The sequence below is a fragment of the Stenotrophomonas maltophilia genome (assembly GCF_003970865.1).
In the GTDB taxonomy this organism is placed as follows: domain Bacteria; phylum Pseudomonadota; class Gammaproteobacteria; order Xanthomonadales; family Xanthomonadaceae; genus Stenotrophomonas; species Stenotrophomonas maltophilia_AR.
The window spans coordinates 1-51,234 of sequence record NZ_RXLZ01000038.1; the positions used below are offsets into that span (position 1 = coordinate 1).

General features: G+C 65.9%; 45 protein-coding genes and 1 pseudogene. 19 read left to right on the forward strand and 27 right to left on the reverse strand.

Annotated elements, in window-relative coordinates; translation table 11 throughout:
- Both EKL94_RS13550 and EKL94_RS13555 read left to right on the forward strand, forming a co-directional pair.
- Positions 1-110, forward strand: a pseudogene (locus EKL94_RS13550) (IS110 family transposase); the annotation flags it as partial.
- 113 nt (positions 111-223) lie between these two features.
- Positions 224-706: a YajQ family cyclic di-GMP-binding protein gene (locus EKL94_RS13555; RefSeq protein WP_006471121.1), complete on the forward strand. Its 483-nt coding sequence runs from the start codon at positions 224-226 to the stop codon at positions 704-706.
- A gap of 35 nt (positions 707-741) precedes the next feature.
- Here EKL94_RS13555 and EKL94_RS13560 read toward each other — a convergent pair whose 3' ends face one another.
- The 3 genes from EKL94_RS13560 to EKL94_RS13570 form a co-directional block, all read right to left on the reverse strand.
- Positions 742-1,836 (reverse strand): helix-turn-helix domain-containing protein, encoded by a 1,095-nt coding sequence (locus EKL94_RS13560; RefSeq protein ID WP_260473427.1) that lies wholly within the window; start codon positions 1,834-1,836, stop codon positions 742-744.
- Positions 1,837-1,999: 163 nt separating this feature from the next.
- Positions 2,000-3,127: an NAD(P)-dependent alcohol dehydrogenase gene (locus tag EKL94_RS13565; RefSeq protein ID WP_126929478.1), complete on the reverse strand. Its 1,128-nt coding sequence runs from the start codon at positions 3,125-3,127 to the stop codon at positions 2,000-2,002.
- Between the two features lie 17 nt (positions 3,128-3,144).
- On the reverse strand, positions 3,145-4,611 hold the full coding sequence (locus EKL94_RS13570) for a benzaldehyde dehydrogenase (RefSeq protein WP_126929479.1): 1,467 nt from the start codon (positions 4,609-4,611) through the stop codon (positions 3,145-3,147).
- Positions 4,612-4,804: 193 nt separating this feature from the next.
- On the opposite strand from EKL94_RS13570, the gene EKL94_RS13575 reads away from it, so the two are divergent.
- Both EKL94_RS13575 and EKL94_RS13580 read left to right on the forward strand, forming a co-directional pair.
- Entirely contained in the window at positions 4,805-5,371 is a 567-nt protein-coding gene (locus EKL94_RS13575) for a DUF1415 domain-containing protein (RefSeq protein ID WP_126929480.1), read from the forward strand.
- Positions 5,368-6,171, forward strand: a complete 804-nt coding sequence (locus EKL94_RS13580) for an SDR family oxidoreductase (RefSeq protein ID WP_126929481.1) — start codon at positions 5,368-5,370, stop codon at positions 6,169-6,171. Before EKL94_RS13575 ends, EKL94_RS13580 begins: the two co-directional genes overlap by 4 nt.
- An 82-nt stretch (positions 6,172-6,253) precedes the next feature.
- Here EKL94_RS13580 and EKL94_RS13585 read toward each other — a convergent pair whose 3' ends face one another.
- Complete coding sequence (locus EKL94_RS13585) at positions 6,254-8,284, reverse strand: M3 family metallopeptidase (RefSeq protein WP_126929482.1); 2,031 nt, start codon at positions 8,282-8,284, stop codon at positions 6,254-6,256.
- A 170-nt stretch (positions 8,285-8,454) separates the two neighbouring features.
- On the opposite strand from EKL94_RS13585, the gene EKL94_RS13590 reads away from it, so the two are divergent.
- Positions 8,455-8,859 (forward strand): hypothetical protein, encoded by a 405-nt coding sequence (locus tag EKL94_RS13590; protein ID WP_049460886.1) that lies wholly within the window; start codon positions 8,455-8,457, stop codon positions 8,857-8,859.
- Positions 8,860-8,897: 38 nt separating this feature from the next.
- Here the strand turns inward: EKL94_RS13590 and EKL94_RS13595 are convergent, their stop codons facing one another.
- Entirely contained in the window at positions 8,898-10,010 is a 1,113-nt protein-coding gene (locus EKL94_RS13595) for a PLP-dependent cysteine synthase family protein (RefSeq protein ID WP_126929483.1), read from the reverse strand.
- A gap of 125 nt (positions 10,011-10,135) precedes the next feature.
- Between EKL94_RS13595 and gloA the strand changes: the two genes are divergently transcribed.
- Positions 10,136-10,654: a lactoylglutathione lyase gene (gene gloA / locus EKL94_RS13600; protein WP_126929484.1), complete on the forward strand. Its 519-nt coding sequence runs from the start codon at positions 10,136-10,138 to the stop codon at positions 10,652-10,654.
- Positions 10,655-10,744: 90 nt separating this feature from the next.
- On the forward strand, positions 10,745-11,173 hold the full coding sequence (locus EKL94_RS13605; protein ID WP_126929485.1) for a VOC family protein: 429 nt from the start codon (positions 10,745-10,747) through the stop codon (positions 11,171-11,173).
- Positions 11,174-11,240: 67 nt separating this feature from the next.
- On the opposite strand, the gene EKL94_RS13610 is transcribed toward EKL94_RS13605, so the two are convergent.
- The 6 genes from EKL94_RS13610 to glmS form a co-directional block, all read right to left on the reverse strand.
- Positions 11,241-11,672 (reverse strand): CBS domain-containing protein, encoded by a 432-nt coding sequence (locus tag EKL94_RS13610; protein ID WP_010481344.1) that lies wholly within the window; start codon positions 11,670-11,672, stop codon positions 11,241-11,243.
- 408 nt (positions 11,673-12,080) lie between these two features.
- On the reverse strand, positions 12,081-13,259 hold the full coding sequence (locus EKL94_RS13615) for a Ca2+-dependent phosphoinositide-specific phospholipase C (protein WP_126929486.1): 1,179 nt from the start codon (positions 13,257-13,259) through the stop codon (positions 12,081-12,083).
- Entirely contained in the window at positions 13,256-15,538 is a 2,283-nt protein-coding gene (locus tag EKL94_RS13620) for a TonB-dependent receptor (protein ID WP_126929487.1), read from the reverse strand. Before EKL94_RS13620 ends, EKL94_RS13615 begins: the two co-directional genes overlap by 4 nt.
- Positions 15,539-15,662: 124 nt before the next feature.
- Positions 15,663-16,904, reverse strand: coding sequence for a TetR family transcriptional regulator (locus tag EKL94_RS13625; protein ID WP_126929488.1), 1,242 nt, complete (start codon positions 16,902-16,904; stop codon positions 15,663-15,665).
- Positions 16,901-18,193 carry an MFS transporter gene (locus EKL94_RS13630; RefSeq protein ID WP_126929489.1) on the reverse strand — a complete coding sequence of 431 codons (1,293 nt, stop codon included), beginning with the start codon at positions 18,191-18,193 and terminating at the stop codon, positions 16,901-16,903. Before EKL94_RS13630 ends, EKL94_RS13625 begins: the two co-directional genes overlap by 4 nt.
- 166 nt (positions 18,194-18,359) lie before the next feature.
- The gene (glmS, locus tag EKL94_RS13635) at positions 18,360-20,198 is read right to left on the reverse strand and encodes a glutamine--fructose-6-phosphate transaminase (isomerizing) (RefSeq protein WP_126929490.1); all 1,839 of its coding nucleotides are present in this window, start codon (positions 20,196-20,198) and stop codon (positions 18,360-18,362) included.
- 203 nt (positions 20,199-20,401) lie between these two features.
- Between glmS and EKL94_RS13640 the strand changes: the two genes are divergently transcribed.
- From EKL94_RS13640 to EKL94_RS13670, 7 genes are all read left to right on the forward strand, one after another.
- Positions 20,402-21,679 (forward strand): efflux RND transporter periplasmic adaptor subunit, encoded by a 1,278-nt coding sequence (locus EKL94_RS13640; RefSeq protein ID WP_126929491.1) that lies wholly within the window; start codon positions 20,402-20,404, stop codon positions 21,677-21,679.
- A 35-nt stretch (positions 21,680-21,714) separates the two neighbouring features.
- Positions 21,715-22,440 (forward strand): ABC transporter ATP-binding protein, encoded by a 726-nt coding sequence (locus EKL94_RS13645; protein ID WP_032129038.1) that lies wholly within the window; start codon positions 21,715-21,717, stop codon positions 22,438-22,440.
- A gap of 10 nt (positions 22,441-22,450) precedes the next feature.
- Complete coding sequence (locus tag EKL94_RS13650) at positions 22,451-23,749, forward strand: ABC transporter permease (protein WP_126929492.1); 1,299 nt, start codon at positions 22,451-22,453, stop codon at positions 23,747-23,749.
- A gap of 20 nt (positions 23,750-23,769) precedes the next feature.
- A complete protein-coding gene (locus EKL94_RS13655) occupies positions 23,770-24,987 on the forward strand; it encodes an ABC transporter permease (protein WP_126929493.1) in 1,218 nt (405 codons plus the stop codon).
- Positions 24,988-25,003: 16 nt separating this feature from the next.
- Positions 25,004-25,381 (forward strand): PDZ domain-containing protein, encoded by a 378-nt coding sequence (locus EKL94_RS13660; RefSeq protein WP_185830034.1) that lies wholly within the window; start codon positions 25,004-25,006, stop codon positions 25,379-25,381.
- Between the two features lie 123 nt (positions 25,382-25,504).
- Entirely contained in the window at positions 25,505-26,851 is a 1,347-nt protein-coding gene (locus EKL94_RS13665) for a sigma-54-dependent transcriptional regulator (protein WP_126929495.1), read from the forward strand.
- On the forward strand, positions 26,848-28,200 hold the full coding sequence (locus EKL94_RS13670) for a sensor histidine kinase (protein WP_010481333.1): 1,353 nt from the start codon (positions 26,848-26,850) through the stop codon (positions 28,198-28,200). Before EKL94_RS13665 ends, EKL94_RS13670 begins: the two co-directional genes overlap by 4 nt.
- A 47-nt stretch (positions 28,201-28,247) precedes the next feature.
- Here EKL94_RS13670 and EKL94_RS13675 read toward each other — a convergent pair whose 3' ends face one another.
- Both EKL94_RS13675 and glmU read right to left on the reverse strand, forming a co-directional pair.
- The gene (locus tag EKL94_RS13675) at positions 28,248-28,781 is read right to left on the reverse strand and encodes a GNAT family N-acetyltransferase (RefSeq protein WP_126929496.1); all 534 of its coding nucleotides are present in this window, start codon (positions 28,779-28,781) and stop codon (positions 28,248-28,250) included.
- The gene (gene glmU / locus EKL94_RS13680; RefSeq protein ID WP_126929497.1) at positions 28,750-30,117 is read right to left on the reverse strand and encodes a bifunctional UDP-N-acetylglucosamine diphosphorylase/glucosamine-1-phosphate N-acetyltransferase GlmU; all 1,368 of its coding nucleotides are present in this window, start codon (positions 30,115-30,117) and stop codon (positions 28,750-28,752) included. The genes EKL94_RS13675 and glmU overlap by 32 nt, the downstream gene beginning before the upstream one ends.
- Before the next feature lie 83 nt (positions 30,118-30,200).
- On the opposite strand from glmU, the gene EKL94_RS13685 reads away from it, so the two are divergent.
- Positions 30,201-30,584: a GtrA family protein gene (locus EKL94_RS13685; RefSeq protein WP_126929498.1), complete on the forward strand. Its 384-nt coding sequence runs from the start codon at positions 30,201-30,203 to the stop codon at positions 30,582-30,584.
- A 5-nt stretch (positions 30,585-30,589) separates the two neighbouring features.
- Here EKL94_RS13685 and EKL94_RS13690 read toward each other — a convergent pair whose 3' ends face one another.
- The 10 genes from EKL94_RS13690 to EKL94_RS13735 form a co-directional block, all read right to left on the reverse strand.
- Entirely contained in the window at positions 30,590-32,734 is a 2,145-nt protein-coding gene (locus EKL94_RS13690) for a putative glycosyltransferase family protein (RefSeq protein ID WP_260473428.1), read from the reverse strand.
- A 177-nt stretch (positions 32,735-32,911) separates the two neighbouring features.
- Positions 32,912-33,334 (reverse strand): F0F1 ATP synthase subunit epsilon, encoded by a 423-nt coding sequence (locus tag EKL94_RS13695; RefSeq protein WP_005419509.1) that lies wholly within the window; start codon positions 33,332-33,334, stop codon positions 32,912-32,914.
- 113 nt (positions 33,335-33,447) lie between these two features.
- Positions 33,448-34,854, reverse strand: coding sequence for a F0F1 ATP synthase subunit beta (gene atpD / locus EKL94_RS13700; RefSeq protein ID WP_032129045.1), 1,407 nt, complete (start codon positions 34,852-34,854; stop codon positions 33,448-33,450).
- Between the two features lie 38 nt (positions 34,855-34,892).
- Positions 34,893-35,756: a F0F1 ATP synthase subunit gamma gene (atpG, locus tag EKL94_RS13705; protein WP_126929499.1), complete on the reverse strand. Its 864-nt coding sequence runs from the start codon at positions 35,754-35,756 to the stop codon at positions 34,893-34,895.
- A gap of 97 nt (positions 35,757-35,853) precedes the next feature.
- Positions 35,854-37,401: a F0F1 ATP synthase subunit alpha gene (gene atpA / locus EKL94_RS13710; protein WP_014038567.1), complete on the reverse strand. Its 1,548-nt coding sequence runs from the start codon at positions 37,399-37,401 to the stop codon at positions 35,854-35,856.
- A 44-nt stretch (positions 37,402-37,445) separates the two neighbouring features.
- A complete protein-coding gene (locus tag EKL94_RS13715; protein WP_032129048.1) occupies positions 37,446-37,973 on the reverse strand; it encodes a F0F1 ATP synthase subunit delta in 528 nt (175 codons plus the stop codon).
- A gap of 2 nt (positions 37,974-37,975) precedes the next feature.
- Complete coding sequence (locus tag EKL94_RS13720) at positions 37,976-38,446, reverse strand: F0F1 ATP synthase subunit B (RefSeq protein WP_005419512.1); 471 nt, start codon at positions 38,444-38,446, stop codon at positions 37,976-37,978.
- 106 nt (positions 38,447-38,552) lie between these two features.
- The gene (atpE, locus tag EKL94_RS13725; protein ID WP_005411133.1) at positions 38,553-38,858 is read right to left on the reverse strand and encodes a F0F1 ATP synthase subunit C; all 306 of its coding nucleotides are present in this window, start codon (positions 38,856-38,858) and stop codon (positions 38,553-38,555) included.
- Between the two features lie 73 nt (positions 38,859-38,931).
- Positions 38,932-39,732 carry a F0F1 ATP synthase subunit A gene (gene atpB, locus EKL94_RS13730; protein ID WP_010481316.1) on the reverse strand — a complete coding sequence of 267 codons (801 nt, stop codon included), beginning with the start codon at positions 39,730-39,732 and terminating at the stop codon, positions 38,932-38,934.
- Between the two features lie 31 nt (positions 39,733-39,763).
- Positions 39,764-40,129: a hypothetical protein gene (locus tag EKL94_RS13735; protein WP_185830033.1), complete on the reverse strand. Its 366-nt coding sequence runs from the start codon at positions 40,127-40,129 to the stop codon at positions 39,764-39,766.
- Positions 40,130-40,589: 460 nt separating this feature from the next.
- On the opposite strand from EKL94_RS13735, the gene EKL94_RS13740 reads away from it, so the two are divergent.
- The gene (locus tag EKL94_RS13740) at positions 40,590-41,408 is read left to right on the forward strand and encodes a hypothetical protein (protein ID WP_126929500.1); all 819 of its coding nucleotides are present in this window, start codon (positions 40,590-40,592) and stop codon (positions 41,406-41,408) included.
- A gap of 452 nt (positions 41,409-41,860) precedes the next feature.
- Here EKL94_RS13740 and lpdA read toward each other — a convergent pair whose 3' ends face one another.
- From lpdA to EKL94_RS13755, 3 genes are all read right to left on the reverse strand, one after another.
- Positions 41,861-43,669, reverse strand: coding sequence for a dihydrolipoyl dehydrogenase (lpdA, locus tag EKL94_RS13745; protein ID WP_126929501.1), 1,809 nt, complete (start codon positions 43,667-43,669; stop codon positions 41,861-41,863).
- A gap of 107 nt (positions 43,670-43,776) precedes the next feature.
- On the reverse strand, positions 43,777-45,489 hold the full coding sequence (gene aceF / locus EKL94_RS13750) for a dihydrolipoyllysine-residue acetyltransferase (protein ID WP_126929502.1): 1,713 nt from the start codon (positions 45,487-45,489) through the stop codon (positions 43,777-43,779).
- A 167-nt stretch (positions 45,490-45,656) separates the two neighbouring features.
- Positions 45,657-46,172, reverse strand: a complete 516-nt coding sequence (locus tag EKL94_RS13755) for a DNA-deoxyinosine glycosylase (protein ID WP_126929503.1) — start codon at positions 46,170-46,172, stop codon at positions 45,657-45,659.
- A 186-nt stretch (positions 46,173-46,358) separates the two neighbouring features.
- Here EKL94_RS13755 and EKL94_RS13760 point away from each other — a divergent pair, with 186 nt between their 5' ends.
- From EKL94_RS13760 to glpK, 3 genes are all read left to right on the forward strand, one after another.
- Positions 46,359-46,994, forward strand: a complete 636-nt coding sequence (locus tag EKL94_RS13760) for an OmpW/AlkL family protein (protein WP_032129052.1) — start codon at positions 46,359-46,361, stop codon at positions 46,992-46,994.
- Between the two features lie 173 nt (positions 46,995-47,167).
- On the forward strand, positions 47,168-48,670 hold the full coding sequence (glpD, locus tag EKL94_RS13765) for a glycerol-3-phosphate dehydrogenase (protein WP_126929504.1): 1,503 nt from the start codon (positions 47,168-47,170) through the stop codon (positions 48,668-48,670).
- A 105-nt stretch (positions 48,671-48,775) separates the two neighbouring features.
- Positions 48,776-50,275 (forward strand): glycerol kinase GlpK, encoded by a 1,500-nt coding sequence (gene glpK, locus EKL94_RS13770; RefSeq protein ID WP_126929505.1) that lies wholly within the window; start codon positions 48,776-48,778, stop codon positions 50,273-50,275.
- 84 nt (positions 50,276-50,359) lie between these two features.
- Here glpK and EKL94_RS13775 read toward each other — a convergent pair whose 3' ends face one another.
- Positions 50,360-51,154, reverse strand: a complete 795-nt coding sequence (locus tag EKL94_RS13775) for a MetQ/NlpA family ABC transporter substrate-binding protein (protein ID WP_032129055.1) — start codon at positions 51,152-51,154, stop codon at positions 50,360-50,362.
- Positions 51,155-51,234 lie beyond the last annotated feature (80 nt).

The following is a 51,234-nucleotide window of genomic DNA, read 5'->3' on the forward strand; positions in this document are numbered from 1 at the left end:
TCAACCAGGGCAAGCCGGGCAAGGTGGCTTTAGTCGCGGTAATGCGCAAGATGATGGTGATCCTCAACGCCCGCAAACGGGATGCGGAGGCCCAGATGGCCTCCGCCTGACAAGACAGTTGCTACAGAAGGGCGGCAGTCGAGCATGGCTCGGCTCTACACAAAGCGGGCATGCGGGCCGGCGCGATAGAATGACCGCCACTGAATTCTGCGGAGCACCGCCCATGCCCTCCTTCGACGTTGTGTCCGAAGTCGACACCCACGAGCTGACCAACGCCATCGACCAGGCCAACCGCGAACTGGCCACCCGTTTCGACTTCAAGGGCGTTGACGCCAAGTTCGAGCGGGATGGCGATGTCATCAACCAGACTGCGCCGACCGAGTTCCAGCTCAAGCAGATGAACGACATCCTGCGTGCTCGCCTGGCCGCGCGCGGCATCGACGTGCTCAGCCTGGAGTTCGGCGACATCGAGACCAACCTGGCCCAGGCCCGGCAGAAGATCACCGTCAAGCAGGGCATCGAGCAGAAGATCGCCAAGAAGATCGCGGCGGCACTGAAGGACGCCAAGCTGAAGGTGGAAAGCCAGATCAACGGCGACAAGCTGCGCGTGCAGGGCAAGAAGCGCGACGACCTGCAGGACGCCATCGCCGTACTCAAGGCCGGCAAGTTCGAGCTGCCGCTGCAGTTCAACAACTTCCGCGACTGATGCCCCCGCCGGGCCATGCCCGGCGAACTGCGTGGTCAATCGCGCAGCAGCTTGTACAGGGTTGTGCGCGAGATCCCCAACTGGCGTGCGGCCAGGCTGAGGTTGCCGTCAGCGGCCTGGGCCGCGCGGCGCGCGGCCTCACGCTGCTGGTCACGCAGCAGCGGCGCGACCGGATCTGCCGGGGTGCTCCGCTGAGTAGACCGGAGCGCCCCGCCCCGCGGCCCCTGCAGACGCTGCAGGTAGACCGCACTGCCCTCGCCCAGCCGCACCCGATGCGCTGCGCCCGGCTGCAGCAGGCGACGCCGTTGCGCCGCACTGGCACCGGCAAACAGCGCTTCCAGACCCAGCAGCGGCAATGGCCCGCGCCGTGGCAGGCCCAGCAGGCGCCGTGCAACGCGGTTGGCTGCACGCAGCTGGCCATCCTCCTGCACCGCCAGCAGTCCCTGCAGCGGTGATGCCAGCCAGCGCGGATCATGTTGCACGGCGAGCAGATGCACGTCGGTGAGGCTGTGGAACAAGCGATTTTCGCTGGCCAGCGCAGCCTGCCGGAAATAGCCCTGCAGCAGGGCGGGATCGCGCTCGCCAAGACCGGTGATGTCGATCACCCCGCAGACCCGGCCGTCGAGATCGTGCAGTGGCTCGCTCAGGCAGAACACCGGCGCGAAACGCTGCAGGTAATGTTCGTTGCCGCGCACCAGTGCCGGCACATCGTCGGCCAGGCTGACCGCCGGCGCGGTGGTGCCGATCTCCGTCTCGCCCAGCTGTCGCCCGACCTGGATCGGCCGCAGCAAGGGAGCATCTTCCAGCCCGTGGGCCTGCTGCGCGATCACCATGCCATCGCGATTGGCGCAGAACATCGTCCAGCCACGCCCACCGAAGGCCGCCCAGAGCTGTTCCAGCTCCGGCTGCACGCAACGTGCCAGGCGCCGGTCGTCGGGATGCGGGAGACGCTGACCGCGCCCCAGCAGCGGTCGATAGTCCGGCTCCTGCCCCGGTTGCAGGCCCGCCGCGCGCGAACGCAGCCATGACTGCTGCAGCGGCAGCGGCAACACGCCCAATGAGCGCGCATCGCCCTCGGCGAAAGCGGCACGTGCCGCCACCAGTTGTTGCTGCCCGACTGTCGTGGCCATCATGGACGCAGCGTACACCCGCCAGCGGCAACACCATGTTACGTCTCCACAACGGAGCGTTTCCGTTTCAAGACGCGTTCAAACAAAGGGGCAGAGCCGTTATCTTCTGGAAAACGGATCTGCCCCCATGCCGGCCAGCGGCCGGCGCTACCGACGGTGGACGTTACGCTGCGATGCGCAGCACCGGCTTCAGGGTGATGCCACGGGTGCTGTCTTCGGCCGCCTGGTTGATCTGTTCCAGCGGATAGAACTTCACCAGCTTGTCGAACGGGAAGCGCCCCTGCTGGAACAGGGTCACCAGCTGCGGAATGAACACCTGCGGCACGCTGTCACCCTCGACGATGCCGCGGATGCTGCGCCCGCCGAGCAGCAGGTTGTTCACATCGAAACTGGCGGTGGTGCCCAGCTTCGGCGCACCGACCACGCCCATCATGCCCAGCCCACCCAGTGCCTCGATGCCAGCGGACAACACGTCCGGACGACCGGTTGATTCCAGCGCGAAGTCGGCGCCGCCACCGGTGATCGCACGCACCGCTTCCACCACATCGGTCTCGCGGCTGTTGACCACGTGGGTGGCGCCCAGTTCCAGCGCCAGTTCCAGGCGCGACGGCACCACATCGATGGCGATGATGGTGGTGGCGCCGGCCACCTTGGCCGCCATCACCGCGCTCAGGCCCACCGCGCCGGCGCCGTAGCTGGCGAAGCTGCTGCCCGACCGCACCTGCAGCGAATTGAGCACTGCACCGGCACCGGTCTGGATGCCGCACCCCAGCGGGCCCAGCAGTTCCAGTGGCGCGTCGTCAGGTACCTTGATCGCATTGATCTCGCGGGCCAGCGCATAGGTGGCAAACGAGGACTGGGCGAAGAAATGGTCGTGCAGCGGCTGGCCCTGCGCATCGGTGATCGCGGTATGGCCGTGGCCATCATCGCCACCGAAATTCAGGGCGAAGAAATCCCTGCAATAGGCACCGTGTCCGCCCCGGCAGGGATTGCAGTGACCACAGGCGCCGTAGGTCAGTACCACGTGATCCCCCACCTTGAGGTCGCGCACGTTCGGGCCAACCGCTTCGACGATGCCCGCACCCTCATGGCCGAGCACCGCCGGCAGCGGCACCGGATAGTACTGATCGCGCACGATCAGGTCGGTATGGCACAGGCCGGTGGCCACCACCTTCACCAGCACCTCGTCGTCCTGCGGGCCGCGCAGCGTCGCCTGCTCGATGACGAAGGGCTGCTCCTTGCCGCGTACCACGGCGGCGGTGATCTCACGCGTTGCGTTGTTGTCGTTCATCGTGATGGCTCCTTCGATCAGATCGGGTAAGCGGGCGCTTCGCCCTTGACGGTCAACCACTGCCACTGGGTGAACTCCTCGCCGTTGGCCGGGCCACCGATGCTGGTGCCGTTGCCGGACGCGCCGACGCCGCCGAAGGGGTTGATCACCTCGTCATTCACGGTCTGGTCGTTGATGTGCAGCAGGCCGGTACGCAGGCGCTCGCCGATCTTCAGCGCGCGGCCGACATTGCTGGACACGATCGCCATCGACAGCCCGTACTCGCTGTCGTTGGCCAGGCGCACGGCTTCGTCGTCATCGTCGAACGGCACCACCACCGCCACCGGCGCGAAGATCTCCTCGTTGAAGGCTGGATTGTCGGCCGCAACATTGCCGAGCACGGTCGGTGCGAAGAACAGGTCCCGATGCGTGCCTCCCGCTTCCAGTGTGGCACCGGCCTGCACGGCCTGCTCGACCACGCGTGCGGCATGGTCGCGCTGGCCGGCATTGATCAGCGGACCGATCGCCACGTCCTCACGTGCCGGGTCGCCCACCTTCAGCGCGTTGGCCTTGGCCACCAGTTTCTGCAGGAACGTGTCGTGGATCTTGCGGTGCACCAGCACGCGGCCGGTCGCCATGCAGATCTGGCCCTGGTGCAGGTAGACGCCCCACGCGGTGTTGGCCACCGCCAGGTCCAGGTCTGCATCATCAAGGATGATCAACGAATTCTTGCCGCCCAGTTCCAGCGAGACCTTTTTCAGATGCCTGCCGGCCGCCTCTCCGACCTTGCGGCCAGCGGCGGTGGAACCGGTGAACTGGATCATCGCCACGTGCGGGTCACTGGTCAGTGCGGCCCCGGCCGCGCCATCGCCGGGCAGCATGTGCAGCACGCCTGCCGGCAGGCCCGCCTGCTCGAACAAGCGTGCGATCACCGCGCCGCCACATACCGCCGTACGCGGGTCCGGCTTGAGGACCACGGCGTTGCCCAGCGCAATCGCCGGGGCCACCGCGCGCATCGCCAGGTAGAGCGGGAAATTGAACGGCGAGATGACCCCGACCACGCCCAGCGGGCGTCGGCGCGCCAGGTTCAGCTTGCCCGGTTCGGATGGCAGGATCTCACCCGTGCTGCGCGACGGCAGCGCCGCAGCTTCATGCAGTGCCTTGATGGTGACCTTGGCTTCGAAGCCGGCCTTGAGGCGGGTTGAGCCGCTTTCGCGCACCAGCCACGCGACCAGGGTGTCGATGTTCTCTTCGGCCAGACGCGCGGCCTTGCGCAGCACGTCGGCACGCTGTTCGTAGGGCGCCGCCGCCCACGCCTGCTGGGCCTGCGCGGCGGCGGCGGCCGACCGCGCGACCTGCGCCGGGTCGGCCAGGCCGATTTCGCCGAGCTCCTGGCCGGTGGCCGGTTCAATCACCGGGTTCCGCTGCGGGGCAGCCTGCCAGTGACCATCAAAGAAGGCGCCGGCCCAGAGAGCGTCCGGCAGCCACGGGGAAGATGCAGTCATGGGTGTCCTCCTGTGTCGTGCATCCATTCCACGCCCGTCGCCCCGGGCTGGCAATCGGCCATCCATCGGTAGCGCGCAACGACTTGAATCATCAGGCATTTCCCGCTTCGCCACTGTCCAGTTCCTGCACAGTGGACAGCGCAGCACCGGCACACTGCCTACAATGGCGGCCCCGCCAGCCGACGTGCCCGCCATGACCGATTCCCACCTGCCCACCGATGACCCGATCGCCGCCACCCGCCTGTGGCTGGAGCGCATCGTCATCGGCCTGAACCTGTGCCCGTTCGCCAAGGCGGTGTACGTGAAGGACCAGGTCCGCATCGTGCTCAGCGATGCGACCACGCCGGAAGCGCTGGTTGAACAACTGGCCGAGGAGCTGGTGCTGCTGCGCGATACGCCGGCCGATCAGATCGACACGACGCTGATCGTGCATCCGCAGGTGCTGACCGATTTCCTCGACTACAACGATTTCCTCGACAACGCCGACGCGGCGATCGAGGCGCTGGACCTGCAGGGCATCCTGCAGGTGGCCAGCTTCCACCCGGACTACCAGTTCGATGGCGTGGCCGCGGACGACGCCAGCAACTACACCAACCGCGCGCCCTTCCCCACCCTGCACCTGCTGCGCGAAGACAGCGTGGCGCGTGCGGTGGATGTCTATCCGGACCCGGACGTGATCGTCGAGCGCAACATCCAGACCCTGGACCGCATCGGCGTGGACGGCTGGCATCGCCGCCTGCGCGGCGAAGACCTGACGTGAGCACGATGCCGCCGATTGCCGCATGGCCAGCCGCGCCACTGTCGGGCAAGGTGGTGCTGGTCACCGGCGGCGCCAACGGCATCGGTCGCGGTATTGCCCAAGCCGTTCTCGGTGCCGGTGGACGCGTGCTGATCGGCGACCTCGATAGGGAGGCCGGCCAGGCTTGCCTGGACGAATGGCAGCGCGGCGAGGATGCCGCGTTCCAGCCCCTGGACATCACCGACGAAGCCAGCGTGCGCGACTTCATCGCCGTGGCCCTGCGGCGTTTCGGCCGCATCGACGGGTTGGTCAACAACGCGGGGATCGCCGGCCCACACGGCACACGGCTGCAGGACATGGACTGGGACGAGTGGCAGCGCCGGCTGTCGTCACTGCATGGTGCCTTCCTGTGCAGCAAGCACGCGCTGCCAGCACTGACGGCCAGTGCTGCGGGCGCGATCATCAACATCGCATCGACCCGCGCCTGGCAATCCGAAGCACACAGCGAAGCCTATGCCGCGGCCAAGGGCGGGCTGGTGGCCTTCACCCATGCGCTGGCGATCAGCGCCGGCCCGGCGGTGCGGGTCAACAGCATCAGCCCCGGCTGGGTCGGCACCACTGCGTGGCAGTCACCCTCAAAGCGCCACGAACCGGAATACTCGGCCATCGACCAGGCGCAACACCCGGTCGGCCGGGTCGGCCGCCCCGAAGACATCGGTGCACTGGCGGTGTACCTGCTGTCGTCGCTGTCCGGTTTCAGCACCGGCCAGGACTTCATCGTGGACGGCGGCATGACCCGGAAGATGATCTACGCCGAATGACCCCAAGGCGCGTCGCCCGGTAGAGGCCAACCTTGGTTGGCCTGGGCTTTTCGCCAACCAAGGTTGGCACCTACCAAACACCTTACGCCATGCCCGAATGGCGCAGCAGCGCATCGATCTGCGGTGCGCGGCCACGGAAGGCCTTGAAGTTTTCCGCCGCCGGACGGCTGCCACCACGCGACAGGATTTCATCGCGGAAGCGCGCGCCGGTTTCTGCCAGCGCCTGCGGTGCTTCCTCAAACGCAGCATAGGCATCGGCACTGAGCACTTCAGCCCACTTGTAGCTGTAGTAACCGGCCGCGTAGCCGCCAGCAAAGATGTGGCTGAACTGGTGCGGGAAGCGGTTCCAGACCGGTGGGTGATTCACCGCCACTTCCGCGCGCACGCGATCGAGCAGCGCCAGCACGCTGTCCTGCGCCGGTTCGAACTGGCTGTGCAGCAGCATGTCGAACAGGCCGAACTCCAGCTGGCGCACGGTGGCCATGCCGCTATGGAAGTTGCGCGCCGCCAGCATCCGTTCGTACAGCGCGCGTGGCAGCGGCTCACCACTGTCCACGTGCGCGGTCATCGCCTGCAGGTGGTCCCATTCCCAGCAGAAGTTCTCCATGAACTGGCTGGGCAGCTCCACTGCGTCCCATTCCACGCCGTTGATGCCGGCCACGCCCAGTTCGCCGATGCGGGTCAGCAGCTGGTGCAGGCCATGGCCCATCTCATGGAACAGCGTGGTCACTTCGTTGTGGCTGAAGGTGGCCGGCTTGCCATTGGCACCGCGGCCGAAGTTGCACACCAGGTAGACCAGCGGCGTCTGCACGCTGCCGTCTGCGCGCACGCGACGGTTGCGGCAATCATCCATCCACGCGCCACCGCGCTTGCCTTCGCGCGCGTACAGGTCCAGGTAGAACTGGCCAACCAGCGCGCCCTGCGCATCGACCAGCCGGAAGAAGCGCACATCCTCGTGCCACACCGGCGCGCTGTCCTCCTGCACGCGCAGGCCGTACAGCTGCTCGATCACCGAGAACAGGCCGCCCAGCACCTTTGGTTCAGTGAAATACTGCTTCACTTCCTGCTCGGAATAGCTGTAACGCGCCTGCTTCAGGCGGTCGGCGGCGAACGCCAGGTCCCAGGCCTGCAGGCTGTCGATGCCGAGTTGTTCGCGTGCGAACTGCTCCAGCTCGGCGCGGTCCCTGGCGGCGAACGGCTTGGCACGCGAGGCCAGGTCACGCAGGAAACCGAGCACTTCGGCCGGGTCCTGCGCCATCTTGGTCGCCACCGAGTAATCACCATACGAGCCGAAGCCGAGCAGCGCGGCCAGTTCCGCGCGCAGGGCGAGGATCCGGTCGATGTTGCCGCTGTTGTCCAGCGCGTCGTCACCGAATTCGGACGCACGCTGTGCGCTGGCGCGGTACAGGATCTCGCGCAGGTCGCGGTCCTCGCCCCAGGTCTGCACCGGCAGGTAGCACGGCATCTGCAGGGTCAGTTTCCAGCCGGTCTTGCCGTCCTTCTGTGCTGCGGCATGCGCGGCGGCCTTCACGTCTTCCGGCAGGCCCTTCAGGCGCGCTTCGTCCTCGATGATCAGCGACCAGGCATCGGTGGCGTCGAGCACGTTCTGCGAGAACTTCGCCGACAGCGCCGACAGTTCCTCCTTGATCGCCGCGAAGCGCTGCTGCGCCTCCGGCGCCAGTTCGGCACCACCCAGGCGGAAATCGCGCAGGGTGTTGTCCAGCAACTTGCGCTGGGCCTCGTCGAAGCGCGTCGCCTCGGCGCTGGTGGCCAGCGCCTGGTACTGCCGGTACAACGCCAGGTTCTGGCCCAGCGCGCTGGCGAAGCGGGTCACCCGCGGCAGGTTGCTGTTGTAGGCCTCGCGCAGTTCCGGGGTGTTGACCACGCCCTGCAGGTGGCCGACCAGGCCCCAGGCGCGCCACAGGCGCTCGGTGGCATCGTCCTGCGGGGCAACGAAGGTCTCCCAGCGCACCGGCTGCACCTGCTCGGCCGTGCTGACGGCGGCTTCGGCCTCGGCCAGCAGCACGTCCAGCGCCGGCGCCACGTGCTCGGGGCGGATGGCCTCGAAGCGCGGCAGGCCGGAAAAATCGAGCAGGGGGTTGGCAACGGTCACGGCAGATCTCCAGGGTACGGGCCCGGCAGGCGGGCAGCATGCAGGATATGGCGCTGGCAGGCGGGGCTGACAAGGGGGCACGGCCCGGCATTCACGTCGGCCTTACGGTCGCGCACCGAAGCTCTGGCTGCGGGGGAGTCCGCAGCGGTACGCACCGAACGAGGCCCTACATGGAAGGTCTGGCTGCAGTTGCATCCGCCTCACCGGCCCGGTCACTGGCATTGTCCGCCAGCCCGGCCGAACTGACCTGGATCGCCGCATTGTGCGATGCCGGCGACGACGCCCCGCGTCACCTGCATCAACTGCAGGCAGTGCTGCAGCAGGGCGGCACGTTCAACGATGCCCAGGAGTGGTACCCGTTCGAGGTGATCGAGCGTGGCGCCAGCCAACTGCGGCTGGGCCATGAGCGCGAGTTCGTGATCTGCGTGCTGCTGTGGCTGCAGGCGCTGGCCCAGGGCCGCGCCAGCATCCTGGACCCGAGCCTGCATCTGGATGATCGCGCGATGGACATCGAGGCCCTGCCCGATGCGCTGCGCGATGCGGTGCTGGACGCGTTCACCGCAGCGGGATATTGAATCCGTAGCGTCGAGCATGGCTCGACGCTACAAGGGCGCTACAGCGCTTCCAGGCTGCACCACGGCAGTTCCGGCAATCCCTGCCCGGCCACCGCGGAGGCCAGCTGTGCATCGGCGCCGTCGACATCGATGCCCTGGCGCGCGTACCACGCCGGATCGTAATAGCTCTGCGCATAACGCTCGCCGCTGTCGCACAGGATGCTGACGATGCTGCCCCGGTGGCCCGCTTCTCGCATCCACTGCGCGGCCTGCAGCACGCCGATGAAGTTGGTGCCGGTGGAGCCACCGACACGACGACCGAGCTGACGGCTGACATGGCGCATGGCGGCCAGGCTAAGCGCGTCGGGCACCTTCACCATCGCATCGACGCTGGTCGGGATGAAACTCGATTCCACCCGCGGCCGGCCGATGCCTTCCACGCGCGAACCACCACTGCAGGTCAGGCCACGCCAGTCCTGCTCACCGGCCACGGCGGCCTGGTAGCCGTCGAAGAACACCGACACTTCCGGGTCTGCACAGAGGATGCGGGTGTCATGCCGGCGGTAGCTGACATAGCGACCCAGCGTGGCCGCAGTACCCCCGGTACCGGGGCTGCACACGATCCATTCCGGAACCGGGCTGGGCTCCTCGGCCATCTGCTTGAAGATGGACTCGGCGATGTTGTTGTTGGCCCGCCAGTCGGTGGCGCGCTCGGCGTAGGTGAACTGGTCCATGAAGTGACCGCCGGTTTCGCGGGCCAGCTTCTCCGATTCACCGTTGAGTTCGCAGGCACGCTCGACCAGGTGGCAGCGGCCCCCGTGGAACTCGATGGCGGCGATCTTCTCCGGCGAGGTCGTGGCCGGAATCACCGCGATGAACGGCACCCCCAGCAGGCGCGCGAAATAGGCTTCGGACACCGCCGTCGAGCCGCTGGATGCTTCGATCACCGGGCGCCCTTCGCGCAACCAGCCATTGGTCAACGCATACAGGAACAGCGAGCGCGCCAGCCGGTGCTTCAGGCTGCCGGTGGGATGGCTCGATTCATCCTTCAGGTACAGGTCGATGCCCTCGAACCCTGGCAGCGCCAACGGGATCAGGTGGGTATCGGCGGAACGGTTGAAATCGGCTTCGATCTTGCGGATGGCGGCGGCCACCCATTCACGCTGCGACATGGCGGGCAATCGTTGTCAGGACGGAACGGTGCGATCCGGCCATTGTACGTCGCAGTGCCGTCAGGTGCTGGCCGCTAGAATGGCACCATCTGGCCGGCAACGGCCCTGTCTGAAGGACCTCCCCCATGACCATTCCCGCCCTGCGCGATGTCCCCGGCGTCGCCGCCCAGGCCCCGGCCGAAACCACCGGCTTCGTGTTCAACCACACCATGCTGCGGGTCAAGGACATCACCGCCTCGCTGGACTTCTACACCCGCGTGCTCGGCTACCAGCTGATCGACAAGCGCGACTTTGCTGAAGCCCAATTCAGCCTGTACTTCCTGGCCTACGTGCCGGCCGGCGCGGTGGTGCCGGAAGACGACAACCAGCGCCGCGTGTGGATGGCCGGCCTGCCGGGCGTGCTGGAACTGACCCACAACCACGGCACCGAGAACCAGCACGGCGCGGTCTACCACGATGGCAACAGCGACCCGCGCGGCTTCGGCCACATCTGCGTGTCGGTGCCGGACATCGAGGCCGCCTGCCAGCGCTTCGAGGATCTGGGTGTGACCTTCCAGAAGCGCCTGACCGACGGCCGCATGAAGAACCTGGCCTTCATCAAGGACCCGGATGGCTACTGGGTCGAGATCATCGCCAACGTCTGACCCGAAAAGGGGACGGAGAGGATTAAGCCGTTTCTGGCACTATTGGGCTGGAAGCGACTTAATCCCCTCCGTCCCCTTTTTGAGGTTCGTATGGAAACGATGGAACTGCACCGTGGCCGCCTGATCGACCACCTGCAGCTGGTGGTGCGTGACCTGGCCGCCAGCCGCCGCTTCTACCAGGCGGTGTTCGATACGATCGGCATCCCGATCGCCGGCGAAGGCGATGATTACTTCTGGGCCGATGAGCTGTTCATTTCCAGCGCCAGCAGCGCGGCTGCCGCCGGCCAGCTGACCGGCCGCCATCACCTGGCCTTCCAGGCGCGCGACAGCGCCACCGTCGATGCCTTCCACACTGCAGCCATCGCCGCCGGCGGCACCGACAACGGCGCGCCGGGCGAACGCCCCTACCATCCGGGTTACTACGGCGCCTTCGTGCTCGATCCGGATGGCAACAACATCGAAGTGGTCTACCACGGCCCGGCGAACTACAGTGCCGATTCGGTGAAGGTTACTTTCTGATATCACCGAAGCCGTGAACGAAGAAGCCGGGCAATGCCCGGCTTCTCTGCATCCAAGGGTCCAGCCCTCAGTGGGCGGCCATGTAGATGTCCTGCAGCACGGCCTTTTCCAGTTCCAGCTCGCCCAGCAGGTTCTTCACGATGTCACCCAGGCTGAGAATGCCAACCAGTCGGGTGCCTTCAGTGACCATCAGATGACGGCGCCGCGAGTATGTCATCAGCGACATGGCCTGCTTCAGGGTCGCTTCCGGCGCAATACCTTCCAGACCGGTGGACGGCAGGCTGGAAATCACCCGGCGGCCGGCCTGCGGGCCGTCGTCGGCCAGGGTACGCACGATGTCCTTTTCGGAAATGATGCCGACCGGGGCATCGTCCTTCATCACCACCAGCGCAGCGATCTTGTTCGCGCTCATCTTGTGGGCGGCGGCACCGATGGTGTCTTCGGCGTCGATGGTGATGACAGCTTCTTTCTTGGATTGCAGGAGTTCGCGGACGTTCATTCTTGTTTCCTGGTGCAGGTCACTGAAGTCAAAAAAGTGTGCTCTTCCGATACGCCCCCTCCCCGGGAACAGACCTTTCAGCGCACGTCTGGCGCACCCGGCTGCCGCTTGGAATGGATCGGCAGACGATGTGCTGCAACGCGAACGAGGTGGGCTCAACCACTCAACCCGGACCTCGGTCAAATTGATTCTACGACTGCGACCATCGGTCACTACCGGCATCGATAGGACAGTTCGTCGTGGGAACCAACTGACGATCCAGAGAATGGCACCGCGGCTGAAACCGAGGCTGAATGCCGCAGCCGGGCAGCGCTCAAGCTTGGCTGCCCGCTGCCGATGTGCGGACAGAACCCGAGGGTCCTGTCCCACTTCCGCGAAGGGTGAGGAACCGGCCAGGGCTCGCGGGCCTCAGGGCGTCCCGCCGTTGACCGGGTTCGCCCGCAGCCCCTGGGGAAACGGCCTGACCACATAGTCATTGCCGAAGATGTTCGGTGCGAACGGATAGTCGGTGGAGATGACCTGCGCACCGCTGGCCAGCGCCGCCTCACGCCGCGCTGTGTCGTTGGCACGCGCCTCGCCGGTATCGATGTCGGCACGGCTGCGCACCAGGTAGCCCTCGCTCACCAGCCGGCGGATCTCGCTGCCCCGGGTCAGGGCGTTGTCGATCATCACGAAGGCGGCGTGGTCCATGCCCGGTTGTCCCTGCACGAACGCCATCCGCCCCTCCAGGTTCGGATGCCCCTGCAGATAGGGCGCGAAGGTCTCCAGGTTCAGGCCCGGCACGATCATCAGGAACACGAACCTGCCACGGGCTGCCGACAGCGTGGGCCACTGCCCCGCGCGCGCGGCAGCTTCCAGCGTCGGTGCGTTGCCGCGCACATCATCCGGGGTGATCACACGTTCACGACCAAGAATGCGCTCGATGGAGGCATCCATTTCGGCGAACGCCCGGGCATCGAACGGCTGCACCGGCGTGGCTCCAGCCACCCGCGTGGTGAAGCTGGAGAACTTCGGCTCCAGCAGCACGAACACCGGCGAATGCCCGGGGTTCGCATCGGACCAGCTGCGTAGCTGCTGCAGGCACATGCGGAACGTCGGGCAACTGCTGCGGAAATCGACGTCGACCATGTGCAGGGTCTTCAACCCAGGCTCACGCAGTGCGGCATCATGCAGCGGCGCCAGGTTGTCCTCGCCCTTCGCGCGCAGCAGGCGGTAGGGAAGCGGATCGCTGAATCGGCCGCCGTCGTGGTCGACGTTGAGGTCCAGTTCGATGCTGCGCAGGCCGGACCGCAGCTGCGTGTCCAGCGTCGGGAAGCGGTATTCCAGCGCAGGCTGCAGTCCACCGTCGAAGGCATGCGGATGTTCGTCGGCAAAGGCCTTTCGCATCTGCTCGGGCATCTGCTTCATCATGCCATCGATGACCGGCTTCAACAGCGGATCCATCACCTCGAACACGCGTGGATCGGCCGGTTGGCTGTAGCTGTTGTGGGTGCCGATGACCTGGATCTGGTTGAGGCGCAACTCCGACGCCTGGACGGCGGTGCCCGCCGCACACAGCAGCGCGGCGCATGTCAGCGAACGGATCATCGTGCTTCTCCCCAGCCCTGCAACCGGACCCTGATGCCGAACATCCGTGGATTGGCCCGGATGGACGTTGGCACGCCAAAGAACTTTCCTCCATTGCCGACGTCGCGCACCCATTCGCGATCCTGCGCGTTCTCGACGTAGGCCTCGACCATCACCGCACCGTCGTTGCGCTCGAAACCCGCCCGCAGGTCGAGCAGGCCGAACGCCTTCTGGCTCTCGCTGTCGAGGTTGTCGTTGTTGAGGTAATAGCGGGAGCGCCACGCATAGTTGCCATTGGCAAACACCTCCCAGCGCCCGAAGGCCGGAGCGCGCCAGTCCAGGCTGAGGCTGGCCGTATGCTTCGGCGCCATGCGGAATACATTTCCCGAGCGATCCACCAGGGTGCCGTTGACCACCTCGCTGAAGGTGTCATAGCGGGTGTGCAGGTAGGCATAGGCCGCCGACAGGGTCAGGTCCTGCGTCAGCTGGAGCGCACCACTGAGCTCGAGGCCACGCGCCGATGCCTTGCCGGCGTTGACCATGCCCACGGTGATGTCGCTGGCGCGCGTCTGGAAGTCCTTGTAGTCGTAGGTGAACGCAGCCGCGTCGAAGTACAGGCGCTTGCCCACCGTACCCTTGGCGCCGATCTCATAGTTGACCACTTCTTCGGTCCCGAGCTTGCCGAAAGTCGGGTTTGGTTGCCCGTTCAACGGCGCGCCGAAACTGATCTGCGGATAGCCCGAACGCAACCCGCGCGATACGCCGGCATACAGATTGATCTGGTCGCTGAGCTTCCACGTCAACGCTGCACGCGGCTGCAGCAGATTGAAGTCCCCATCGGTGCTGAACTCCTGGCCCAGGGAGTTGCCCAACCCGTTGGGCATTGCGATGGGTGCCACGCCGTCGATGGTGGAGACCCGCGCCCAGTTGCGCACACGGGCCTGGTCGCGGGTGTAGCGCACGCCAGCATCCAGGGTCAGGCGCGGCTGCAGATCCCACGAGACATTGGCATAGGCGGAGGCGCTTCCACGCCGGTTGCGGGTGGAGGTACGGGTGGCCACGCCTTCGGTCACCGCACGACCGAGATAACGCGTGACCGGCGTGGTCACACGCGGGAAGCCGGCCAGGAGGTATTGCTCGTTGATCACCGTTTCAGCCAGATTGTAGGTGCTGTCCTGGTAGTAGCCCGCGCCGACGTTGGCACGGAAAGCGCCGCCATCATCGAATCCGAGGCGGAACTCCTGGCTGAGGATGCGCTGGTTGTCCGCCAGATTGCGGCCGATCAGGAATGGATAGGTGGTGCCATCGATGTCCCATGACTCGGAGAATTCGACCTTGCGCCATGCACTGATCGAGCGAAGTTGCCACGCGTCTGCCAGGTTCCAGTCGGTCAGCAGGGTGACGCCGGTCTGGCGGCGGCGCTGCGGCGGATCGTAGCTGCTCTGCGCAGCGTCACTGAAGGGACTGGTATCGCCGCCCGGGGAGGCGACGTTGATCGCCTTGGTCATCACGAAGCCATCGTTGTCGGACTGGTGATCGACGATCAGATCCATCGACAGCACGTCGGACGGCTGCCAGCGCAATGACATCCGTGCAGCGCCCATGTCGTCATCGTTCAGATCCGGGCCACCGCCCAGGTTGTGTACGTAGCCATCGCGCTCGCGCTTGCGCACGGCAATGCGCAGACCCAGCTCATCCTTCACCAGCGGCGTGTTGTAGATCGCCGTGGCGCTGTACAACCCATGGTTGCCCAGCTGCCCTTCCAACTGCCATTCCACGTTGGAAGGGTCGGCCTTGCGCGTGTAGACAGCGATCGCACCGATCTGCGCACCGCGGCCGTACAGCGTGCCCTGCGGCCCCTTGGCGACTTCCACCCGCTCGATGTCGAACAGCTCCTTCAGCATGCCGCGCGAACGGCTGGTGTCCACATCGTTGAGGAAGAAGGAGATGCTCGGTTCCGAAACCGCACCCGAATTGCCTGCCTCGATGCCGCGCATGACGAAGCTGGCGGAACTGTCGGTCTGCTGTTGCACGAAGAAGCCGGGGATGCGGGTGGACAACCGCTCGAAGTCGGTGAAGTTCTGCTTCTCGATGTCCTGGCCGGTGACCGCAGCAATCGAAATGGGCACGTCCTTGATCGACTGCTCGCGCTTCTGCGCGGTGACGGTCACCGCATCGAGCTGGACGGGGGAAGGCGTTGCGTCAGCGGCCTGGGCAGACACTTGTTCAGTCCAGGACAGACCGAGCGCGACCGCCAGGGCCAGGCTCAACGCTCTGGGCTGGAACGGATGGGACAGCATGGGTGGATCCCCTGGGAGTAGGTTCAGGGCGCGATCCTAGGCAGGCGCAATGACAGGAACATTACGCTTGTACGGCTGAAATTCTCATTATTCCCAGCAAACCAAGAGCGAACAAAACACTTGTTCAGCCCGAAAGATCCCGCAGCTGCCACTCCAGCAACTGCCCGGGGCGCTGCCTGTCCCCACCCTCGGCATCGGTCAGTGCAGCGGCCCCCAGGCCCGCGATCGCCGCAGCCTGCGCGTCCAGCCGATCCGCCAGGCGGTGGTCGCCCTCCCGCAGCAGGCGCGCCAGGTTCTCGCCGCGCAACCGGCGCAGGTCGACCGCATGGGGGCGCAGCACGGGGTCGCGCGCAGCCGCCAGGCTGATCGACAGCGTGCCGCGCATGGTGACCCGTTGCCGCTGCGTTGCCGAATCGTCGCGCGGCGCCGGCATGCGTCCCTGCGCCACCAGATAGACCATTTCCTGCCCGGCAATGAGCAGGTCTGCGCCAGTGCGGCAGTGATAGGCCACGCTGGAGGCGGGGATGCCCAGACGCTCGGCCACCGCGCGATGGGTCAGGGCCTGCGCACCCTCTTCAAGGATCACCTCACACGCGGCCACCGCAATGTCACGCCGCCGCCCCGGTTCCAGCAGCGGCGATGTTCCTTCCGGGGTGACCAGGCCCAACGCCGGATCCAGCCGCTGCACGAGCACCTCGAAGACAGCCGTGGTACTGGCCAGCCCTACCCTTTGCAGGGGATGCAGTCCATGCGACAGCCGCTCGATGGCCAACCGCCGCAGCAGGCGATAGTCCGGCAAGGCTTCCAGCGCCAGCGCATGCACACCCTCGTCGCTGGCATAGGCAAACAGCAGTTCGGACCACTGCGCCTCGTCGTCGATGCGGGCGGCCAGCAACTGTTGCCAGAAACGGCGCCGGTCCTGCAGCCAGGGCTGCAGCAACGCGGCCGTCGCCGGATCAACGCCTGCATGCAGCATCAGCTCGGCCCATACCAGGCGGGTCACCCGCACATCATCGTGGGCATCATCAGCACCGGCGGCCTGCAGATACTGCTCCAGCATCGTGGCCAGGGCCGGCGCATCCCAACGTGGCACGGCGGCCATGCAGGCGAGCCAGTCGGCATGCCACAACCGATCCCGTTCGCGCTCGGCGTCAACCAGCGCCTGCATCAGCTGCGCCTTGCTCCCCAGGTGATAGCTGAGCGTCGCCAGGGTTACCCCAGCGGCTGCAGCGATTCGGCGCAACCCGAGTGCCCGCGTGCCTCCGCCTGCCAGTTCATGCCGCGCAACCTGCAGCAGGCGCAGGCGCATCGGCAATGCCTCCGCCTCCATGCCCGCCATGGCCACAGCCCCATCTCGATTGCTCATGCTCGCATTCCTTCCGTCTTCCGCGGCACCCACCAGGCGCCGCCTGCCAGCAGCAGGCAACCCGCAGCCGCCAGGGCCGGGCCCGCTGCCATCATCGTTGCCAGCTGTGCGCTGTCCTCACCACGATAGTCCAATCCTGACAGCCAATGCCCCAGCCACCACGCGCCACATGCCAGCGCCGACTTGCTGGTGGCGGTAAGCAGCCCGAATGCCACCCCAGCCTGTAGAGGCGAACGCCCCGCAACCGCGTCAGCGAACGCCGCCCACAGGGTCATGCCGAGCACACCGCCCGCCAGGCCCATGGCCATCGCGCAGGCAATGGCGGCCCAGACTGCAGGTGCCAGTTGCCACCACGCCAGGGCCACCAGCATCAGTATCAGGCTGCACGCAAAGATCACCGGCAACCGCGGCTGCCGGGCCAGCAGAAGCTGCATCAGTGGTTGTGCGGCCAGGGTGCCGAGTGCGCCGCCCAGCAGCAGCGCTCCCCCCCACAGGGATGAACGCAGCACATGGCCGACGAAGTACGGTTCCAGCTTGGCGAACAGCGGAGCCCCGACCAGCAGTACGAAGAACATCGCCAGCAGCAGTGGAACCGGCAAGGTGTGCAAAGGCGCATCAGCGCGTTCGGATGCGCGGGGCCCAGGTGTCGCCCGCGCATGGATCAACACATGCCTCAGGCATGCCGCACTGGCAATCGCCAGAACGGCCAGCAACACGGTCAGCAGCATGAAACGCAGTGCCCGCTCCTGATGAGGCTGCTCCTGCAGAAGGGGCACGATCGCCAGCGCCAGGCACACCCCTGCCAGGCTGCTCACCGCGACCCGCACCGATGCAATCCGGCTGCGCGCAGCCGAAGTACGGGTCGCCAGGCTGAGCAGCACGTTCTGCGGAACGTCGTAGACGCTGTATCCCACGCGGAACATCAGGGCCAAGGCCAGCGCGAACGGCAATTTCGCGTGCTGTGGCAGGTGGCCTGTGGAAAACAAGCCGATCAGTGCGATGGCTGCCACCCACGCGCCCTGCCATTGCAGGTGCGCGGCACCGGCAACCGACGCCAGCGAGTTCCGCCAGAACCGGCCGACCAGCAGATCGCTGGCTGCGCTGGCCAGAAGGCTGGTGGCGACCACAGCGCCCATCGCCATGGGCGGCAATCCAGCCACCTCGGTGAGAAAAAACGCCAGCAGCAACTCACCGGTCTGCCAGAACAGGCTCTTCCCGAAGTGGGCTGCCGCATACGCCTTGTCAACACGGAACTGGCCTTCGGCCAGCCTGGGCGGCGCAACATCCATCCCCGCGCCTTCGCCTGCTGATAGGGGAAAGCACTATGTGCCGCCAACATGATGCCGGCATGACAATCCGGCCGGGACGTGACCCGCAGAAGCGCGGGGGCCAGGCCCTCGCGCTTCCACTACCTGCTGCAGGCAGTTGCTTTCACATCCGCGGTGCCCGCGCGGCTTACTCCACCGTCACGCTCTTGGCGAGGTTACGCGGCTTGTCCACGTCAGTGCCGCGCGCCAGCGCGGTGTGGTAAGCCAGCAGCTGCACCGGGATGGTGTGCACGATGGGGCTGAGCACGCCGGCATGGCGCGGCGTACGGATCACATGCACGCCTTCGGACTCGTTGAAGTTGCTGTCCTGGTCGGCGAACACGAACAGCTCGCCGCCGCGCGCGCGCACTTCCTGCATGTTCGACTTCACCTTCTCCAGCAGGCTGTCGTTGGGGGCGATCACCACCACCGGCATGTCTTCGTCCACCAGCGCCAGCGGACCATGCTTCAGCTCACCCGCCGGATAGGCCTCGGCGTGGATGTAGGAGATTTCCTTGAGCTTGAGCGAGCCTTCCAGCGCGATCGGATAATGCAGGCCACGGCCGAGGAACAGCGCGCTGCTCTTGCGCGCGAAGCGCTCGGCCCAGGCGGCGATCTGCGGCTCCATGTTCAGTGCGTGCTGCACGCTGCCCGGCAGGAAGCGCAGTTGCTCCAGGTAGTCGGCTTCCTGCGCCGCGTCGATGCGGCCATGCAGCTTGCCCAGCACCACGGTCAACTGGAACAGTGCGGCCAGCTGGGTGGTGAAGGCCTTGGTCGACGCCACGCCGATCTCGGCGCCGGCGCGGGTGTAGCACACCAGTTCACTGGCGCGCGGGATCGCACTTTCCGGAACGTTGCAGATCGACAGCGTGTGCTTGTGACCGAGCGACTTGGCGTACTTCAGCGCCTCCATCGTATCCAGCGTTTCGCCGGACTGGGAGATGGTGACGATCAGATGCTTCGGGTTCGCGTAGGCCGCGCGATAGCGGTACTCGCTGGCGATCTCCACGCTGCACGGCAGGCCGGCGATGGCCTCGACCCAGTAGCGCGCGGTCAGGCCGGCGTAGTAGCTGGTGCCGCAGGCAATGATCTGCACGCCCTCGATGCCCGACAGCACCGCTTCGGCATTCTTGCCGAACAGCTCGGCCGGGAAACCACCGGCGTCGATCGCCGCCTCGATGGTGTCGCCCAGCGCGCGCGGCTGCTCGTGGATTTCCTTCTGCATGAAGTGGCGGTACGGACCCAGCTCCAGCGACGCCAGCGACACATCGGACAGGTGTACCTCGCGCTCGATCGGCTGGTCATGCTCGTCGAAGATGCGCACGCCGTCGCGGCGGATCTCGGCGGTGTCGCCCTCTTCCAGGAAAATCACCTTGCGGGTGGCGGACAGCACCGCCGAAACGTCGGACGCGACGAAATTCTCGCCCTCACCCAGGCCGATCAGCAGCGGGCAGCCCATGCGCGCGCACACGAAGCGTTCCGGCTCGGCGCGGCTGACCACGGCCAGCGCGTAGGCGCCGGTCAGCTCCTTCACCGTGTGCTGCAGCGCCACCAGCAGGTCGTCGCCGTCCTTCAGGTGGTGATGGATCAGGTGCGCGATGACTTCGGTGTCGGTCTGCGACTCGAAGCTGTAACCCAGGGCACGCAGCTTCTCGCGCTGCTCTTCATGATTCTCGATGATGCCGTTGTGCACCAGCGCCACGCCGTGGCTGATGTGCGGATGCGCGTTGGCCTCGGTGACACCGCCATGGGTGGCCCAGCGCGTGTGGCCGATGCCCAGCACCGCGTTGAAGCCCTCGGCCTCGGCCGCAGTGGCCATTTCCGACACACGTCCGGTACGACGCACGCGGCGCACATCCGGCCGTTCAGCATGGTCGATCACCGCGATGCCCGAGGAATCGTAACCACGGTACTCAAGGCGCTTCAGGCCTTCGATCAGCACCGGCACCACGTCGCGATCAGCGATCGCACCTACGATTCCACACATGTCACGCGTTTCCTTGAAGACGATCGCCGCATTCTAGCCTGCGGGCCCGCGCTCCCCCTCCTGTCCGCTTAATGAAAGTGTCCGGAAAGGTGTCCGCGGACACCCGGACACTTCAACGTGCCTCCCAACCCATTGACCTAAAAGGGAATAAAGTTGGCACGCTACGTGCTTGGTACCGACTACCACCGTCAGGCACGCACCCGATGATCCGCGACACTTCCGCACAGGACCAGATCGTTTCCTCCGCCCCGGCCGGCACCACCCGCGCCAACTGGCAGCGCTACCGCTGGCCGGTACTGGGCGCCGTCGTGCTGCTCGCCGGCATCGGCTGGGCCGTGCACGCCTGGTCCAACGCCAGCCGCTCCTTCGACAGCAGCCGCGTGCGCATCGCCGAAGTGAAGCGCGGCGATCTGGTCCGCGACATCGCCGCCGACGGCCGCGTGATCGCCGCCAACAGCCCGATCCTGTACGCCATCTCGGCCGGCACCGTGGACCTGAAGGTGGTTGCCGGCGACGTGGTCAAGAAGGACCAGGAGCTGGCGGTCATCGACAGCCCGGAACTGCGCAGCAAGCTGGCCCAGGAGCAGGCCACCCTGGCCGGCCTGGAAGCCGAGGCCAGCCGCGCCGCGCTGGACGCCACCCTGGCACGCGCCAAGTCGCGCAAGGAAACCGACCAGGCCACCATCGAGCGGCAGGCCGCCGACCGCGACCTGCAGCGCTACCAGCGCGGTTACGACGGCGGTGCAGTACCGCAGATCGATCTGGCCAAGGCCAAGGACTCGCTGAAGAAGGCCGACATCACCCTGGCCAACGCCACCACCGACGCACGCCTGCAGAGCCAGGGTGCCGACCTGGATGCCCGCAACAAGCGCCTGCTGGCCGACCGCCAGAAGGCCGTGGTGGCTGAAGTGCAGCGCCAGGTCGATGCACTGACCCTGCGTGCACCGTTCGATGGCCAGGTCGGCCAGGTACAGGCCGTCCAGTCCACCAACCTGGCCGCCAATGCGCCGGTGCTGGGCGTGGTCGACCTGTCCAAGTTCGTGGTCGAGATCAAGGTGCCGGAAAGCTTCGCCCGTGACCTGGCCATCGGCATGCCCGCACAGCTGACCGGCGGCAACGGCCAGCCGTTCCCGGGCGAGATCAGCGCGGTGTCGCCGGAAGTGGTCAACGGCGAAGTCAATGCCCGCGTGCGCTTCGCCAGCGCGCAGCCGGAAGGCCTGCGCCAGAGCCAGCGGATGTCGGTGCGCGTGCTGCTCGATACCCGCAAGGACGTGCTGAAGGTCGAGCGCGGTCCGTTCGTCGAACAGGGCAACGGCGTGGCCTACGTGATGGATGGCCGTACCGCGGTGCGGCGTCCGGTGGAACTGGGCGTCAGCAGCCTGGGCGAAGTGGAAATCAAGTCGGGCGTGCAGCCGGGCGACCGCATCGTGGTCTCCGGCAGCGACCTGTTCAAGGACGCCGAACGCGTCTCCGTCAATTGATACCTGATACCTGAATCCTGGAGAGAGGACACCCCATGTACATGCTCGAAATGCGTTCGGTCGCCAAGGTCTTCCGCACCGAACAGGTAGAAACCCACGCACTGCGCTCACTGGAACTGCAGGTCAAGGAAGGTGAGTTCGTCGCCGTCACCGGACCGTCCGGCTCCGGCAAGACCACCTTCCTCAACATCGCCGGCCTGCTGGAAACCTTCACCAGCGGCACCTACATGCTGGACGGCCAGGATGTGAGCACGCTGGGCGACGACGCCCGCAGCCGCCTGCGCAACCAGAAGATCGGTTTCATCTTCCAGGGCTTCAACCTGATCCCCGACCTGAACCTGTTCGACAACGTCGACGTGCCGTTGCGCTATCGGAAGATGAGCGCCAACGAGCGCCGCGAACGCATCGAGAAGGCGCTGAGCCAGGTCGGCCTCGGCTCGCGCATGAAGCATTATCCGAATGAACTGTCGGGTGGCCAGCAGCAGCGCGCGGCCATCGCGCGTGCGCTGGCAGGCAGCCCGCGCCTGCTGCTGGCCGACGAACCAACCGGCAACCTAGACACGCAGATGGCCCGCGGCGTGATGGAGCTGCTGGAAGAGATCAACGCTGCCGGCACCACCATCGTGATGGTCACCCACGATCCGGAACTGGCCGCGCGCGCGCAGCGCAACGTGCACATCGTCGATGGTCAGGTGACCGACCTGGTCCGCGAGCCGGTGCTGGCCACCCCGCCGCGCCACATCGTCGCCGTCAACGAGTGAGGGCCCGACCATGTTCGCCTACTACGCCCGACTGGCGGTGCGCAGCTTCCGCCGCAACAAGATACTGACCGCGCTGATGGTGGTTGCCATCGCGCTCGGCATCGGCGCCTCCATGACCACGCTGACCGTGTTCCACGTGTTGTCCGGCGACCCGATTCCTGGCAAGAGCGACCGCCTGTTCTACGTGCAGCTCGACGCCGCGACCGGCGCCTATGTCGCCGGCGAAGAGCCGGAAACCCAGCTGACCCGCTTCGACGGTGAAGCCCTGCTGCGCGAAGCCAAGGGCGAGCGCCAGGCGCTGATGAGCGGCGGCGGCGGCACCATCGAACCGGACAACAGCACCCTCAAGCCCTTCAGCATCGACACCCGCTGGACCTCGGCCGACTTCTTCCCGATGTTCGAGGTGCCCATGCAGTATGGCCGCCCCTGGACGCGCGAGGACGATGAAGGCCGCGCACGCGTGGTGGTCATCTCCAAGGCGCTCAACGACAAGCTGTACCAGGGTGCCAACAGCGTGGGCCGCGACCTGCGCATGGAAGGCCAGAGTTACCGCATCGTCGGCGTGATGAAGGATTGGAGCCCGGAGCCGCACTTCTACGACCTGACCACGGGCAGCTACGGCAAGAACGAAGACCTGCTGCTGCCGATCTCCACCTCGTTCGACCTGAAGCTCGGCAACAACGGCAACATGAACTGCTTCGGCGAAAACCCCGACGGCAACAGCTACTCGCTCAACGCACCGTGCGCGTGGCTGCAGTACTGGGTGGAAATGGACCCGGCCAAGGCCGGCGACTACCGCCGCTACCTGGAGAACTATTCGACCCAGCAGCGCGAGGCCGGCCGCTTCAAGCATCCGCCGAACGTGCGCCTGCGCACCGTGATGGAATGGCTGGACTTCAATGGTGCGGTGCCCAGCGACGTGCGCCTGCAGCTGTGGCTGGCGCTGGGCTTCCTGGGTGTCTGCCTGGTCAACACGGTAGGCCTGCTGTTGGCCAAGTTCCTGCGCCGCAGCGGTGAGATCGGCGTGCGCCGTGCACTCGGTGCCAGCCGCGGCCAGATCTTCCTGCAGTGCCTGGTGGAGGCCGGTGCGGTCGGCGTGGTCGGTGGCGTGCTGGGTATCGGCCTGGCCCTGCTTGGCCTGTTCGCGGTGCGCCAGCAACCGGTGGAATACGCAAAGCTGGCCCACTTGGACGGCAACATGCTGCTGCTCGCACTGGGCCTGACCCTGCTCGCCAGCCTTGCTGCCGGTTTCCTGCCCGCCTGGCGCGCCATGCAGGTCACCCCGGCCATCCAGCTCAAGTCGCAGTAAGCACCCGAACGAGGACTCCCATGGACATCCGCCCCATCCTCAGCACGCTGCGCCGGCACAAGACTGCCGCTGCCCTGATCGTGCTGGAAGTCGCACTGACCTGCGCCATCGTCTGCAACGCGCTGTTCCTGGTCAGCCAGCGCGTGGACAAGATCAGCATGCCCAGCGGTATCGCAGAGAGCGAACTGGTGATGCTGCGCGTCAGTGGCATCGGCAAGCAGACCGATGCCATGGCCCGCACCCGCGAGGACCTGGCGTCGCTGCGCGCGATTCCCGGCGTCAGCAACGTCACCATCATCAACCAGGTCCCCTTCCGCAACGGCTCCTCCAGCAGCAGCATCTCGCGTGTGATCGACCAGGAACGGCCGACCACCAACGCCTCGATGTACACCCTGTCCGAGAACGGGCTGGCCACGATGGGCATCAACCTGATCGCAGGCCGCGATTTCCTGCCCGACGAGTATCAGAACTTCGAAGACGCCAGCAAGGGCGGCGCCAAGCAGAACGCGATTCCGATCATCCTCACCCAGGCCACCGCCGCCAAGATGGAACCCAACGGCAGTGCGCTGGGCAAGACCTTCTACATGGGCAAGCAGCCGCTGCATGTGGTCGGCATCGTCGACACGCTCAGCACCCCCAATGGCTGGAATGACAACTGGACCAACTCGATGCTGCTGCCCATGCGGCGCACCTTCGACGAAGGTGGCACGTATGTGCTGCGCACTTCGCCCGAACGCCGCCAGGAGGTGCTCGATGCTGGTGCCGCCGCGCTGGAGCGCAACGACCCCAACCGCCTGATGCGCGACAAGCTGACCTATGAAGACCAGCGCAAGGACTTCTTCAAGAACGACCGCGCGATGGTCGGCCTGCTGATCACCGTCAGCATCTCGCTGCTGGTGGTTACTGCGCTGGGCATCATCGGCCTGGCCAGCTTCTGGGTGCAGCAGCGCAGCAAGCAGATCGGCATCCGCCGTGCGCTGGGCGCGACCCGTGGGCAGATCCTGCGCTACTTCCAGACCGAGAACTTCCTGCTGGCCTCGCTGGGCATCGTGCTGGGCATGCTGGCGGCCTACGCGATCAACCTGGCCCTGATGAACCTGTACGAGCTGCCGCGCATGCCGCTGTACTACCTGCCGCTGGGTGCGCTGCTGCTGTGGGTACTGGGCCAGATCGCGGTGTTCGGTCCGGCACGGCGTGCGGCGGCGGTACCGCCTGCGGTCGCCACGCGGAGCGCGTGAGATGCGTGCCTGTGCGATGTGCCTGATGCTGCTCCTGCCACTGCCGGCGCTGGCCGGCGGTGGCAGCGCGCAGACACTGGAATGGCGCCAGGATGCCGCGCGGCTGTCGCTGCGCTCGACGGAGGGCCAGGTGCGCGTGGAGGCCGCCAGCCCGGAAGTGCGCTTCGGCGTGCGTAGTGGCGATCGCATCCTCCGCGTGGACGACACGGCGGTTCGCCGGGTTGAACATCTGGCCGAAGCACTGCGCCATTCCCACGCGGCCACCGCCTATCTGTTGCTGCGCCGCGACAAGCGCGAACTGACGGTGGCGGTCGACGCTGCAGCCTGGCGCCAGGCGCTGGAGGTGCCGCCGCCACCTGCGCCGCCACCGCCCCCGGCGCCTCCCCGGCGCTGAGCGAGGGCCGTTCCTGCACAGCCACGGGTTTGGCTATGCTTGATGGGTGGCGCCGGGCTCTCCCGGTGCGTGGACACGAACGGCTCCAACGGCGCCGCCCATCCCTTTCTGCAGAACCGCTTGATGCCTGCGATCCTGATCATCGACGACAACGCCAGCGTGGGTACCGCGCTGGACGTGCTGTTCTCCCTGCACGACATCGACACCCTGCAGGCGCAGAGTCCGTCCGAAGGGCTGGCCCTGCTCGAGTCGCAGCCGGTCGACCTGGTGATCCAGGACATGAACTTCAGCGAGGACACCACCTCCGGCGAAGAAGGCGAGGCCCTGTTCGCGCAGATCCGCGCACGCCATCCCGATCTGCCGGTGATCCTGCTGACCGCCTGGACCCACCTCAGCAGCGCGGTGGACCTGGTCAAGGCCGGTGCGGCCGACTACCTGGCCAAGCCCTGGGACGACCGCAAGCTGATGACCACGGTCAACAACCTGCTGGAACTGTCCGAGGCGCGCCGCGAACTGGACCGGCGCCGCAGCCGTGAACTGCGCCAGCGCAACGCGCTGGAAGAGAAGTACGACCTGTGCGGCGCGGTCTTCGCCGACCCCGCCAGCGAGCGCGTCATCGCCCTCGCCTGCCAGGTCGCACGCTCGGAACTGCCGGTACTGATCACCGGCGCGAACGGTGCCGGCAAGGAAAAGATCGCGCAGATCATCCAGGCCAATTCCCTGGTGGCCAAGGGCCCATTCGTGGCGGTCAACTGCGGCGCGTTGCCCTCGGAACTGATCGAAGCGGAACTGTTCGGTGCCGAGGCCGGTGCGTATACCGGCGCCAGCAAGGCGCGCGAAGGCAAGTTCGAGGCCGCCGATGGTGGCACCCTGTTCCTGGATGAGATCGGCAACCTGTCGCTGGGCGGGCAGATGAAGCTGCTGCGCGTGCTGGAAACCGGCCGCTTTGAGCGCCTGGGTTCCAACCGCGAGCGCCAGGTCAAGGTCCGCGTGGTCAGCGCGACCAATGCCGACCTACCGGCGATGATCCGCGACGGCACCTTCCGCGAAGACCTCTATTACCGCCTCAACACGGTGGAACTGGTGCTGCCGCCGCTGGCCGAACGCCCGGGCGACATCGTGCCGCTGGCCGAGCGCTTCCTGACCGCTGGCAAGCCCCTGTCCAGCGCCGCCACCGCCGCCCTGCAGCGACACCCGTGGCCAGGCAACGTGCGCGAGCTGCGAAACGTGATCCAGCGCGCCGAACTGCTGGCCACCGGCAACCGCATCGAAGTGGCCGATCTCAACCTGCCGCGTGCAGCGGCCGCACCGCGCCCGGCCCCCAGTGCCGGCAATGACCCCGACCGCGCACGCATCGAGGACGTACTGGCGCGCAACCATGGCGTCATCGCCCAGGCCGCCGCCGAACTCGGCCTGAGCCGCCAGGCGCTGTACCGGCGCATGGACCGCCACGGTATCCCGCGCGAATGAAACGGCGCTCGTTCACTTTCCGCCTGTTCCTGCGCCTGCTGCCAGTGTTGGCACTGGCTGCGGCACTGCCGTGGCTGCTGGCCTACTGGATGGACCATGGTTGGGTGGTGACCACGGTGTCGGCGTTGATCCTGCTGTCGCTGATGTGGTGGACCCTGCGCCGGGCAACCGCCCCGGTGCGGTCACTGATGCGGGCCCTGGCGGGCACCACCAGCAGCTATCGCGACGGCGAATACAACTTCGGCGTGCACTGGCCCGGCAATGACGAACTCGGCGACCTGGTGCAGGCACACCGCGAACTGGGTGATGTACTGCGTGAGCAGCGGCAGGGCCTGGTGCAACGCGAACTGCTGCTGGACACGATGGTGCAGAACACGCCGGTGGCGATGCTGCTGATCGCCTCGGGCGGTGATGGCATTGCCCGCGTGGTGTTCTCCAATCTGGCCGCGCGCAAGCTGCTGCATGGCGGCTGGAAGCTGGAAGGCCAGCGCCTGGAGGACGTGCTGGAACAGGTGCCGGTGGAATTGCGCGATGCCATCGCCCGTGGCGGTGACAGCCTGTTCGCGGTGCATGCCGAGGGCGAGGACGGCGATGAGGATGACGAGCAGGTCTACCACCTCTCGCGCCGCGCCTTCCAGCTCAACGGTCGTCCGCACGATCTGCTGCTGGTGCGTCTGCTGACCGCCGAGCTGCGCCGCCAGGAAGTTCAGACCTGGAAGAAGGTGATCCGGGTGATCAGCCACGAACTGAACAACTCGCTGGCACCGATTGCCTCGCTGGCCCACTCCGGCGGTGTACTGGTGCAGCGTGAGCGCTTTGACCGGCTGCCCGAGATCTTTACCACCATCGAGGATCGCGCACGCCACCTGGAAGGCTTCATCCGCGGCTATGCGCGCTTCGCCAAGCTGCCGCAGCCGCAGTTGCAGACCGTGCACTGGGCCCCCTTCCTGTCCAGCCTGCGCCAGCAGATCCCGTTCACCATGGAGCGCGAGCCGGACGAGGAACTGAGCAGCCGCATCGACATCGCCCAGTTCGGGCAGGCGCTGCTGAACCTGTTGAAGAACGCGCACGAAGCCTGCGCCGAAGCAGAGCCGCCGAACGATGACGTACAAGTGCAACTCACGCGGTTGCCGCAGTGGCTGCGCCTGGACGTACTGGATCGCGGCAAGGGCATGAACGAGCAGGTGCTGCAGAATGCGCTGATGCCGTTCTATTCGACCAAGCGCAATGGCACCGGGCTGGGCTTGGCCTTGACCCGCGAGATCGTGGAAGCGCATGGCGGCCGGGTATCACTGCAGAACCGCGGCGATGGCGGGTTGTGCGTGTCGATTCTGTTGCCGGTGGGTTGAGCGGGTAGATCCACGCCATGCGTGGATGTGCCGACCAAGGTCGGCACCTACCAGACTTGCCGCATCGCCACCCGCAGATGCATTGGAAACCCCAGCGCAGCCTCTTCGGCCATGACTGCGCGCAGGCCGTCATTCCACTGCGCCTCGGGCACTACCTCGAACCCTTCACTGGCATAGAAGGCCGCATTCCACGGTACATCGGACAACGTGGTCAGCACCGCGGCTGCATAGCCGTCCATCCTCGCCTGCGCCAGCGCATAGCGCAGCAATGCACGGCCGTGGCCGCGACGCGCGTGCGCGGGATCCACGTCCATCTGCAACACATGGAATTCACCGCAAAGCTCACCGGCCAGCAGGTAACCCGCGATACCACCGTCAGCCGCATCCACCACCCACAGCTGCTCGCGCTCAAGGCCATCCTGCAGCGTCGGCAGGTCCAGGCCATGCCCGGCAAATACCGGGTAGGCCTGGTGATCCTTCAGCAGTTCACCGGCACGTTGTTCAATTGCCGGCAGCATGCCCAGTTCGTCGGCATGCGGAATGCGTGGCTCAGGACTTCTTGAGCGGGCGCTTCCAGCCATCGATGGTTTCCTGTCGTGCACGTGCCAGTGTCAGCTTGCCATCCGGGGCGTTGCGGGTGATGACCGAACCGGCAGCGATGGTGGCGCCCTCACCGATCAGCACTGGTGCCACCAATGCGCTGTTGGAGCCGATGAAGGCGTTGTCGCCGATGGTGGTGGTCGACTTGTTCACGCCGTCGTAGTTGCAGGTTATGGTGCCGGCACCGATGTTCACCTTGCTGCCGATCACCGCGTCGCCCAGGTAGGTCAGGTGGTTTGCCTTGCTGCCAACACCAAGGGTGACCTTCTTGGTCTCGACGAAGTTGCCGACATGCACGCCGTCGGCGAGCACGGTCCCCGGGCGCAGCCGCGCGAACGGCCCCACCAGCGCAGCACCTTCGGTGACCACGCCTTCCAGGTCACAATGCGCGCGCACTTCGGTGCCCGGGCCAAGATTGACGTCCTTCAGCCGGTTGAACGGGCCCACGGTGACGCCGTCGCCGAGCACGATGTTGCCTTCCAGAACGACGTCGACATCGATCAGCACGTCGCTGCCCACAGTGACGGTGCCACGGATATCCAGTCGTGCCGGGTCACGCACGCGCGCGCCCTGCGCGCACAGGGCCCGAACCGCGCGGCGCTGCCAGGCACGCTCCAGCTGCGAAAGCTGCCAGGGATCGTTCGCCCCTTCGGCTTCCTGCGCGTCGGTCACCAGCGCCATCTCGGCCGGGGTGTACTCGTGCGCGGCAAAGGCGAACACGTCGGTCAGGTAGTACTCGCCCTGCGCGTTGCTGTTGGACAGCTGCGACAGCCAGCGCCGCAGCGCGGTCGACTCGGCGGCAATGATGCCGGTGTTGATCGTGCGCACACGCAGCTGGTCGTCGGTAGCGTCCTTCTGTTCGACGATCGAGCCGACCTTGCCTTCGGCATCGCGCAGCACGCGGCCATAGCCGGTCGGGTCATCGACATCGGCGACCAGCACCGCCAGGCGACCCGGCTGTGCCAGCAGGTCGCGCAGGGTCTGCGCGCGGATCAGCGGCACGTCGCCGTACAGCACAAGCACCTGCGCGGCGTCAGGCACCTGCGGCATCGCCTGGGCCACCGCATGGCCGGTGCCCAGCTGCTGCGCCTGTTCAGCCCATTGCAGGTCGGGCTGGTCGGCGAAGTGCTGGCGCACCGCTTCACCACCATGGCCGTAGACCACGTGGATCGCCGAGGGCTGCAGTTCGCGGGCCGCATCGATCACATGCGCCAGCATCGGCTGGCCGGCGATCGGCTGCAGCACCTTCGGCAGCACCGACTTCATGCGCTTGCCCGCGCCAGCGGCGAGGATGATGACGTGCAGGGGTTGGGTCATGGAAACGGCAGTCCGTGGTTCGTTGCCGATGATTCTAGAGCGTGGGCCGTTAACATGTGCATCCCACCTCCTTCACCACACTGATGGGCCTCGTCCGCCAGGGAAGCACCTATCTCATCATCGGGCTCGTGCAGCTGCTGCTCGACTGGCTGGTGTTCGTCGCCGCGACCGCGCTGGGCCTGCCGGTGGTGCCTGCCAACATTGCCGGTCGCCTGGCCGGGATGCTGCTGGGCTTCTGGCTCAACGGCCGTTACACCTTTGCCAACGCAGGTGACGCGCGCCTTGGCTGGCGTCGATTTTCACGTTTCCTGGGAATCTGGGCCGTACTTACCACTGCCAGCACGGTGCTGGTCGCTTTGACCAGCCGCCACCTTGGATTGGATTGGGCCTGGCTGGCCAAGCCGCTGATCGAAGGTGGGATCGCCTTGATCTCCTTCCTGCTGCTGCGCCATGTGGTCTTCCGCTGAGACCTTCAGCCTGCACCACCCGTCGCGAATCGCTTCGGCAGCCCATCCCGCCACAGCTGCAGCGGGCTGTACCCAAGTTCCACGCGATGCCGCCCCGCAGGCACGCACACCGCGTGAAAGAGCCCGTTGGCACGCATCAGCGGCAACGACGCTCCGCCATCCAACCGGGCCTGCCAACCCTGGGCGGTCACCTCATTGATCACCAGCCACGCCGGATGCTCGGCGTCCACGTCAAGGGCGATCCTTCCGGGCTGATAGGCCTGCGAGAGCACCTTCAGCCGGCCCGCCTCACGTTCAGGGCAGTCCGTCTGCTGCCCGGTGGGCAGCCAGACCACCTGGCTGAAGTCCGTCTGGTTGAACTCAGCGGCCGGTGGCAGGCGTTCAATGTGCCGCTGCACCCGTTGCGGGTTGAGCGTACGCGGCAGCACACTCCCGCGCAGCGCCAACTGCACGTCGCTGCCCTGGTCATGAGACCCTGCAAACGGCTCCGGTGACAGCAGCCAGCGGACCCCCAGCAGGTCGTACACGGGGGCGTCCATGTCTGGCGCCCAAGGGGTCGTCGCCTTCTGCTGGAAGGCAGCCACGGGCTCCGTCGGCATGCCGACCATCTGCTGGTAGTCACTGGACAGCAACGGGTTGTAGCCATTGGCCAGTGGAATCGCGTGCACGGCCGCGCCATTGGTCAGCACGCCGATGCCGAAAACGATGGCGCGCTCGGGCAGGCGGCCTGCATGCCGCTCGGCAGCGAGCAGCGTATAGGCCCGCTGCGTGGCGCCATTGCGCTCGGCCGTCATTACCGGCGGACGGGCACCCGATGTATTGAAACGTGCTCCCACGTTGAACAGCAGCATGTCGAACACGACCAGTGCGATCAGCCAGTGCATCGGAGCCGGGTGCTGGCGCAGCAGCTGTACTGCGGCAATGCCGATGCCGGCACTGGCCGCCAACCACGCGAAGGCGTCCAGATGCCCGTGGCTCACGGCCAGCCAGGAGGCAACGGACACGAGGACAACGACCACCCCCAACGACACCCGGTGCGGGCGCAGTGCGCGCTTCTCCAACGCAATCTGCAACGCCTGTGCCCCCAGCCAGGCCGCTGCCGGTACCGCAAGGAACAGCGCATCGGAGGGCCGCCGGAACAGATCAAGACCCGGCAACCCGCTGAAGAGCCACGCGAACAGCGGAGTGACGTCACCCAGGGCGACCAGCGTCGTCAACAGCAGTACACCGAGCGCCAAACAGGTGGCGCGTCGCTGCCTGTGCACAACGCTGCCGCCCCAGGCCAGCCACAGCGCCAGTGGCACCGCGCCGAAATAGAGGTAGTCCGTGCTGATGTCGCCGAAGGACCAGCTCGTCCCACGTACCTGCGAGAACACATTTCCCGAAAGCAGTGTCACCAGTCCCTGCCAGTGCATCGCACCGGCCAGCGCCGTCTCCAGGGTCATGCCATCACGATTGGTGTCACCCAGCCAGGCCAATGTGGAAAGCCACTGGGGGGCGCTTACTGCGGCGGCGATCAGGGCGACCGCAGACAGCTGCAATGTGAGGCGGAGTCGCTTGCCCCTTGCCCAAAGCACTGCACCTACGGCGTACACGGCACACGCCAGGATGATGAAATAGGTCACCTGGGTCAGCTGCAGCGCACACAGGCCTCCTGCAAGTCCCGCCAGCAGCACGTCACGCGCGCAGCCCTGGTTCCGAACATTCGACAGGCCCAGCCAGATCCAGGGAAGCAGGCTGTAGCTGACGATCATCGGCGTGTGCTGCAGGCGGGAGGCTGCCACCGCACCGAACATCAGCACCATCGCAAAGAACCACTGTGCGGGTGCAGAAAGACCGAATGAACGCGCCAGGCGCAGCGCGCCGAAGCCACCCGCCAGCACATGCAGCAGCACCACCACGGTGAACAGATGCAACGACGCCGGCGCCAGCAGCATCGGCAGGACCATGGTCGGCTGCAGCGTCATCATCTGCGGATCGGCGATCTGCGGATAGCCACCGAACAGGTAGGGATTCCACCAAGGGGCCTGCAGGTTCCGAAGCTGCTCGGCACTGAAACTGACCGCCGGGAAGAACTGCTGCACGGTGTCGTACGGAATGACCTTGGTACCGATCAGCCACGGCAGGCACAGCAGCAGCCAGCTTGCCACCCACAGCGTTTCAGGCCGGGCCCATCGGGAGCGGGCTGCATCCGTGGCGCCGATGCTCGTGGTCGATGCGTACTGCATTCCGTGCATGCCTCCCTTCTCCTCAACGAAAATCGCCGGCACTGAGCCGGCGATCTTCCATCACTACCGGCATTGCTGCCGATGGTTCCCGAGCACGTGTCAGTGCTTGAGGTTCTTGCGCAGGCGCTCCAGCGCCTGCAGCTGGACGACAGCTTCAGCCAGCTTCTGCTGGGCTTCAGCCACTTCCATCGCCTCGCCGCGGTTGGCCAGGATGCGCTCGGCTTCTTCCTTGGCCTTGCGGACCGAGGCTTCGTCGATGTCCTGCGCGCGGATCGCGGTGTCGGCCAGCACGGTCACCACCTGCGGCTGCACTTCCAGGATGCCGCCGGAAATGGCGAAATCCAGCTGCTCGCCGTTCGGCGTGGTCACCACCACCTTGCCCGGCTTCAGGCGGGTGATCAGCGGCGCGTGCTTGGGCGCGATGCCCAGTTCGCCCAGCTCACCGGTAGCCACGACCAGGGTCGCTTCGCCACGGAAGATTTCCTGCTCGGCGCTGACGATGTCGCAACGGATCGTGCTCATGCAAATCTCTTCGCTGTTCGCGGCGGCGCAATGCCACCGTGGGAGTCCACCGGCGCGGGCGGTTGCCCGGCGCCGGCGTCAGGTCGGGCAGGATCGCTCCCGCCCGTCCCGGATCAGGCCTTCTCGGCCATCTTCTTGGCCTTCTCGACCGCTTCTTCGATGCCGCCGACCATGTAGAACGCCTGCTCCGGCAGGTGGTCGTACTCGCCATCGACGATGGCCTTGAAGCCACGGATGGTGTCCTTCAGCGGCACGTACTTGCCCGGCGAACCGGTGAACACTTCGGCCACGTGGAACGGCTGGCTGAAGAAGCGCTCGATCTTACGGGCGCGCGACACGGCCTGCTTGTCCTCTTCGGACAGTTCGTCCATGCCCAGGATCGCGATGATGTCCTTCAGTTCCTTGTACTTCTGCAAGGTCTGCTGGACGCGCTGGGCGGTGTCGTAGTGCTCGTGGCCGATGACCAGCGGGTCCATCTGGCGGCTGGTGGAGTCCAGCGGATCGACGGCCGGGTAGATACCCAGCGAGGCGATCGAACGCGACAGGGTGACGGTCGAGTCCAGGTGGGCGAAGGTGGTCGCCGGCGACGGGTCGGTCAGGTCATCCGCGGGAACGTAGACGGCCTGGATCGAGGTGATCGAACCGTTCTTGGTCGAGGTGATGCGCTCCTGCAGGACGCCCATTTCCTCGGCCAGGGTCGGCTGGTAACCCACGGCGGACGGCATACGGCCCAGCAGTGCCGACACTTCGGTACCGGCCAGGGTGTAGCGGTAGATGTTGTCGACGAACAGCAGGACGTCCTTACCCTTGCCGTTTTCGTCCTTCTCGTCGCGGAAGTACTCGGCCATGGTCAGGCCGGTCAGGGCGACGCGCAGACGGTTGCCCGGCGGCTCGTTCATCTGGCCGTACACCATCGCCACCTTGTCGAGGACGTTGGAGTCCTTCATTTCGTGGTAGAAGTCGTTGCCCTCACGGGTACGCTCACCCACGCCGGCGAACACGGACAGACCGCTGTGCGCCTTGGCGATGTTGTTGATCAGTTCCATCATGTTGACGGTCTTGCCGACGCCGGCGCCGCCGAACAGGCCGACCTTGCCGCCCTTGGCGAACGGGCACATCAGGTCGATGACCTTGATGCCGGTTTCCAGCAGCTCGGTGGCCGGGGACTGGTCTTCGTACGACGGGGCCGCACGGTGGATTTCCCAGCTGTCGCTGGCGGCCACCGGGCCGGCTTCGTCGATCGGACGGCCCAGCACGTCCATGATGCGGCCCAGGGTGCCAGCGCCGACCGGCACGGAAATGCCGCGGTCGGTGTTGGTGGCCACCAGGTTGCGCTTCAGGCCGTCGGTGGAACCGAGGGCGATGGTACGCACCACGCCGTCGCCCAGCTGCTGCTGGACTTCGAGGGTGATTTCGGTGTTGTCGACCTTCAGTGCGTCATACACCTTCGGCACCGACTCACGCGGGAATTCGACGTCGACGACCGCGCCGATGATCTGAACGATCTTGCCCTGACTCATTGCTGCATCCTCTAAATGTGTGCTTTGAACGAACGCGGTCAGACTGCTGCCGCGCCGCCGACGATTTCGGAGATTTCCTGGGTGATCGCTGCCTGGCGTGCCTTGTTGTAGACCAGCTGCAGCTCACCGATCAGCTTGTTGGCGTTGTCGCTCGCCGCCTTCATCGCGACCATGCGTGCGGCATGTTCGGAGGCAACGTTTTCCAGCAGCGCCTGGTACACCAGCGACTCGATGTAACGCGTCATCACGTGCTCGAGCACGGTCGCGGCATCGGGTTCGTACAGGTAATCCCAGTCGTGGTGAGCGACCTGCTTCTCAGCCGGCGGCAGCGGCAGCAGCTGATCGAAGCTGGCCCTCTGCGTCATGGTGTTCACGAAGCGGTTGTAGACCAGGTACACGCGGTCGACCTTGCCTTCGGTGAAGGCGTCGAGCATGACCTTGATCACACCGATCAGCGACTCCAGCTTCGGCACGTCGCCGATGTGGGTCACGCTGCCGACCATGTTGACCTTCACGCGGCGGAAGAAGGTCGATGCCTTCTGGCCGATGGTCACCAGGTCCACTTCCGCACCCTTGTCCTGCCATGCCTTGGCTTCGCCCAGCATCTTGCGGAACAGGTTGTTGTTCAGGCCGCCGGCCAGGCCGCGATCGGAGGAGATCACGATGAAACCGACCCGCTTGACCTGCTCGCGCTCGACCAGGAACGGATGCTGGTAGTCGGTGCTGGCCTGGGCCAGGTGACCGATCACCTGCTTCATCGCCTGCGCGTACGGACGCGAGGTCTTCATCCGATCCTGCGCCTTGCGGATCTTGGAGGCCGAGACCATTTCCAGGGCGCGCGTCACCTTGCGGGTGTTCTGCACGCTCTTGATCTTGGTTTTGATTTCGCGTCCGCTTGCCATCTCTTGTTTCCCGTGGCGCGGGGCTGATGCCCCGCGTTGTTCAACCGTTTGTCATCTGGTCCAGCGGAGCCAGCGGCTCCGCTCTACAGGACCGCGATTACCAGCTGCCGGTGGTCTTGAACTCGGCGATGCCCTTCTTGAAGGCACCTTCGATATCGTTGTCCCAACCGCCAGTGGCGTTGACCTTGCTGATCAGCTCGCCCTGGGTGTTGGCGAAGTGGGCGTGCAGGCCTTCTTCGAACGCCAGCAGCTTGTTGACCGGCACGTCGTCGAGGTAACCCTCGTTGACGGCGTAGATCGACAGCGCCTGGTTGGCGATCGACATCGGCGCGTACTGCTTCTGCTTCATCAGCTCGGTGACGCGCTGGCCACGCTCCAGCTGCTTGCGGGTCGCTTCGTCCAGGTCCGAGGCGAACTGCGCGAACGCAGCCAGCTCGCGGTACTGGGCCAGCGAGATGCGGATGCCGCCCGACAGCTTCTTGATGATCTTGGTCTGGGCCGAGCCACCGACGCGCGACACCGAGATACCGGCGTTCACGGCCGGGCGGATGCCGGCGTTGAACAGGTCGGTTTCCAGGAAGATCTGGCCGTCGGTGATCGAGATCACGTTGGTCGGAACGAAGGCGGACACGTCGCCGGCCTGGGTTTCGATGATCGGCAGCGCGGTCAGCGAACCGGTCTTGCCGGTGACCTTGCCTTCGGTGAACTTCTCGACGTATTCCTCGGACACGCGGGCAGCGCGCTCGAGCAGACGGGAGTGCAGGTAGAACACGTCACCCGGGTAGGCTTCACGGCCCGGCGGGCGCTTCAGCAGCAGCGAGATCTGGCGGTAGGCGACGGCCTGCTTGGACAGATCGTCGTACACGATCAGCGCGTCTTCGCCGCGGTCCATGAAGTACTCACCCATGGTGCAGCCCGAGTAGGCGCTGATGTACTGCATGGCAGCCGATTCGGAAGCGGTCGCGGCCACCACGATGGTGTGGGCCAGCGCACCGTTCTCTTCCAGCTTGCGCACGATGTTGGCGATGGTCGAAGCCTTCTGGCCGATCGCAACGTACACGCACTTGATGCCGGTGCCCTTCTGGTTGATCACCGCATCGATCGCCATCGCGGTCTTGCCGGTCTGGCGGTCACCGATGATCAGCTCGCGCTGGCCACGGCCGATCGGGATCATCGAGTCGACCGACTTGTAACCGGTCTGCACCGGCTGGTCGACCGACTTGCGCCAGATCACGCCCGGAGCAACGCGCTCCACCGGAGCGGTCAGGTCGGTGCCCAGCGGGCCCTTGCCGTCGATCGGCTCGCCCAGCGCGTTCACGACGCGGCCCAGCAGTTCCGGACCCACCGGCACTTCCAGGATGCGGCCGGTGGTCTTGGCGACGTCGCCTTCGCGCAGGTTTTCGTAGTCACCCAGGACCACGGCGCCGACCGAGTCGCGCTCCAGGTTCAGGGCCAGGGCGAAGGTGTTGTTCGGCAGTTCGATCATTTCGCCCTGCATCACGTCGGCCAGACCGAAGATGCGCACGATGCCGTCGGACACGCTGGTCACGGTGCCTTCGTTGCGCGATTCCGCGGCCAGCTTGACCTTCTCGATGCGGTTCTTGATCAGTTCGCTGATTTCGGAGGGGTTGAGCGTGGTTGCCATCGTCAAGTCCTAGTGCCGGCAGCGGGGCCGGACGTTAAATGAATTCAGTTAGCGAGCGCGGTCTGCAGACGGGCCAGCTTGCCCTTCAGCGAACCATCGATGACCACGTCGCCGGCGTCGATCACGGCGCCGCCGATCAGCGAAGCATCGACCGCGGTGGTCACGTCGACCTCGCGGTTGAAGCGCTTGCGCAGCGCAACCTTGATCGCGTCCAGCTCTCCGGCCGACAGCTCGGAAGCCGAGGTCACGGTGGCCTTGACCACGTGCTCGGCTTCAGCGCGCAGGGCGTCGAACATGCCGGAGATTTCCGGCAGCAGCGGCAGACGATGCGATTCGGCCAGGATGGCCAGGAAGCGCGAGTAGGTCTCGCCGTGGGACACCGGCGCCAGCAGGGCGACGGCGTCGTCACGACCCAGCTCCGGGTTGGCGAGCAGGGCCGCCACGCGCGGATCGGCGGCGACGTGGGCGGAGAACGCCAGGGCGTCCGACCACGGCGCGAACGCGCCTTCGTCGCGCGCGGTCGCGAACGCGGCGCGGGCGTACGGGCGGGCAAGCGTGAGGGCCTGGCTCATCCTTAGATCTCCGAGGCCAGCTCGTCGAGCAGCGCCTTGTGGGCGTTGGCGTCGATTTCGCGCTTGAGCAGCTTTTCGGCACCGGTCACGGCCAGCGCGGACACCTGCTTGCGCAGATCTTCACGGGCACGGTTGGCGGCGGCGTCGATTTCAGCCTGGGCCAGTTCCTTCTGACGGGTGGCTTCGGTGATCGCTTCGTTACGGGCAGCATCAACGATCTGGTTGGCACGTGCGTGGGCCTGATCGATGATCTCGTTGGCCTTGGTGCGTGCTTCCTTCAGCGCTTCGTTGACCTTCTCCTGCGCCTGGGCCAGATCTTTCTGGCTGCGGTCAGCAGCAGCGAGGCCTTCAGCAATCTTCTGCTGGCGCTCTTCGATCGCGTTCATCAGCGGCGGCCAGATCTTGGTCGCGATGATCCAGATCAGACCAGCGAAGGCGAGCGCCTGCGCAAGAAGGGTGAAATTGATATTCATGGTTAGCTCGATCGCTGGTTTCGGGGTGGACGTGCCGCCGAAGCGGCACATCCGGCCTTCATCCGAAACCGGGTGCATCAGCACCCGGTCGTCTCAAACCGCTGTATCAGCCGGCCAGAGCCTTGGTGACGGCGCCAGCAAAGGCAGCCGACAGCGGGTTGGCGAAGGCCAGCAGCAGGCCGACGGCGACCGAGATGATGAACGCGGCGTCGATCAGGCCGGCGGTGATGAACATGCGGACCTGCAGGACCGGGATCAGTTCCGGCTGGCGGGCGGCCGACTCCAGGAACTTACCAGCCATGATGGCCAGACCCAGACCGGCGCCCAGCGCGGCCAGGCCGATCATGATGCCGACGGCAAGGGCGGTGGAGCTCTGAATCTGCGCGAAGTTGGTCAGGACGGCGAAGTACATGGTTATCTCCAGGAACTTAAGTTGCTAAGGGTGATGAAACGGATGAAGGTTGAAACGCGTTGAAGCTTGAAACTCAGTGAGCGTCTTCCGACAGGCTCAGGTACACGATCGACAGCATCATGAAGATGAAGGCCTGCAGCGGGATCACCAGCAGGTGGAACAGCATCCAGCCGAGGCCGAACACACCACCGGCAATGGCACCGAAGAAACCGGCACCACCCAGCACCCAGATCAGCAGGAACACGATTTCGCCGCCGAACATGTTGCCGAACAGTCGCATCGCCAGCGAGATCGGCTTGCTCAGCCACTCGACGATGTTGAGGATCAGGTTGAACGGCATCATCCACTTGCCGAACGGCGCCGTCAGGAATTCCTTGATGAAGCCGCCCAGGCCCTTGGACTTGAGCGCGAAGAACAGCATCAGGAAGAACACGCTGATGGCCATGCCCAGGGTGGCGTTGACGTCAGCGGTCGGGACCGGCTTCCAGTAGTGCACGCCCACCCATTCCAGCGGCTTGGCGATGAAATCGGCCGGGATCATCTTCAGCAGATTCATCAACAGGATCCAGAAGAAGATCGTGATGGCGATCGGCGTGACCAGCTTGCTCTTGCCGTGGTAGGTGTCCTTGGCCTGGCGGTCGACGAACTCCAGGCAGATCTCGACGAAGGCCTGCCACTTGCCCGGCACGCCGGCGGTGGCCTTGCGGGTCCCCAGCCAGAACGCGACCACGATCACCAGGCCCATCAGGACCGCGGTGAGGAAGGTATCGACGTGGATATGCCAGAACATACCCTCACCCTTGCCGACCGGCGCGGTCAGGTTGTGCAGGTGATGCTGGATGTAGCTGGTAGGGGTTAGAGCCTCGCCCGCCATGTGTCCGGAACCTTCAGTTAATTGAATTCTGTCAACGCCTGGCCATGGCCAGGACCTGGAACATCAAGCCGACGGCAATACCGGCCAACAGCGCCAATGCAGGCAGCTTGAAGACCAGGAACCCCACCAGCAGGACGCCGAAAACCACCATCCACTTGGCCACGATCGCAATGATCAGACGTGCCATCGCCGATCCTGCGGCCAGTGCTCCACCGCCCAGTGCCATCCGCGCCGCCACCCAGCCACCGGCCGAAATGGCCACACCGGACGCCAGCGCGCCGAGGGCATATTTCGGACCTACCAGCAGGAAGGCCAGGGCCAGGACAGCCACTGCGGCCAGCGGGTAGACCGCGGCGCGCAGCATCAGTCGCCGACCCGCATCAACGGAGTTCAGCACAGGACGTCCCGCGTGGTTGCAAGTGGAGGGCTGAGGCGACTACAGCAGGGGGGCCTCATCGAGCCGCCAAATTATAGCAATGGGACAATTTGCGAGACAACCGCTCCCTGTTCATCCCGGGAGGCCGCAAGTTGCGGTAACGGTTACATTTTTGCGTGCCACCCAGGGGACAATGACGTCCGTATGATGTTGCAGCGCAGTATTGAACTTTGGTCGCAGGCCGCGGAACTTTCGCCGGATGCGCCGGTCCGATCTTTCGACCTGCCTGCAGCAACCTCGTCGACGCTCCGCCCCGCAGGTCCCACGATGGCCCCGAAGCCCGGCTCCGGGGCCATCTTTTTTGCATCGTCGCGACAGCACTGAACCGTACACATGCCATGGACCATACGTTCACGGATGGTGGACGGGCCTGTCCGGCACAGTGGTTTTCATTCTGATGAACCACTGCAAGGACTCTTCGATGCGCCCTGTACCCACCCTGCTCGCCCTCTCCCTGCTCGCCGTCGGCGCTTCGTTCGCCACTGCCGCCCACGCCGCTGAAGGCGACGACCGCTTCGCCCTGCGCCTGGGTGCGATGAACATCGACTCGGACAACACCCTCCGCGGCAAGACCAACGTGGCCGGCCAGGACATCGGCTTCTCCGAGGACTTCAAGCTGGGTGGCAAGGAGTGGGAACCGCGCATCGACGGCATGTTCCGCATCAGCAACCGCCAGCGCCTGCTGTTCAACTACTTCAAGTACGACAAGGACCGCCGCGAGACCCTCGGCCAGGACATTTCCTTCGGTGATGTCAACGTACCTTCGGGCAGCTTCGTCAAGGGCGAACTGAAGTACCAGGTCGCCAGCCTGGTCTATGACTACTCGGTGGTGGACACCGATACCTTCGACCTCGGCCTGCAGCTGGGTGCCGAGTACGCCAAGGTCAGCACCAAGGCCTACGCCGATCTGGGCACCGTCTACGAAGGCCAGTTCCTCAACGAGAAGACCGACGGCATCGCACCGGTGGTGGGTGCGCGCATGACCTTCAATCCGTCCGAGCGCTGGATGATCACGCTGCAGGGCCAGTACCTGAACACGCGCTGGGGCAGCTTCGATGACTACAAGGGCGACCTGAGCCGCGCCAACGCCATCGTCGACTACCGCTTCACGAAGAACTTCGGCGTGTTCGCCGGCTATGACTGGTTCAAGCTGGACGCGGACAAGAAGGGCAGCGACGGCACCATCGGCCTGAAGCAGGAATTCAAGGGCCCGGTGGCCGGCGTCAGCTTCGTGTTCTGATCCCCCGCTCCTTCCACGGCACTCTCTCTCCTGGCGCGGCCTCCGGAACATCGGGGCCGCGCTTTTTTGTGGGTTCCTGTCAGAAGAGCAGAAGCGGGTTGGTCGAGCGCTGGAGGGAGCGGGGGCTGTGTGCGAATGTCCCCCGGCGCCGGCCTGAGGCCGACGCCTCCTCCTTTACTTCGCACGCAGCCCCCGCTCCCTCCGCGTGTCAGGCATCCATGCGCCTGTTGCAGTGGCTCTGCGGCTCGACCGTCCGCAAGCCGAGCCGCAGCGCGGGTGGCGGGCGTTTCGACAAAGTAAAGGAGGAGGCGACCGCCACAGGCGGGCGACGGGGGACATTTGTCGAAATGCCCCCCACCCGCGCTGCGGCCCCACCCTTTGCTGCAGCACTGATCGAAGAAAAAAAGCCCCGGCAGATGCCAGGGCTTTTCGTTCGCGAAGGCGCGGGCGCCTTACTTCTTCTTCGGCATGTACAGATCGGTGATGGTGCCGTCGTAGATTTCCGACGCCATCGCCACCGATTCGCTCAGCGTCGGGTGGGCATGGATGGTGTGGCCGATGTCTTCGGCTTCCGCACCCATCTCGATGGCCAGGCCGATCTCGGCCAGCAGGTCACCGGCATGCACGCCAACGATCGCACCACCGATGATGCGGTGGGTTTCTTCGTCGAAGATCAGCTTGGTGAAGCCCTCGGTACGGCCGATGCCGATCGCGCGGCCGCTGGCGGCCCACGGGAACTTGGCCACGCCGACCTTCAGGCCCTTGGCCTTGGCTTCGGTCTCGGTCACGCCGACCCAGGCGATTTCCGGGTTGGTGTAGGCCACCGACGGAATCACGCGGGCCACCCACTCCTTCTTGTGGCCGGCAGCCACTTCGGCGGCCAGCTTGCCTTCGTGCGTGGCCTTGTGGGCCAGCATCGGGTTGCCGACGATGTCGCCGATGGCAAAGATGTGCGGCACGTTGGTGCGCATCTGGCGGTCGACCGGGATGAAGCCACGATCGGTGACCTGCACGCCGGCCTTTTCGGCATCGATCTTCTTGCCGTTCGGCGAGCGACCCACGGCCACCAGTACACGGTCGAAGGTGCCCTGCGCCAGCGCAGGCGCCTGGCCTTCCTCGGCGGCTTCGAAGGTGACGGTGATGCCCTTGGCATCGGCGGTGACGCCCGAGGCCTTGGTCTTCAGGTGCACTTCGATGCCCTGCTTCTTCAGGCGGTCGGCCAGCGGCTTGACCAGGTCCTTGTCGGCGCCCGGCATCAGCTGGTCCATGAACTCGACCACGGTGACCTTGCTGCCCAGCGCGCCATACACGGTGGCCATTTCCAGGCCGATGATGCCGCCGCCGACGACCAGCAGCGAGCCCGGCACTTCGGCCAGCTCCAGCGCGTCGGTGGAATCCATCACGCGCTTGTCGTCCCACGGGAAGTTCGGCAGCTTCACTGCCTGCGAACCGGCGGCGATGATGCACTTCTGGAAGCGCAGCAGCTGGGTGCTGCCGTCAGCAGCAGTGATCTCCAGCTCGTTTGCCGAAACAAACTTGCCGACGCCCTGCACGCTGCGGACCTTGCGCTGCTTGGCCATGCCGGCCAGGCCCTTGGTCAGCTGGTTGACGACCTTTTCCTTGTACTCGCGCAGCTTGTCCAGGGTGATGGTCGGCTTGCCGAACTCCACGCCGAAATCACCGGCGTGGGCCACTTCGTCGATGACCGCTGCGGCGTGCAGCAGCGCCTTGGACGGAATGCAGCCGACGTTGAGGCAGACGCCGCCGAGGCTGGCGTAGCGTTCGACCAGCACCGTATCCAGGCCGACGTCGGCGGCGCGGAAGGCGGCGGTGTAGCCGCCCGGGCCCGAGCCCAGCACGACCATTTCGCATTCGATGTCGGCCGGCTTGCCGCTGGACAGCGCCGGCTTCGGTGCCGCCGGCTCGGCCGGGGCGCGGTGCGACGGGGTCACCGGCGGCTTGCTGGCCGGGGCGGCTGCCGCCGGGGCCGGCGCAGCGGCCTTGGCCGGGGCTTCAGCGGCACCTTCAGCGTCCAGCACCACGACCACGGCGCCTTCGGACAGGGTGTCACCCAGCTTGACCTTGATTTCCTTGACCACGCCGGCGGCCGAGGACGGCACTTCCAGGGTGGCCTTGTCCGATTCCAGGGTCACCAGACCCTGATCCTTCTTCACCGCGTCGCCGACGGCGACCAACACTTCGATCACCGGCACATCGCTGTAATCGCCGATGTCGGGAACCTTGACTTCAATCGTGGCCATGGTGGGTTTTCCTCGTGCCCGCCCGGCATGGCCGGTGGGCTGTCACTGCATCTGTTCACGCGGCCGCGCCAGGGGCTGCGGCCGCACGGTGGGGGCGAAGCGGTGCCTTACAGCAGCACGCGGCGCATGTCGGCCAGTACCTGAGACAGGTACGTGGTGAAGCGTGCGGCCAGGGCGCCGTCGATGACGCGGTGGTCGTAGCTCAGCGACAGCGGCAGCATCAGCTTCGGTGCGAATTCCTTGCCGTTCCAGACCGGCTGGATGGACGACTTGGAGACGCCGAGGATGGCCACTTCCGGTGCATTGACGATCGGGGTGAACGCGGTGCCACCGATGCCACCCAGCGAGCTGATCGAGAAGCAGCCGCCGCTCATGTCGGCCGGGCCCAGCTTGCCGTCGCGCGCCTTCTTGGCCAGTTCGCCGGTTTCCTGCGCGATCTGCACCACGCCCTTCTTGTCCACGTCGCGGATCACCGGCACGACCAGGCCGTTCGGCGTGTCGGCGGCGAAGCCGATGTGGAAGTACTTCTTCAGGGTCAGGTTTTCACCGCTGGCATCGAGCGAGGCGTTGAATTCCGGGAACTTCTTCAGCGCCGCGGCGCTGGCCTTGATCAGGAAGGCGAGCATGGTCAGCTTGATGCCGGCCTTCTCGTTCTCCTTGTTCAGCGCCACGCGCAGGCCTTCCAGGTCGGTGATGTCAGCCTGCTCGAACTGGGTGACGTGCGGGATCATCGCCCAGTTGCGGGCCAGGTTCGCACCCGAGATCTTCTTGATGCGCGACAGCGGCTGGACTTCGGTCTCGCCGAACTTGCTGAAGTCGACCTTCGGCCACGGCAGCAGGTTCAGGCCACCACCGGCAGCGGCAGCAGCACCGCCGGCAGCCGGCACGCCACCGCTGAGTGCGGCCTTGACGAACTTCTGCACGTCACCCTTGGTGATGCGGCCACCCTTCTCGGTGCCGTTGATCTGCAGCAGGTCCACGCCCAGTTCGCGGGCGAACACACGCACCGCCGGGGTGGCATACGGCACCTTGGCCGGCAGCACGCCATCGGCGTTGAACTGCACCGGCGGGCTGCTCGGGGTACCGGCCGAGGCGATCTCGCGGGCCGCCAGCTTGTCCGGCTGCGCCGGCACAGCGACCGGCTCGACCTTGGTGGCGGTCTCGGCGGCAGCCGGAGCGGCCGCAGCGGCAGCCTTGGTCGGTGCCGGCGCGGCAGCACCCTCGGCTTCGATGATGGCGACCACATTGCCCTGCGACAGATTGTCGCCGACCTTGACCTTGATCTCCTTGACCACACCGGCCACCGACGACGGCACTTCCATGGTGGCCTTGTCGCTTTCCAGCGTGACCAGGCCCTGGTCCTTCTTGACCGTGTCGCCGACGGCGACCAGCACTTCGATGACCGGAATGCCGGAGTAGTCGCCGATATCCGGCACCAGCGCTTCAACAGCACCACCGCTGGCAGCCGGAGCGGCCGGTGCAGCTGCGGCCGGAGCCGGCGCGCTCTGGGTAGCGGCAGCCGGGGCAGCGGCCTTGGCCGGCGCGGCAGCCGCCGGCTTGGCGGCTTCGGCTTCGCCTGCGGCCACTTCGATCAGGGCCACGACCTTGCCTTCGGACAGGCTGTCGCCGACCTTGACCTTCAGTTCCTTGACCACGCCCGCCACCGAGGACGGCACTTCCATGGTCGCCTTGTCGCTTTCCAGCGTCACCAGGCCCTGGTCCTTCTTGACCGTGTCGCCGACGGCGACAAGCACCTCGATTACCGGGATATCGCTGTAGTCACCGATATCGGGGACAAGTGCTTCCTTGATTTCGGCCATGGGGATAACTCCGGCAATCTGGTGTAGGGAAACGTCTATTGTGCGGCCAGCGGGGGCCAGCGCCAACCGTTACAGGTGTTTTCAGTACTCACGCAGCCGGGACACGCTGTTGCTCATGGGTTGCGGCCGCGACCAGTCGGTAGCGTATTGTCCGGACGATGTCCGCTTCATGTCGCCAGTGCGTCGGCTACCGGCTGCCAGGCCTGGCGCAGCCGCGGCAGCGACCAGGCCGCATTGGCCGGGCTGGTGGACGGCAGTGCCAGCAGCCTTGGCGGGGTCTCCAGGCAGGGCAGCACCCAACGCTGGAATGCCTTCAGCGCTGCGGCACCGTTGCAGCCGATCAGCTCCAGCTCAGGAAGCGAAGCGATCAATGCCGGCAGCGCATTGGGTACTTCCGTGCCACGCACGATGTTGGCATCCAGGCTGCCACGCCGCTCGCACTGGCCGATCACATCCCACAGGCCGACACCTGCCGCCTGTAATGCCTGCAGTCGCTGCGCATAGGGCAGACCCGCGTCGAAGCCACAGATATCGGCCAGCACAGGCCAGAAGCGATTGCGCGGATGCGCGTAGTAGCGCTGCTCCTGCAATGACGCAACGCCGGGCATCGAACCCAGCAGCAACACCCGGCACTCCATGTTCACCTGCGCTTGCAGGCCGATGCACACCGTTGCTTCGCTCACATCTTCTCCAACTGCATGAATGTCGCCGAGGGCCGAAAAGCCCATGAAAACAGGCTTTTCGCTCCAGTCGCTGAACAAGGAAAACTATTTTTTAACGTGCGTCGGATTCGATTCATGTTGGGGCGACTACGGTGTGCTCGCCCCGCAACCGGGGGCCCAAAACAAGAAACATTAGGAGATACCCCCATGCGCTCCATCCGTATCCTGAGTCTCGCCCTGCTGACCTCCGCCGCCTTCGCGCCGGCCGCTTTCGCCCAGGACAGCAGCAGCACCGACACCGCTTCGGGCAAGCATTTTGCCGTTGTTGGCGGCATCTCGCTGCTGGAACCGAAGAACGACCCGATCACCGGCGTGAAGAAGACCGATGGTGGCCCGGCGCCGACCGTCAGCTTCAGCTACTACATCAACGACAACTGGGCCGTTGAACTGTGGGGCGCTGCCGACAAGTTCGATAACAAGTTCAAGGGCCCGAACAACGCCCGCCTGGGCTCGGTCGAGCAGCAGCCGATCGCGCTGAGCGGCCAGTACCACTTCGGCCAAGCTGACAACGTGTTCCGCCCGTTCGTGGGCGTGGGCTACTACCAGTCGAGCTTCAGCAACGAGAAGCTGGGCAACGGCGCTGACACCGACATCCGCTTCAAGGATGCCAAGGGCGTGATCGGTACCGTCGGCGTGGACATGAACATCAACTCCACCTGGTTCGCCCGTGCTGACGCCCGCTACATGCGCGCCCGCCCGGACGTGAAGGTTGGCGGCGAGAAGATCGGCGAAGCCAAGATGGATCCGTGGACCGTCGGCTTCGGCATCGGCGCCCGCTTCTGATCCAGGCTGCACCTGCTTCACTGATGTAACGCGACGGGCCCTTCGGGGCCCGTCGTCGTTTCCGTCACCCGCGTTCTGTAGAGTCGAGCTTGCTCGACTGCCTTTCGTAGAGTCGAGCTTGCTCGACTTTTACTGACACTCGACTCTACGCACATACAGGATGCGGAGGCACGATGTACGACGTCGACCTGCTGGTGATCGGTGGCGGCATCAACGGCGCCGGCATCGCCCGTGATGCCAGCGGCCGCGGGCTGCGCGTGCTGCTGTGCGAACAGCATGACCTGGCCGCGCATACCTCCAGTGCCAGCAGCAAACTGATCCACGGCGGCCTGCGTTACCTCGAACAGGGCGAGCTGGGCCTGGTGCGCAAGGCGCTGGGCGAACGCGAGGTGGTTCGCCGGCAGGCGCCCCATCTGGTCCACCCATTGCGCTTCGTACTGCCGTGGGAACCCCACCAGCGTCCACGCTGGATGCTGCGCGCGGGACTGTGGCTGTACGACCACCTGGGCCGGCGTAGCCCGGCATTTCCCGCCGCGCGCGCGCTGGACCTTCAGCATGATCCGCTCGGCCACTGGCTCTCCCCGGATCTGCGACAGGCCTTCAGCTACGCCGACGCCCAGGTGGATGACGCGCGCCTGGTGCTGCTCAACGCCCTGGACGCTGCCCGGCGTGGCGCGCAGGTACATGTGGGCAGCCGCTGCATCGAGCTGCGCCCTGTGCAGGGCCGTTGGCAGGCCGTGCTGGAATCCGCCGATGGCCAGCAGCATGTGACCGCGCGCGCCGTCGCCAATGCGGCCGGCCCATGGGCCGGCGGCCTGCTGGAGCAGATGGAGGCACGCAGCGGCGGCCCCGCGCTGCGGCTGGTACAGGGCAGCCACATCGTGCTGCGCCGCCCCTGGCCCGATGACAGTGCCTGCCTGCTGCAGCAGCCCGATGGCCGCGTGGTGTTCCTGCTGCCGTTCGCCCACGATCATCTGCTGGTCGGCACCACTGACACCGACTACCGCGGTGACCCGGCGCGCTGCAGCGTACTGCCTTCCGAGGTGAGCTACCTGTGCGCGGCCGCCAACCGTTATCTGCGCGAGCCGATCACTGCGCAAGACGTGGTCTGGCAGTTCGCCGGTGTGCGCCCACTGCTGGCCGACCCGGACCCGCGTGCTGCAAAGCTGAGCCGCGACTACCGCCTGCAGCTGCAGTCCGACCCGGCGCCGGCGCTGCATGTGCTGGGCGGCAAGCTGACCACCTACCGGGTGCTGGCCGAGGAAGCGCTGAACCTGCTGCGGCCGGCCCTGCCACAGATGGGACCGGCCTGGACGGCAGCTGGAGACCCGCTGCCAGGCAGCGACTGGGGAGACGCCGCACAGGCGCGCTCCCGGCTGCAGGCGCTGGCACCGTGGTTGCCCGCGGAGATTGCGCGCCGCTGGGCCGGCGCCTACGGCAGCCGCAGCGCGGAGCTGCTGCAGGGCGTTCAGGGCACGGGCGATCTTGGCGAGGACTTTGGCGGCGGCCTGCATGCCCACGAAGTGGACTTCCTGCGCGATCACGAATGGGCCTTGAATGCCGAGGACGTGCTGTGGCGGCGGAGCAAGCTGGGGTTGCGGCTGGATGCTGCGCAGGTGGCGCGGCTGCAGGCGTGGATGAGGGGTCGGATCCCTTTCCCAGGGAAAGGGCTCTGACCCCCGTGTTGCCACGTGTGCCAACCAAGGTTGGCAGCTACCAGGGTGGCCGCGCGCGACGCGATCGATGCATTAGGATTTCCCCATCGCCATCGGAGACGCTGCATGACGCCCCGCTACGTGCTGGCCATCGACCAGGGCACCACCAGTTCGCGCGCGATCCTGTTCGACCGCGCTGGCGACATCGTCGGCAGCGCGCAACGCGAGTTCGCGCAGATCTTCCCGCAGCCGGGCTGGGTCGAGCATGACCCGCGCGAAATTCTCACCAGCGTCTATGCCACGCTGACCGAACTGCTCAGCCGCGGGCAGATCGACCCACGTCATATCGCCGCACTGGGCATTACCAACCAGCGCGAAACCACCGTGGTCTGGGACCGTGCCACCGGCCAGCCGATCTACAACGCCATCGTCTGGCAATCGCGGCAGAGCCACGCCATCTGCGAGCGGCTGAAGTCCGACGGGCATGAAGCGCTGATCCGCGAGCGGACCGGCCTGCTGATCGATGCCTATTTCTCCGCCACCAAGGTGCGTTGGATTCTTGACCACGTGGAGGGCGCGCAACAGCGCGCCGAGCGTGGCGAGCTGCTGTTCGGCACCATCGACAGCTGGCTGGTGTGGAACCTCAGTGGTGGCCAGGCGCACGTGACCGACTACAGCAACGCCGCGCGCACGCTGCTGTTCAACATCCACACGCTGGACTGGGATGACGACCTGCTGGCGCTGCTCGACATCCCGCGCGCGATGCTGCCGCAGGTGCGCGATTCCAGCGCCGTGTACGCGCATACCCGGCCACAGTTCTTCTTCGATCACCCGATCCCGATCGCCGGCCTCGCCGGAGACCAGCAGGCGGCGCTGTTCGGCCAGGCCTGCTTCCAGCCGGGCATGGTCAAGAACACCTATGGCACCGGCTGCTTCATGCTGATGCACACCGGCACGCAGGCGGTGCGTTCGCGCAACGGTCTGCTGACCACCATCGCCTGGGGCCTGGACGGGCGCGTGGAATATGCACTCGAAGGTTCGATCTTCATCGCCGGCTCGGTGGTGCAGTGGCTGCGCGACGGCCTGCGGATGATCGAACGCGCCAGCGACAGCCAGGCACTGGCCGCGCAGGTGCCCGACAGCGACGGCGTCTATCTGGTGCCCGCCTTCGTCGGCCTGGGGGCGCCGTACTGGCGCAGTGATGTGCGCGGTGCGATGTTCGGATTGACCCGTGGCACCCGCAAGGCGCACTTCGTGCGCGCGGCGCTGGAAGCGATGGCCTACCAGACCCGCGACGTGCTCGATGCGATGCAGTCCGATGCCGGTATCGCGCTGACCGAACTGCGCGCCGATGGCGGCGCGATCGGCAACGACTTCCTGGCCGGATTCCAGGCCGACATCCTTGGGGTGCCATTGCTGCGGCCGCGGCTGACCGAGACCACCGCGCTGGGCGCGGCCTACCTGGCCGGGCTGGCGGTGGGGTTCTGGTCCAGCCGCGAACAGATCGCCGCGCAATGGGGCCTGGACCGGCGCTTCGAACCACAGATGGAGGTGGCCCGGCGCGAGAAACTGTATGCAGGATGGCAGCAGGCCGTGGCGGCCACCCTCGCCTTCCACGTCGACTGAAGGTAGTGCCGGCCGCTGGCCGGCACCCAGTGATCAGCGAGGGCAGTTGCAGATTGCCGGCCAGCGGCCGGCACTACCACATGGTCAGAACGCCGGCAGCACCGCGCCCTTGTACTTGGTCTCGATGAAGGCCTTCACCTGCGGGCTGGTCAGGGCCTTGGCCAGCTTCTGCACGCGGGCGTCGTCCTTGTTGTCCGGGCGTGCGACCAGGAAGTTCACGTACGGCGAGTCCTTGCTCTCGATCGCCAGTGCATCCTTGGTCGGGTTGAGGCCCGCATCCAGCGCGTAGTTGGTGTTGATCAGGGCCAGGTCGACCTGGTCCAGCACGCGCGGCAGCATCGCCGAGTCCAGCTCGCGGAACTTCAGGTTCTTCGGATTGGCGGTGATGTCACGCTGGGTCGACAGCGCGTTGGTCGGATCCTTCAGCTCGATCACGCCGGCCTTGTGCAGCAGGATCAGCGCACGACTGTTGTTGCTCGGGTCGTTCGGGATCACCACGTCGGCACCTTCGCGCAGCTCGGCCAGCGACTTGATCTTGCGCGAGTAGGCACCGAACGGCTCGATGTGCACGCCGATCACCTTCACCAGATCGGTCTTGCGGTCGCGGTTGTAGGCGTCCAGGTACGGCTCGGTCTGGAAGTAGTTGGCGTCCACCTGCTTCTGCACCAGCTGGTCGTTGGGCTGCACGTAGTCGTTGAACACGCGCACGTCCAGGTCCACGCCTTCCTGCTTGAGGATCGGCTTGACCACTTCAAGGATCTCGGCATGCGGCACGGCCGTGGCGGCCACCACCAGCTTCTGCGAGGGCTCGCCGGACTTGCCGCAGGCGGTCAGGGCCAGCGCAGCGGCGAGCAGGGGCAGCAACAGGGTCTTCTTCATGGGCGGGAGGGGGCCCTTTAACAAACCCCCGGGCCCACAGAGGGCCCCCCCCCCCGTTCCCCCCTCCTCCTTTAAAAAAA

Coding starts and splice junctions, on each gene's coding strand:
- EKL94_RS13555 (WP_006471121.1), top strand. CDS start 224: ATGCCCTCCTTCGACGTTGTGTCCGAAGTCGACACCCACGAGCTGACC.
- EKL94_RS13560 (WP_260473427.1), bottom strand. CDS start 1,836: ATGGCCACGACAGTCGGGCAGCAACAACTGGTGGCGGCACGTGCCGCT.
- EKL94_RS13565 (WP_126929478.1), bottom strand. CDS start 3,127: ATGAACGACAACAACGCAACGCGTGAGATCACCGCCGCCGTGGTACGC.
- EKL94_RS13570 (WP_126929479.1), bottom strand. CDS start 4,611: ATGACTGCATCTTCCCCGTGGCTGCCGGACGCTCTCTGGGCCGGCGCC.
- EKL94_RS13575 (WP_126929480.1), top strand. CDS start 4,805: ATGACCGATTCCCACCTGCCCACCGATGACCCGATCGCCGCCACCCGC.
- EKL94_RS13590 (WP_049460886.1), top strand. CDS start 8,455: ATGGAAGGTCTGGCTGCAGTTGCATCCGCCTCACCGGCCCGGTCACTG.
- EKL94_RS13595 (WP_126929483.1), bottom strand. CDS start 10,010: ATGTCGCAGCGTGAATGGGTGGCCGCCGCCATCCGCAAGATCGAAGCC.
- gloA (WP_126929484.1), top strand. CDS start 10,136: ATGACCATTCCCGCCCTGCGCGATGTCCCCGGCGTCGCCGCCCAGGCC.
- EKL94_RS13605 (WP_126929485.1), top strand. CDS start 10,745: ATGGAAACGATGGAACTGCACCGTGGCCGCCTGATCGACCACCTGCAG.
- EKL94_RS13610 (WP_010481344.1), bottom strand. CDS start 11,672: ATGAACGTCCGCGAACTCCTGCAATCCAAGAAAGAAGCTGTCATCACC.
- EKL94_RS13615 (WP_126929486.1), bottom strand. CDS start 13,259: ATGATCCGTTCGCTGACATGCGCCGCGCTGCTGTGTGCGGCGGGCACC.
- EKL94_RS13620 (WP_126929487.1), bottom strand. CDS start 15,538: ATGCTGTCCCATCCGTTCCAGCCCAGAGCGTTGAGCCTGGCCCTGGCG.
- EKL94_RS13625 (WP_126929488.1), bottom strand. CDS start 16,904: ATGAGCAATCGAGATGGGGCTGTGGCCATGGCGGGCATGGAGGCGGAG.
- EKL94_RS13630 (WP_126929489.1), bottom strand. CDS start 18,193: ATGGATGTTGCGCCGCCCAGGCTGGCCGAAGGCCAGTTCCGTGTTGAC.
- glmS (WP_126929490.1), bottom strand. CDS start 20,198: ATGTGTGGAATCGTAGGTGCGATCGCTGATCGCGACGTGGTGCCGGTG.
- EKL94_RS13640 (WP_126929491.1), top strand. CDS start 20,402: ATGATCCGCGACACTTCCGCACAGGACCAGATCGTTTCCTCCGCCCCG.
- EKL94_RS13645 (WP_032129038.1), top strand. CDS start 21,715: ATGTACATGCTCGAAATGCGTTCGGTCGCCAAGGTCTTCCGCACCGAA.
- EKL94_RS13650 (WP_126929492.1), top strand. CDS start 22,451: ATGTTCGCCTACTACGCCCGACTGGCGGTGCGCAGCTTCCGCCGCAAC.
- EKL94_RS13655 (WP_126929493.1), top strand. CDS start 23,770: ATGGACATCCGCCCCATCCTCAGCACGCTGCGCCGGCACAAGACTGCC.
- EKL94_RS13660 (WP_185830034.1), top strand. CDS start 25,004: ATGTGCCTGATGCTGCTCCTGCCACTGCCGGCGCTGGCCGGCGGTGGC.
- EKL94_RS13665 (WP_126929495.1), top strand. CDS start 25,505: ATGCCTGCGATCCTGATCATCGACGACAACGCCAGCGTGGGTACCGCG.
- EKL94_RS13670 (WP_010481333.1), top strand. CDS start 26,848: ATGAAACGGCGCTCGTTCACTTTCCGCCTGTTCCTGCGCCTGCTGCCA.
- EKL94_RS13675 (WP_126929496.1), bottom strand. CDS start 28,781: ATGGCTGGAAGCGCCCGCTCAAGAAGTCCTGAGCCACGCATTCCGCAT.
- glmU (WP_126929497.1), bottom strand. CDS start 30,117: ATGACCCAACCCCTGCACGTCATCATCCTCGCCGCTGGCGCGGGCAAG.
- EKL94_RS13685 (WP_126929498.1), top strand. CDS start 30,201: ATGGGCCTCGTCCGCCAGGGAAGCACCTATCTCATCATCGGGCTCGTG.
- EKL94_RS13695 (WP_005419509.1), bottom strand. CDS start 33,334: ATGAGCACGATCCGTTGCGACATCGTCAGCGCCGAGCAGGAAATCTTC.
- atpD (WP_032129045.1), bottom strand. CDS start 34,854: ATGAGTCAGGGCAAGATCGTTCAGATCATCGGCGCGGTCGTCGACGTC.
- atpG (WP_126929499.1), bottom strand. CDS start 35,756: ATGGCAAGCGGACGCGAAATCAAAACCAAGATCAAGAGCGTGCAGAAC.
- atpA (WP_014038567.1), bottom strand. CDS start 37,401: ATGGCAACCACGCTCAACCCCTCCGAAATCAGCGAACTGATCAAGAAC.
- EKL94_RS13715 (WP_032129048.1), bottom strand. CDS start 37,973: ATGAGCCAGGCCCTCACGCTTGCCCGCCCGTACGCCCGCGCCGCGTTC.
- EKL94_RS13720 (WP_005419512.1), bottom strand. CDS start 38,446: ATGAATATCAATTTCACCCTTCTTGCGCAGGCGCTCGCCTTCGCTGGT.
- atpE (WP_005411133.1), bottom strand. CDS start 38,858: ATGTACTTCGCCGTCCTGACCAACTTCGCGCAGATTCAGAGCTCCACC.
- atpB (WP_010481316.1), bottom strand. CDS start 39,732: ATGGCGGGCGAGGCTCTAACCCCTACCAGCTACATCCAGCATCACCTG.
- EKL94_RS13740 (WP_126929500.1), top strand. CDS start 40,590: ATGCGCCCTGTACCCACCCTGCTCGCCCTCTCCCTGCTCGCCGTCGGC.
- lpdA (WP_126929501.1), bottom strand. CDS start 43,669: ATGGCCACGATTGAAGTCAAGGTTCCCGACATCGGCGATTACAGCGAT.
- aceF (WP_126929502.1), bottom strand. CDS start 45,489: ATGGCCGAAATCAAGGAAGCACTTGTCCCCGATATCGGTGACTACAGC.
- EKL94_RS13760 (WP_032129052.1), top strand. CDS start 46,359: ATGCGCTCCATCCGTATCCTGAGTCTCGCCCTGCTGACCTCCGCCGCC.
- glpD (WP_126929504.1), top strand. CDS start 47,168: ATGTACGACGTCGACCTGCTGGTGATCGGTGGCGGCATCAACGGCGCC.
- glpK (WP_126929505.1), top strand. CDS start 48,776: ATGACGCCCCGCTACGTGCTGGCCATCGACCAGGGCACCACCAGTTCG.
- EKL94_RS13775 (WP_032129055.1), bottom strand. CDS start 51,154: ATGAAGAAGACCCTGTTGCTGCCCCTGCTCGCCGCTGCGCTGGCCCTG.